We start from the raw sequence: 44,725 nt of genomic DNA on the forward strand, positions 1-44,725 counted from the left end.
GTACAGGGCGGTCGGGCCGCGGCGGTTCTTGGGCAGCTCGGCGAACTGGATGCCGTTGTCGGTCAGGATGATATGCGGGCGGTAAGGACAGGCCTCGATGAGTGCCTCCAGGAAGGCGCAGGCCACGGGCCGATCAGCGCGTTCGTGCAGCTGGGCGAAGGCGTATTTGGACGTCCTGTCGATGGCTACCCAAAGGTACAGCTTGCCTTCGCCTCGGGGGGGTGATCGCCCGCGATCAATCGGGCCGTAATGCCGGGCGCCAGGTAGCTGAGCCGCAGCAGTCGCGTGGTATAGGAGCGCGTCAGACCCTCGGCCCGCGCCACCTCGTCAATCAACATCGGCGTGTCGCCCGTCAGCCGCTGGCGGATGCGATGCGCCCGGCCGAGCAGCCGACCCAGGCTCGCGTCTGGATCAGGCCCCGCCGCCTCGCCCGGCAGCATCACGCGCATCTTCATACCGACACGCTTCATTCCCACCGGTACCGGCAGCCGCAGCGGCAACTCGGCTGCGGTCGAGCCCTCTGTCTCCTCCCGCTTGCTTACGCCGAGCCGCTGCTGCAGGGCAGCGCCGTTGATCGCGATCTCGATCCGCCCGGCGTGCACGTCAATGCGGGTAAGGACGGTCTGCAGGAGCTGACGCTGCTGCAGCTGCGATAGCTTCGGCCACTCCGCCGCCATCCGCGCGGCTGCTACCACCATCGCGTGCTGCTCAGGAGCGGATCGCTCGCGCGAGATTTTGTAACGCGTTCGCGTCCACGAGCAGCGCACGCAGGCGTTCCTTTACCACCGCCTCGAGCTTGGCCGCCGGAATGCGCTGACCAGCGAGCTGGACTTGCTTCAGTTCAGTGGAGAGCGGTTTGGTGGGCGATGCCCCTCTCGAACTGGGTGGGGCTTGTGAAGCCGAGTGCCGAGTGACGGCGTCGGGGATTGTAGAAGCCATCGATGTAACGGGCCAGCGCGGCGATGGCCTCGGCTCGCGTCTGGAACGCGGTGCGCCAGACCAAAGGGCACGTCGCAACGCAGCCAGTGCAAGTTCCTTGTGAAGGCGATCGCCCACCGCCCAGCCCACGACCCGTCGGGAGTACAGATCGAGGACCACCGCCAGGTACAGCCAGCCCGGTACAGCCAGCCCTCCCGCGTCCAGACGTAGGAGATGTCCGCGCCCCACTTCCGATCCGGCCCCGCCGCCGTGAAGTCCTGGTCGAGGTGGTTGGGCGCCACTGGAAAGGCAGGGCCGCTGTCCGTGGTGCGCCGGAAGCGGCGCGGCTGGCGGGCCTTGAGCCCGTTCTCCCGCATCAGCCGGGCCACGCGTCGCCGGCCTGCCGCCAAGCCCTGCTCGCGCAGCTCGTGTGTCATGCGCGGGCTGCCATACGTCTCGTGCGAGAGCGTGAGGGCGGAGCGGACGTGGGCAAGCAGCACGAGATCCTCGCGCTGGCGCGTCGAGGCCGGGCGGTTCTTCCAGGCGAAATAGCCGCTCGGACTGACGTCGAGGACCTTGCACAGGCGCGCGACCGGGAAGTCCTTCTTCGCCGCGTCGATGAGGCGGAACCTCATCGACTTCCCTCCTTGGCGAAAAAAGCTGTGGCCCGCTTCAGGATCTCCTGTTCCTGACGCAGCACCTCGTTCTCGCGCCGCAGGCGCTTGAGCTCGGCGGCCATGTCCTCCTGCCGATCGGCCGGCGGGTGATCCATCTCCCGCTCACGCCGGCCGTCGATCCAGGTGCGCAGCGTCGAGAGCCCGACGCCGAGATCGGCGGCTACCTCGCGGCGGGACCGCCCGCTCGTCTGCGCTCATCGCACCGCCTCAGCGCGAAACTCAGGGGTAAAGGTCTGCTTCCGGTCCGCCATCGGAAACCCCCTCCTTCAGGAAAAGAGCTCTCCACTTTCTCGAGGCAAGTCCAGCCTCGCTTGCGCAGCCCGATTAGCGCGGCGCGGGTGGTGTGTGGCAGCCATCCCAGGGCACCAACGAGCTCGTCGCTGCCCGCGCCGTCCGGGCGAGCGAGCATGGCGACGAGGCGATCGAGCTTCGAGCCGGCACGCGGGGAGCGGACCGTGGGCAGCTCGGGCTTCGCGACCGTCTGCACCTCGTGAGTGGCGGGGGCCACGTGGGCGAAGCCGGCCTCCGACAAAACGGGAGCGGCGGACCGGCGTCCCGAACCATCCTCTGCAACGCTGTCGATGACAAAACCGCGGCGGCGCAGGGCCCGAAGGGCAGAGCGATAGGTCGGCGGCTTGATGTCCTCAGGCCGGGCGAGCCGGTGTCCTGGATGGCTGACGGCGGCGGTGAGGATGAGGTGCTGGATCGGGCTGAGCGTGTCGGACTTGAATTTGCGGTACACGGCATGATCCGGTTTTGGCGGCAGCGTAGCGCTGTCACTGAGCAGACCCCGCGAGTGGCTATGGGCCAGCGGGGTCGGACCGGGCTGCGGATCATCAGCCTGTCACGCCCAGAGCAATGCGTGCTTTGTCGGCACAGTCCAGGGCAGGTCCAGCACCTCACTGATTGAGCTCGGCCCGGCTCGCAGCAATCCACTGCTTACATGCTGACGGAAGCTGTTGACCCTTTGCAGAAGCATGGAACGTCTGCTTCCGAGCACTTTGACGGGTCAAAGTGGGCGGCTGCTAGCCGAAAGCAGTGCAGCCGCTTCCGCAAGGCTCGCATGCCGACGCAGACTCTATCTTCGGGTCGGCGCAACGTAGAAGCGCAGGTCTGCGACGTTGGTGTCGCCCACGCGCACCTCGCGCCTTGAGGCGCTCACTAAAGATTCGAACGGTGACGGTTCTAGCTGCCCAAGCAGCTAAGCTGCTCTCATTTCTTGTCCATTCTCCAGGAGCCATCCCAAGCGCTAGACTGCGATTTGGTCTCAAGATCCTTGATGCGAGACAAGAGTACACGGGACGGCCCATCTCCTGGGACGGCCTCCTGCGCATTTTCGAAAGCCTCCCGCGCCTCCTCCCAACGTTGCTGCCTGTAAGCTTCCAAGCCCGAGGCGTACGCCGTCTGTGTTGCCTCTTGGGCAGCCGACAGCTCTCCAGACTTCCCGAGCAATTCGTGGATCGTGGTCTGGGACTCGTGACCGTACACGATTACGCGATCAACCTCTCTGTATTCAAAGATCCCACGCGCCATATTTGCAGTGCGATCCGCAACGAGGATGCGGGTCGCGTAAGCCTTATTCAGGCTCTCAAGTCGAGAAGCAAGAACAACCGCATCGCCCATCACGGTATAGCTCATCATCAACTCGGATCCGATACTACCCGCGAGGACCTCGCCGGTCGCAATCCCGATCCGTATGTCGAGCTCGCCGGGCATGTGCCGCAAGCCGAGCAACTCTGGAAATTGTTGCCGCAGAGTGGGCAACTGCTGCACCATCGCGCAGGCAGCAGCGCAGGCCAATGACGCCTGCTCGGCATCGTCTACGAATGGAGAGCCCCAATAGGCCATTATCGCGTCGCCTATGTACTTGTCGACGATGCCACCACTCTCACGTATCGAAGCCGACATCGTCGACAAGAAGAGGTTGAGGACCTTCACTAACCCCTGCGGCGTCATCCCCTCACATAACGACGTGAAGCCCTTCATGTCACAGAACATCACCGTCATAACGCGCCTCTGGCCGTCGGGGGCGGCTGCCTCCGACCAGTCGATAAGTCTTTCTGCCACCTTCGGATCAATGTACCGGCCGAAAGTCTCCCTGGCGTGTCTCGTCCTTCGAAGCTGATCGAGCATGGTATTGAAGGCGGCTGACAGCTCGCCGATTTCGTCCGAAGTGGACACATTAATGCGACCGTCGAGGTGGCCTAGCTCCACCTCACGCGTGCCTTTCAAGAGTTCTCTAACCGGGCGAGTAATGCCGCTAGCGACCATCATCGCCACGCCAATCCCAAGAAATGCAGCGAGAAGGCTGACAACCACAGAGGTCACGAGAACGCGACGCTGATCTCGAATCACATTGGAAGAACTCGCATCCACCTGCGCGAGCATGTCCGACCTAATTTCATCAATTCTACGAATGAATTGATCACGCATCAGATCGATGCGGACCATTGATTGACGAGCTTCTGCGAAATCGTTCGCATCGAGTCGTTGAACTAATTTGGTATCCTCAGCTGAAATTTCTTGAAGAAGCTCAGACGTCGCGTTCTCAATGCGGGCGTCCAATCGCCCGAGGGCAGCGTTGTCCGACGGCGTACGCTTGTCATCAATAATGGCGTTGATAAGATTTCGCGCTTCGCCAGCCTCAAGCGTAACCTGCGTACCCTTTTCGGTAGCGATCCGCAGCTGGACTTTGTAGCCGTCATCATCAGGCGGAACTTGCATCCTGGCGACAGCCATTCGCCTCAGTGCCAACGCACGCTCAAGCGATCGCACATTCGCGCGCGCTAGGTGACTATATGCGGGTATGTACCGGCCTGTCAGTTCCTCAAGTAGGATGCTGACGGTCGCCGACATAAGCATTGAGACGATAGAGGTCGCTAGCATAAAAACGATCAGAGCGATCGCGACAGCCAAGATTTTGCTACGGATGGATCGCCAACCCGCGAACCAACTCAACGGGTCACGGAATAAACGGGGGCGCCCTGGCGGCGGTTGAACAAGCTTGCTTCGGCCGCTCAGATTAGGATCAGAGGTCATTCGGCTTATGCCCTGTTCCGGCCGAATTCGGCGGCACATTGAATATTTTATAGGGTGCCGATCGTAATTTGCCTATCCGCCATCTCTGAGCCAAGCTGATCCGCTGGATGCAGAGGTTCTGTTATCAATCGCAATCCGACGTTTTCGCCTACGGGCTATCGAGAGGCTATATTGGCTTCATTTCGGTGGGCCGCCCGCCGTCAACATGCCGCTCGTAAGGACTGATGGCCGGCCAAGGTCTAGCAAAGGGCTCTCGAGGATGTGAGCACCGATAGCCGATAGATTGTTGGATGGCAGACTAACAGGACGGGGCTGAAGGAACGCTCTGGAGAGCCCGGTACAAGCTCGGAAGCGTTTCGCGAAGCTAGCCGGTCACGAAGGAGGAGGCGCATGATCACTCTTTACTCGTATCCAGGTCTGTTCGGTGTCGCCGACAACAACGCTTACGGCCTCAAGGTATTCGCCTTTCTTAAGCTGGCGGGATTATCTTTTACACACAGGCATATTTTGGATGCGTCGTCGGCGCCACGTCGTCAGCTTCCGTACATCGAAGACGGCGGGGAGATAATCGGGGATAGTGACAGCATCATCTCGCATCTCACGCGTCGCTACGGCTTGACTGTCGACGATGGTCTGACGACGATTCAGCGGGATATAGGACAACTCACCAACCGTTTGCTCGACGATCTGTATTGGGTGATGTCCTACTCTCGCTGGAAAGACGAAAGGTTCTGGCCTGCGTTCCGGGACGCACTGCTCCGAGAGCATTCTGAATTCACCAAAGATCAGCTTCTGAATGCTCGGGAGTTTAATTTCAAACGGTACTACTACCAAGGAATTGGACGCTACAGCGAAGCTGAAGCGTACGTGCGCGGAACCGCCGACCTACAAGTTCTGGCGAACCTTGTGCCAAAGGGAGCTTTCGTGTTTGGAAGAAGCCCGACCAGCATTGATGCAGCCATCTATGGCTTCCTTGCGAACATTCACTTCTATGACATCGAAACGCCGCTGAAGGCATTCGTTTCGGCTCGCACAAATCTGGTGAGCTATTGCGAGGCGCTCCACTGCCTAGTCGGCTGAAAAAAATTGAGAACAGTCAGTATTTTTGAAGGAAATTGTAGACCGAAGCGATCGGCCTGAAGCTCATTTTGACAGAAGAGCTTGGTGTTGGGAACCTCTTTCACTGCACCGACGATGCGGTCTTACGCAGTTTTAAGGCGTCCAGGTGAGCGAAGCTGAATGTCGGCTTTCGGGCGGCAATCCAACGGTGGATCACCACCCGGAACCGAAGCTGCCGGAGGGCTAACGAACGGCCGCTTTCGGGAAGCGCCAAAGGCCTCTCAGGCGGCTGGACTGGGTCGACACCGGACGGTCGACCATCCGGATCTGAGTGTCCGCTACCGGGCGTTGAGCTGATGTCCGCTTATGGCGCAATCCGGACGGCAGAAAGTGGCCGAAAGCGGCTCGTCCGCTTCCGGCGCTCAGACCGCAGAAGCGGACCTTCGTTGCGGCTCAGTCAATCTTCATGTGACTCAAAGCGGACCGTGAGCGGAGACAATTGTGAGGCTCACTTCTTGGCTTGAGGTAGACACTCGTCTAGTTCACTTCGGCCTGTACCTGATGCCTCAAGCTACACGCCGACGCTTGCCCCAGGTAGGGACATAATCGCCCAGGATAACCGTTGTAGGGGCCAAGCACCGCGTGCAGTTAGCTCCAGTCACATCCGCTCCACTGGGCCGCCCGCTTTCTCTAACGCAGAGAAGCCCCCGGCGACGTGGGCGACGGACGTGAGCCCCATGTCCCTGAGCGTCTTGGCGGCCAGGGCCGAGCGGTTGCCGGAACCGCAGTAGAGAACCAGGCGCTTGCCCCCGCCGAGCTCGGCCCGGTGGGTCGGGCTCGCGGGATCGGCCTGGAACTCCAGGACGCCGCGGGGCACGTGGACGGCGCCGGCGATCCTGCCGGTCTTGGCCAGCTCCTCGCCCTCGCGCACGTCGACGAACACCGTGCCCGGCTGTCCGAGGCGGGCGAGCGCCTCCTCGGCCGACAGGGTCTCCACCTCCCGGTTGGCCTGCGCCACCAGGTCCTTTGCGCTGGTCGTGGTCATGCTCGTCTCCGTCATTCGCCCCACGCCGCGCCGTCGAGGGCGTCGAGCGGGATCTTCAGGTAGCGGCGGCCGTTCGCCTCGGGCTCGGGCAGGCGCCCGCCGCGGATGTTCACCTGCAGGGCATGCAGGATGAGCTTCGGCATCGGCAGCTCGCGGTCGCGCGCCTCGCGCATCGCCACGAACGCCTCCTCGGTCGGGGTCTCGACGAGGTGCGCGTTCTCGCTCCGCTGCCGGGCGACGGTGCTCTCCCAGGCCGCCGCTCGGCCGCCCGGGCGGTAGTCGTGCCCCGTGAACAGCCGCGTGTCGTCCGGCAGGGCGATGATGCGCTGGATGCTGCGCCATAGGGCATGCGCGTTGCCGCCCGGGAAGTCGGCCCGTGCCGAGCCGCTGTCGGGCATGAACAGCGTGTCGTGGATGAAGGCGGCATCGCCGACCCGGTAGGCGATGGAGGCCAGGGTGTGGCCCGGCGTGAACATCACCTCGACGTCGAGGTCGCCGATCCGGAAGCGCTCGCCGTCGGCGAGGAGCCGGGACCACTGCGAACCGTCCGTCCGGAACGTGTCGGGCAGGTCGTACAGCCCCTTCCAGAGCCGCTGCACGTCGACGACCTTCTCGCCGATGGCGGTCGGGACGCCCGTCCGGTCGTGGAGGTAGCCGGCCGCCGAGAAGTGGTCGGCGTGCGGGTGGGTGTCGAGGATCCACTCCAGCGTGTAGCCTTCCCCCTCGATATGCGCGAGCAGGGCGTCGGCGGAGCGGGTCGCGGTCGCGCCGGACTTCGGGTCGAAGTCGAGGACCGGGTCGATGATGGCGCAGCGCTTCGTCTCGGGGTCCGCGACGACGTACTGGATGCTGCCGGTCGGCTCGTCGTGGAAGCCGGTCACGATGGGATGCCCGCGCAGGGCTCCGACGGTCTGGTTCGACATGGATCTCCTCCTTCTCGGGTTCAGGCGCTCATACCGAGGAGCGGCAGGGCCCCGCGGGCGACGACGTACAGGCCGACCAAGATGACGAGGCCAGCGAAGGTGACGGTCAGGGCGCGCTTGCGCCCGGCGAGGCGCTGGCCGAGCTTTGAGCCAACGAGGCCCCCGAGCACGCCTCCCAGGATGAACAGGCCGGCCAGCGGCCAGTCGATCAGGCCGGAGGCGGCGTAGCTCGCGGCGGTCGCCGCCCCGAAGGCGCTGACCGCGACCAGCGAGGTGCCGATGGCCACGGGCAGCGGCATCGACGTCGCCAGCATCAGGCCCGGCACGATCAGGAATCCCCCGCCGATGCCGAAGAAGCCGGAGAACAGGCCGACCGCGAGGCCGATGCCGAGGAGCCAGGGCAGGAGCATCGGGGCACTCGCCCAGGTCAGGCGCACGTCCGGGTCGCCGTCCCCGCGCCGCCTGCGCAGCATCAGGCCGCCGACCACGAGCATCACGACTCCGAACAGGGCGAGCAGGCTCCGCCCGTCGACCGCCTTGGCGGCCGCAGAGCCGACGAGCGCGCCGAGGATTCCGGCGAGCGAGAACGCCGCCGCGCAGCGCCACTTCACGGTCCCGGCCCGCCAATGCGGGACGAGGTTGCCGGCTGCGCTGACCGAGACCGCCAGGGCGCTCGTCCCAATGGCGACATGGGGCGAGGACACGCCGACCACGTAGGTCAGGAGCGGGACCGCCAGGATCGAGCCGCCCCCGCCGACGAGGCCGAGGATCACGCCCACGACCCCGCCCGAGCCGGCGGCGAGGCCGGATGTAAGGGGACCGGGCATCATGCGTCGGCTCCCAGCACGGTCGTCGGCTTCAGGCGCGCCGCCGGCACGAGGCGGAACAGCAGCATGCCGGCGACCATCGCCGCCACGAAGGTCACGGCCTCCGTCGGGGCCACCGTCAGGATGGTGAGGGCGGGGCCGGGGCAGAGGCCGGCCAGTCCCCAGCCGAGGCCGAAGATCGCGGCCCCGGCGATCAGGCGTGCGTCAAGGTCGCGCCGGGCCGGGACGTCGAGCCTGGGCGCGAGCACAGGCCGTCCGCGCCGCCGCGCCAGTTGGTAGCCGGCGGCTGAGACCGCGACGGCGCCAGCCATGACGAAGGCGAGGCTGGGGTCCCAGCGCCCTGTCACGTCGAGGAAGGCGAGGACCTTGGCCGGGTCGGCCATGCCCGAGACGAGGAGGCCAAGGCCGAACAGGAGGCCGACGGCGAAGGCGGAGGCGGTCTTGGCCATGGCTCAGGCTCCGACGAGATGACGCACGACGAGGACGGTGAGGACGGCGACGGCCAGGAAGGTGCCGGTCGCGGCCAGCGAGCGGGGCGAGCCACGGCCGATGCCGCAGACCCCGTGGCCGCTGGTGCAGCCGGCGCCGAGGCGCGCGCCAAACCCGACCAGCAGGCCCGCGAGGATCAAGAGCGGGAACGACACGCCGACCTTCACCGGCGGTAGGCTGCCCCCCAGGCCGGCGTAGGCGAATGGCGCCAGGACGAGGCCTGCGACGAAGGCGGCGCGCCAGCCGGTCTCGCGCGATGGTCGGGCGAGCAGTCCGCCGAGGATGCCGCTGATGCCGGCGATGCGCCCGTTGAGCAGCAGCAGCAGCGAGGCGGATGCGCCGATCATCGCTCCGCCGAGAATCGCGCTGACGGGGGTGAAGCCTTCCATCTCGATCTGTCCCGAATTGCGGTCCGGGTTGGTGCCCGGGCCGGCCGCGGGGAACGCTGCCCCCGCACAAACATTAGCTGACACTCAATTAGCATTATCTAATGTTATGACAAGCGGGAATGCGGCCCGGCGGAGGAGCGGCCGAGGGTCACGTGCGGCGGCGCACCAGCGGGGTTTCGCGGTCGATCGCCGAAGCCGTGCCAGGCGTCAGGGGTGGATGTAGGCGAACCCCATGCCCTGCAGGCGCGCCAGCTCGGCGACGACGCTCGGCACGAGGTCGTCCTCGCCGACGCCGTAAAGGGTACTGCGGTCGATCTTCCGCTCGCGCAGGGTGTTGGCGCAGACCAGGAACCGCACGCCCATCCCCTTGAGGGCGTCGATGCGGCCAGCGAGTTCCTTGTCGCTCGCGGCCGATTGGAAGAGGCCGACCCCGTCGCCCAGGCTCACAACGCGGATCTCGACATGCGCCTTGCCCACGGCCTCGACGTGGTTGCGCAGGTTGGCCAGCAATCGCTTGAAGTAGGCCGCTCCGTCCGGGCCGCCTCCGCCGTTGTGGTAGACTACCTTCTGGTCGGCGTAGTAGCCGGCCGGCGCTTCCGAGCCGGCGTGAATCGTCCCGATGCCCATGGTCGCGAAGACGATCGCGAGCATCAGGCTCCTAAAGACCGTCGTCATCCGCCGCTCCTTCGTCCGTCAGGGGTTCGGGCGCCTCCGAGGCGCCGCGTGATAGGTCGTCGAGGCGCGCACGGTCGAGGCCGCCGCTCGTGGCCGGCCTGGTCCCAGCGTCGCCGCCGAGGCTGCCGGTCGTCTCCGGCGCTGCAGGCCGCGCGGCTTGACCGGTGCTCCGCGACCCGAGCAAGACGACCTTCGTGCCGGTGGGCACGCGGCGATGCAGGTCGATGACGTCCTGGTTCAGCATGCGGATGCACCCTGAGGATACCGCTTCGCCGATGCTCCAGGGCTCGGTGGTGCCATGGATGCGGTAGAGCGTGTCCTTGCCGTCCTTGAACAGGTAGAGCGCGCGGGCACCGAGGGGATTGCGTTCGCCCCCCGGCATCCCGCCGGCCCAGCGCCCGTTCCGCTCCGGGTCACGCCGGAGCATGTCGGGGGTCGGCGTCCAGCGCGGCCAGGACGCCTTGCGGGCGACCGTGGCCTCCCCGGTGAACTCGAAGCCAGCCTTGCCCACCCCGACCCCGTAGCGCATCGCCTTGCCGCCCTCCATCACGAGGTAGAGGAAGCGCCGGTAGGGGTCGACCACGAGGGTGCCGGGCGGCCGCTTGGTCGGATAATCGACGACTTGGCGGACGTTGCGGGCCTTCAGGTCCCGCGGCTCGACCGCATCGACCGGGAACGGCTCGTCCGTGATGGCCGTATAGCGGCGGACGGCATCCGCCGGGAGGCGCGGCCCCGCCTCAGCGACCGGACCGGGGGCGCCCATCGATGCCGAACAGGCCCCGAGCGCCGCGGCGAGCGCAAGGAACGCCGGGAGGCGCAGGACCGGCCGCATCACGAGCGGCCCTTGGCGCGCGCCTGGGCGACTGCCTGCCTGAAGCCGTCGTAGTCGAGGGCGGCCGCGACCTTCAGCGGGCCGATCAGGAAGACCGGCGTGCCCTGCAGGCCGAGGGCGTCCGCCTGGTCGAGGTTGCGCTGGAGCAAGGCGGAGATCTCGCCCTGATGGGACGTCCGGTCCGCGTCCAGCCGGGCCATGTCGATGCTGGAAGCCGACACCGCCTCAAGCATCCGCTCCTTCGGGATCTTGCGGCCGGGGATGCCCATGAGCGCGCGATGCGCGTCGTCGTAGCGGCCCTGGTACTTCGCCGCGAGGGCGAGCTGGGCGCCGTAGACTGAGGCGTCGCCGAGGATCGGCCAGTCCTTGTGGACGAGGCGGATGCGTCCGTCCGACTTCACCAGCCGAATGAGGTCGGGCTCGGCCTTCTTGCAGAAAGGGCAGTTGTAATCGAGGAAGGCGACGATGGTCAGGTCGCCCTTCGGGTTGCCCGAGACCGGCGCCTCGGGGTCGTTGAGGATGGCGTTCGGGTCGACGCCCTGGGCGAAGGCCTCCCCGGTATGGGACGCCAACGACACCAGGGCGGGCGCGAGCGCGACGGCGGGGATCAGGGCGAGCAGGGTCCTGCGGTTCATGACGGTCTCCGTAGGTATGGGTGGTTCGAGAGGGGGAGCTCAGGCTCCGACGAGGGCGAGGCGGCGCACTAGGTCTTCGACCGTCAGCTCGCCCTCGGTGCGGGCCTCCCGGACCTCGCCGCCGTCGGGACGCATCAGGATGAGGGTCGGCGGGCCGACCACCTCGAAGCGGTGCATCAGGGCCCGGGTGGCGTCGTCGTCGCGGGTGACGTCGGCCCGGATGACCGAGACGGCCTTGAGCCGCTTCCGGATGTCGGCGTTCGCCAGGACCGTCCGCTCGTTCGTCCTGCAGACGGTGCACCAGTCGGCGGCGAACTCGACGAGCACCGGCTTACCCTCGGCTCGGGCTGCAAGGAGGGCGGCCTCGAAATCCGGGACGGAGGAGACCGTACGGGCCCCGGCGATGTGGTCCGGTCGAGACGGGCCGAGGCCGGCGAGGGGCCGTAGCGGGTCGTCCGCGCCCGTGGCAGCCCCGAGGAGGAGGAGCCCCCCATAGGCGAAGGCCAGCAAGCCCGCCGCGCGACCGGCGCGTGACGGGCGGCCGTTCGTGGTCACCGCCGCGAGCGCCAGCCCGGTGCCGAGGGCGAGCGCCGCCCAAAGCAGAAGGGACAACCCGTCCGGCAGCAGGCGTGTCACGAGCGAGGCCGCGAGAGCGAGGAACACGAAGCCGAACGCTTGCTTCGCCCGCTCCAGCCACGGGCCGGACCGCGGCAGGATGCCGGCCCCGAACGTGCCGACCAGCACCAGCGGCGCCCCCATCCCGAGGCCGAGGGCGAAGAGAGCCAGAGCCCCGCGCAGGACGTTGCCCGTCTGGGCAACGTAGAGGAGCGCGGCCGCGAGCGGTGGCGTCACGCAGGGCCCGACGACGAGGGCGGAACTGAAACCCAGGAGCGCGGCGCCCGCGACAGACCCTCCCTGCGCCGCCGGGGCGCCGAACCGGTCCCGCCACCAGCGCGGCGCCTGCAGATCGAACAGGCCGAACATCGACAGGGCGAGCGCGACGAAGGCGGTGGCCATCAGGCCGAGGGCGAGCGGGGTTTGGAGGGCGACTTGCAGGTTGCGACCGAGCCATGCTGCCGCGACGCCGAGGCTGGCATAGGCCGCCGCCATGGCGAGGACGTAGCTCCCGGACAGCGCGAGGCCCCGCCCCGGCGTGAGCCCCTGGCCCGAGCGCACCAGCATGCCCGACAGGATCGGTACCATCGGCAGGACGCAGGGGGTGAACGCCAGGAGGAGGCCGAGCCCGAACATCCCCATCAGGACGCCGATCAAGTTGCCGACGAGGAAGATGGCAGGTCCGGAGGGAAAGACGCCCTGGCGGGGTTCCGCAGCGACCGTCCCGCTCGTGTGCTCGGCGGCGGGCGTGGCTTCGCCGGCTGGGGATGCGCCGGCGCTCGCCAGGGAGGCGAGGTCCAGCCGCTTCGTGACCGGCGGGTAGCAGATGCCCCGCTCGGCGCAGCCCTGGTAGGTGACCCGGACCTCCCGCAGGCTGGCCAGCGCCGCGCCGGGCACGATGGCCTCCACGGAGTCGTGGTAGACCTCGGTCGGCCCGAAGTTTGGGTCGTCCTTCGTCTCCGCGGGCGGCGTGCTGACGAGAAGCTCCGCGCCGGCTCCGGCCTCGGCGCGGATCCTGTCGCGGTAGAGATAGGTGCCGCGGGCGATGGTCCAGCGAAGGTGCAGGGCGAGGTTCGCGTCGCGGGTCGCGACGAGGGGGAAGGGTGTCTGCCGCGCGGCGCCGTCCTGGGACCATCCCGGCGACCAGGGCGAGGCGCCCGCCCAGACGAAGGCGGCGAGGATGAGGGGGGCGAGCGGTTTCGGCATGGGCGGGGTCCGGGCTCGGAACGGTCCGCCGCGGGTCCGAAACGCAGCTTAAGCCAGGCTTAAGCCAGGCCCGGAGGATGAGGGACGGTCAGGGGGAGACACGCATGCGCATCCTCGTCGTCGAGGACGATCCCATCCTCTCGGACGGGCTCAGGGCGGGGCTCGAGCTAGGCGGGGCGACGGTCGACTGCGTCGCGACCTGCGCCGACGCAGAGGCGGCGCTCGCCACGAGTGCGTTCTCGGCCATCGTGCTCGACCTGATGCTGCCCGACGGCTCCGGCCTCGACGTGCTGCGCGGCCTGCGCCGCCGGAAGGACCGGACGCCCGTCGTCCTGCTCACCGCCCTCGACGCGGTGGCCGACCGGATCGCCGGGCTCGACGGCGGCGCCGACGACTACCTCGGCAAGCCCTTCGACCTCGACGAACTCTCGGCCCGCATCCGCGCCGTCGTCCGGCGGGCCTCGGGGCGGGCCGCCGCGCTCCTGGAGCACGGCGGCATCCGGCTCGATCCCGGAAGCCTCGCCGTCACGGTCGACGGCGTGCCGGTCGGCGTGTCCCGGCGCGAGTTCATGGTCCTGGCGGCGCTGATGGAACGCCCGGACGTGCTCCGCTCGAAGGCCGAGCTGGAGGAGCGCCTCTACGGTTGGCAGGAAGAGGTCGAGAGCAATGCCGTCGAGGTCCACGTGCACAACCTGCGCGCCAAGATCGGCAAGCACGCCATCGAGACGGTGCGCGGCGTCGGCTACCGGATGAGGGCGCCCGCATGAGGTCCCTGCGCGTTAGGCTCTTCGCCATCCTGGTCCTCGCGACCGGACTCATCTGGCTCAGCGCGGTCGCCTGGATCTATCTCAGCTCCAAGCACGAGGTGGAGCGGGTCCTCGACACCCGCCTGCAGGAAGCCGCGCGCATGGTCGGCTCCCTGGTGGGGGCGGTCGGCGGCACGGCCTCCGACGGGACACCGTCCACCTTCCCGGCGCCGACGGCTTACGAGCGACAGCTCTCCTGCCAGATCTGGTCCCTGGACGGGCGCATGGTCGCGCGGTCGAGTGGGGCTCCGGAACGACGCCTGACCGATGCGCCGGCCGGCTTCTCGGAGCGCGAGGTCGATGGCGAGACGTGGCGGGTGTTCACGGTGGAGGACGCCGAGAAGGGCGTGCGCGTGATGGTCGGCGACCGCCTGAGCCTGCGCGAGCGCCTCGTCACCGACCTCATCATGGGCCTCGTCACGCCCGCGCTCCTCGTCGTGCCACTTCTCGGGCTGCTGATCTGGGCGAGCCTCGGAAGGGGTCTGCGCCCTTTGCATCTGATGGCCCGCGACCTTGCAGGCCGCGCCGCCGACGACATGAGCGCCATCGACGTCGGCCGGGCCCCCGCCGAGGTCCGGCCGTTGGCTGACGCCCTAAACGGGCTGTTCCACAAGGTTGAGGCGGCGCGCCGGCACGAACGGGAGGTCACGGCCTTCGCCGCGCACGAGTTGCGCACGCCCCTCGCCGGGCTGAAGACCCAGGCACAGGTCGCCATGGCCACGACCGACCCGGACGTGGCGAAGGCGGCGCTCCGCCAGATCCTGGCGGCTGTCGACGGCACCACCCGCCTCGTTCGGCAACTGCTCGACGCGGCCCGGCTCGACGCCGCCGGGGAGACGCCGACCCTGGCGGAGGTTGATGTGGGCGCGCTGGTAGCGGAGACCGTCGACGGGATGCGGGTGCCGCCGGGGGTCCGCACCCTGATCGACCCGAGGCTGCGCGGCTATACCTTGCGGGCCGATCCTGAGAGCCTGCGTCTGGCAGTCCGCAACCTGCACGAGAACGCGGTGCAGCACATGGAGGCCGGCACGGTGGAATGGCTCGCACATCCCGGTGGGGAGGGCGTCCTCGTGCGCGACGAGGGTCCCGGGATTCCCGCCGAGGAACTTCCCCATGTCACGACGCGCTTCTTCCGGGGCCGACACAAGAGCGCGACGGGCAGCGGGCTCGGCCTTGCCATCGCCGAGATGGCGTCGCGCCGAAGCGGGCTGAGCCTGCGGCTGCGCAACCGGCTGGACCGGACGGGGCTTGAGGCAGAGATCCTCCGCGCCTGACGCGGTCAGCCGAGGTCCTGGCAGAAGATGTCCTTGAGCGTCGCCAGCACCCGGGCGGCGCGGGGGTCCTCCAACCTGTAATGGAGCGTCTGGCTCTTGCGGCGGTACGCGACCATCCCGTCCTCGCGGAGCTTGGCGAGGTGCTGCGACAGGGCCGACTGGCTGAGCCCGACCGCCTCGGCGAGGCTCCTCACGTCCATCTCGCCGCGCGCGATCAGCAGGCACAGGATGAGTAGGCGCTTCTCGTTGGCGAGCAGGCGCAGCAGTCGCGCGGCGTCGGCGGCCTTGTCCTGGAGGCGCAGCAGATCAGCGGGTAACGCGGCATCCATGCGAGCACGTCCGATAAATTAGAATTAACTTATTTATCACGATCTAACATATAGGGCCAGCGACGCTCTATTGCCCCTGGTAGCTCGAAAGGACAACAAACGCCCTTCAACGAGCGCCCTTCACGGCGAGCCAACCGCCTGAACCTCGCGAAGGAAACTCTCGCCACCCTAAGAGCCTGCTGTCCTCGAACCAGGTGACCGCTCGGGCAAGCCGGGCCGCCTCTCGCTGCGTGAAGTGGAATGGCGTCAGTCACCCTTCCATCTGCGTCGAGCCGAAGCGCACACAAGCGTGAGCGGTCATTCGTTCATCCAAATGGATCACTTCCTATGACCCTGCCCAGAAGCTGATCCAGGAGCGCGTCAGGGATACGGGGTGCCTTGCGTCGTCCCATCGGGAACCTCCTTCGGATCCACTATGGCCGCCCCCACACGAAATTCCTGACAGTCCCGACGCAGCTATCGGTGTTCTTCCACAGCCCCATCACAATCTGCGCTTCCCTCAACGAGTAGAAGACTTCCTGGCGCAGGCACTCGTCGCGCAGCTGCTCGGAGATCTCCGCCTCTTTGGACGCCAGCGCCAAGCTCTTGCCCTCGGCCGTCTGCACCTCGATCTAGCGCAGCTTCAGCACAACCTGCTCCGCGCTCGTCTTCTGACCTCGCCGCATGTCCCACTCCTTCGGTCCTGGCTGATCCTCTCAATGAGCCCGGCCCAAAGCCAGCCGGTCAGGCCATGGCGCGCTTGGTCGATGCCCTTCTCAGTCAGCTTGCACAACGCGTTCGGTACTCAAGGTTCGGGGCGATGTTCACGAGCGCATCCTCCGCTCACTTCTTGTAGAGCGGCGGAAATAATTCGGGAGCCGCACTAAACGAGAATATTGTGGAGGAACCCCGGTTCAACGCGAACTTGGAAGTCGCGGTTGATCGACTGCCACCGCCAGGCACTCCCGAAGGGCTTGCATGCGATCCTGTTGCTCGCCGGCATCACAGCCCCGCAATTGCCAGCACGCACCCGAGACCGCCATGGTCAAAACAATTTCGTGCTGGCAATTTTGTGCCGATCTGGCGAGCGGTTCGCCCAGACCGGGTGCATGCAACGCATCATAGTGCTGAAGCGTTGGGCATCTCGGAGACGGGCGGCCGTGAGGCAGCCGGAGGAACTGGTCGTATGCTGTACCTGATGCGTGATGCCTACGACCAGATGCTCTCTCCTATGCGGATGGCGGCAGAGATGGCCCGGACCGCGTGTGAGAACCCGTTCAGTCCCCTCGCTTACACGCCCAACGGCCGAGCCGTTGCGGCTTCCTGCGAGTTGTTCGAGCGGGCAACGCGCACCTATCACAAGCCGGACTTCAACCTCCCCACATGTGAACGAGTGGTGTGGGAGCGGCCGTTCTGCCGCGTGATCGCCTTCGGTGAGGCCTCGCAAGACGCGAGCAAGCCGAAACTTCTGCTGGTCGCCCCCCTCTCCGGGCACTACGCGACCCTGCTCCGCGGGACGGTGGCGGCCTTCCTCAACACGCATCAGGTGTTCATCACCGACTGGGCCGATGCCAAGAAGGTGCCGCTCTCCGCCGGACGCTTCGACCTCGACGATTACATCGATTACTGCACGGCCATTTTCGAGGCGCTCGGGCCCGACCTGCACGTCATGGCGGTGTGCCAGCCCTCAGTCCCGGTTCTGGCGGCTATAGCACGCATGGAAGACGAGGCTCACCCCATGGTGCCTCGCTCAGCCGTGCTGGTCGGCGGCCCCATCGATACCCGCCGCTCACCCACTGCGGTGAACAGGCTGCCGCAGGAGAAGCGGATCGGCTGGTTCAAGCAGCACTGCATTCACCCGGTCCCATGGACCCACCGAGGCCACGGCCGTGATGTCTACCCCGGCTTTCTCCAGTTGGCGGGCTTCATCAGCATGAACCTTGACCGCCACCACACGGCGCACTGGGACATGTTCAAGCATCTCGTGCAGGGCGACGGCGACTCGGCGGCCAAACATCGTGAGTTCTACGACGAGTACCTCGCCGTGATGGACCTCACAGCGGAATACTACCTTCAGACGGTCGAGACCGTGTTCATCGAGCACCTCCTGCCCAGGGGCGAAATGCGCCACCGGGGGAAGCCTGTCGATCTCACTGCGATCCGGCGCTGCGCGCTGATGGCGATCGAGGGCGAGAAGGACGACATCACCGGCATCGGCCAGACCCGAGCGGCCCTTGATCTTACCCTCAACCTCTCAGCCGAGAAGAAAGCCTACCTTCTCCAGATGGGGGCGGGTCACTACGGCATCTTCAACGGATCGCGGTTCCGAACCGAGATCGTGCCGGAGATCGTCGCGTTCACGGAGGCTCATGCCGAGCCAGCGATGGCTGCGCCACCGATCAGGCTCTCCCGTCTCGTTCCAGAAGTCGCTGAGCCTGACCTCTCCGTTCCGGTGGCGCTACTCACGCACGGTACGTGTCAGGCCAGCGAGGCCGCGCCCGCGTTGCGCCCGTAAACTCAGCCGACGCGTCCGACTGAGCTCGACAAGGCGTAAGTGCAGTCAATGGACCGTGTCGTAGCCTGACGGGACGAGTGTTGTCTCTCGCTCCGGGTCGGACGAGCCTCGCATCATGGCTCGTCTGGCGTACTGCTGGAGTTGCTGGAACCGCGTGTTCAGAGCTTCGCGCTGACGCTGCCGCTTCTGTCCAAGCTGGTTTAGAATCCGGTCTTTCTCGTCGTCAGAACCAGACCAGCCCTCTAGGCGCTCGCAGTCGACCTGGTAGATGAACTCGACGTCAGCCAAGGCAGCCAAGGTGGCCTGGAGTGAGCCTGTCAGGTCGTCGAGAGGGAGAGCTGCTACCCGCATCCCCAGCACCGGGTCGGCCCATTGCTCGGTTGGAAGATCGATCGGGTCGGACTCGTTCAGGTTCGTGATCTTGAGAAGGACGTTGGACGCGGCGACCAGATTGCCGGACGGATCTCGAAGCGGCGTCGGGTACGGCATGAACGGGATGCGTGTACCATCCGGCCGCTCCAACACGGCCTGCACCCCGCGAATGGGCTGCCCTGACTTAAGGGCTACGGCCATTGGGCACTCGTCGAGTGGCAGGAGCCTTCCGTCAGGCGTATAGATACGCCAGCACCCGCACCAGCGCGTCTTGCCGAGTTCGGGGCGGTAGCCCCAAAGGTCGRCCGCCGCATCGTTGTAGTAGGTCAGCCAGCCGTCGGCGTCGGTCGTGTAGACCGGTGACCTGAACTCCCGGAAGAGATCGGCACGCGGCGGCTCGTAGTTCCAGCCGCGGTCTGGGGCGCTGAATTCGAATTCTTCGTCGTCTGGAAACATACCGCGATCCCTCGACAAACGGGCGAGGAAATGCCCGTCTCAGCATTTCGGTCGCCCCCCTCTGTCGCGGGTGCCAGCAGGCCGATCCCACCGTTACGTCGGCGGTCGCGGCTCGTCAGTGACGCAGGATGCGTCGCACTCCAGATCGTCCAACGATACGAGATTGTGCCTCAGAGCTTCCGGGGGCGGTCGCTCCTCGACGCCATAACCGGCTCACGCCAGCCTGGGCTCTCCCGCATCGCCTCTTACGGACACCGCTTCTTTGCACAGGCAGGAATATTGTTCAAGAGCGGCCCGAATATGTAATTGCTGAGGCAAGATCAAATTCCTCTACGCTCCGTTGTCGAGCGCAATTTAATCGCAGGCTATGAAAGAAGAAAATTCGTCTCGAGTAGCGGGATTAACTTCAGACTGAGGTTGAAAGCCTTTCGATTGAGAGAGTGTTCGATGCAACGGCGCGCTGGCCGTTCCCGCCGAAGCGACCTGCCGACACGCTGTCGAGTGCTTCGGTGTAAGCCCACGCCAGCCGCTGCAGGAGCGGCGTGTGGGCTACCTCACGCCCATGCCGCAAGCCGAGACCAGCACTCTCGCCGCATCGAGCCTCAGGCCGACTTCATCCCCGGGCAAAACGCTCGCTCCACGAACGGTAGTTCCTTGGAACTCTATTCCGGGCGTGAGTGGCTGAAGTGGGCGCCAAGCCGAACGTCCGATCCGGCGCGCAGTGGCGATCAGGGGGTGACGCAATCTGGCCGAAAAGGCGCACATCCGCTTCAGAGACGATCCGCCTCAGAGCCGGACAGGCGCGCACACGCTTCATGATGTGGCGGGCCGCTTGTCGACGAGACTTTTTTCGAGTCGCTCCAGGTCGACCACCCTGCGCTCGTGCGTCCCAGATCCGATCTGCCCTGCCTCATCCCAGCCGCAGCTCGGAATTGGATCTGATGTCCCATCACGCCCGCCATCTCGGCCTCCGCTCTCACCCGGTGCTTGCCTGGGGTCGCCGCCATATGGCTCACGTCGACCTTCGTTCCGACGGCGCTCTCGCCGGGCTCAAGGAACTGCCGGGTGGCGTTCAGAGCTGCGTTTTCCATCATCAAGATCATGATCGGTGTGGCAAAGACGAGCGGCAGGATGGTGTCCTTGAACTGAATCGCCAGATGCGGGGTACGAACAAGCATGGCGAAGCTACCCTTGCGCCCAAGGAAATGTCTCGCATAGGCTCTCTCCTGATCAGCACCACTTTACCGGCTTGAACCGCAAAGCGCCTTGAGGGCTGTGCAGAGCTGCTGGCCGGCTTTGGCCGAAAGCAGCTGGTCCGTTTTATGACGACTAACACGCTAAAGCGGACACCTCACTTCCGAATCATGGCGGCCCTACGATGCTGGGCACCTTTCGCGTCCTACGCATCTTGGGCCAGTACCTGCCGCAAGGCGGCGATGAGGTCTCAAGGCTCCTCCAGACCCACGTTCAGCCGCGCAACTCGACCTTCGTAGCCACGTCGCACCCGCGATCGCGGCGGATAGGCCATCACAAGGCTGGGCGGCCCGCCCCAACTGACGTCCCAAGCGGTCAAGCAGCCTCTCCGGAGGCCGCTATCGTAATTTCTCCCTTCAGGCCCGGTATCGCTGCAACAGTCACCTCGAAAACGTTCGGAGGCTCATCATGAGATACGTCCTGCCGATGCTTGGTCTCCTCGCGGGCCTCGTCACATTCGTGCCGATTGAGGCGAATGCCGTTGTCTGTGCCCGAGGCGTGTACCGAGCCGGCTGCGTCGGGCCACGGGGCTCGGTCGCCGTGCGGCGCGGCGTTTATGGCCCGCGTCGGGTCGTCTACCGGCGTGGCCTTCGCCGCTGGTAGCGCGGTCTAAGCAGCGGTGATCTTCCAGGCCGCTTTGCGGCAGCGCGCCATGATGAAGGCATGACAACCATCGGATTGCCACGAAGCGGTCCGGCTGAGCAGGCCAGTCCCAGGAGGCAGGCATGGATGTCACCAGACGGATCTCCGCAGTGGGAGCCGCCACGATCCCTTTCATCGGCATCAGCCGGCCCTCGGCGTGGGCGCAAAGTACAGCTCAGGATGCGCCGATCATCAGCAACAACGCGGTGGCCGATCCGCTGGAGCTGGCGACGGACGCCTACATCTACGGTTACCCGCTCATCACCATGGAGATGACCCGGCGCGTGCTCACCAACGTCGCCGCGCCCGAGGGCAAGGGCGCTCCTCGAGCGCATGAAGCGGCTCGGCGTGATCGTCAGCGCCAACCCCTATTACGTGCGGGCGCTGGCCGACGCCTATTCGAAGGACGGCCTCGGTCCCGAGCGGGCCAACAATATGGTGYGCCTCGGAGACATCGAGCGCGCGGGCGTTTCCTTTTCGCTTCACTCCGACATGCCCATGGCGCCCGGTCAGCCGCTGTTCCTGATGCATTGCGCGGTGAACCGCACGACCGTGTCCGGGCGCATCGCGGCGCCGGATCAGCGCGCGAGCCGGCTCGGCGCCCTGAAGGGCGTGACCCTCAGCGCCGCCCACTCCTTGCGCATAGAAAACGACATGGGCAGCATCGTCCCAGGTAAGCTCGCCAATTTCAGCATCCTCGAAAATGACCCGCTGACTGTCGATCCGGCGAATATCAATAACATCCCTGTATCGGGAACTGTCTTCGAAGGTAAGGTCTTAGCTGTCGCGCGGTCCTGAGTGATGAGCAATCCCGACTACGAGCGTGTTTCGCTCATGTTGTCAGCATAACTACAGATTTTGTATTTGATATTGTGTATTGTTGTAGCATTTAACATGTCAAACAGAACTGGATCTCGGCGCAAAGCGAGCTGGCGAGTTTCTCGTGCCGTTCACGATCGGCGTTCAAAAGCCTCTATTGGTCCACGAGCCAGCCGGTTACGTTCGCAATGCCTCTAAGCGGGATTCGCCATGCTGCAGAATCAGCGTCCGCTTCCCACGAATGAGCCGACCCTCAACCCATCGAAAGTGAAGGTCTGTAGTTGGCGCGATTCAGACCCACGACCTCGACCATTGCTACGCCCACTTCGGAGCATTCGCCTGAATAGGCTGAATGACCGAGATGTGCGCTTTGCGGAACGTCCGTTTTTGGAGGACGCGTTGCGGTTTGACGAGGGCGCACAACGGCGGAAAACCGACGCGGAGCGGCAGGACCACTGGATATATCTCACTAGCCCAATGACTTAGGTGTTCGCGTTTTTGTTCGGACTGGCGCGCCATTCCCATTTCACTGCCAAGGTCATCCGATCAGACCTTGTACAGCAAGGTCGATCTTGCGGGTCTAAATGTGATCCGCCCTCGATTCCGCGGACACCTCTGATACGTCCTGGCTGCGCGGCGAGGTGTTGGAAGGAGAAGACGCGGCGTGAGTTCGCACGCGACGCCGTCGCCCTGCCGCAGTTCCGTTGAGTACTTGGCGGTGATCCTCCGCAGGCCGGCCCGTGCGTGGCTTCTGCGAAGGCAGCATCGGGGCGATCGGCTCTCACTGCGCGTCAGTCAATTCAAAGCGTCGCATCCCGACCACATGGAGTCGACCCCGCAACCTATGAACCCTTTGCAGAGACGCCCTAGCGTTCGTCCCGCATCAGCTCGCATCCTCGTCCGATCTGACCGCTGAGATCGCCCGGCTGCGGTGTGAGCTTGAGCGCAAGGATCGCGACGTACCAAAAAAGGCCATCAGCATCTTCGTTAAGCGGCTGCGAGCGGTCACAGGGCTCATTTGCCACGCGGATCGCGGCAGCCCGTACGCGGCAGAGGCCTACCGGAGGCAGCTTGCCAGCCTGGGGGCGACGCCCTCCATGAACCGACGGCCGCTGCTACGACTGTGAGAAGGTGCGTGCAGCCTGGAAGGCCGACCCGTGCTTCCGATTGACCACGTGTCATGGCGTTGATCTGTCGGCCCTCCAGGCTGCACCCAGGGCGTCACGAGACGTGACCTGATAGGAGCTTGAGGGAGTGCCGTCCCGTCACAGTCCTGTCCGCTCGCAGATCGCCTTCGGGTTCCATCGACCAGGAGGGCCTGTATGCACGCTATCGCGCCGGACGCCGTCGTCATCGGCGTCGACACGCACAAGGATGTCCACGTCGCCGTCGCGATCAACGGACTGGGCGCACGGCTTGCCACTGCATCCTTCCCGGTGACCAGCGCGGGTTATCGCGAGGTGGCCGCCTGGGCGGCGGAGCACGGTGTCGGGCATGCCTTCGGCATCGAGGGAACCGGCTCGTACGGTGCCGGCCTCACGCGGGCTCTGACCGCCCTGGGCTTGCGCGTCATCGACGTTGGTCGGGTCAACCGGCAGCTCCGTCGCCGCTATGGCAAGACTGTCACCGTCGATGCCGAGTCGGCCGCACGGGCCGTTTTGGCCGGTGAGGCTACCGACGAGCCCAAGCTCGGCGACGGGGCCGTCGAGATGATCCGTCACCTCAAGATCGCCCGCGACACCGCGCTCAAGGCGCGAACCCAGGCGAGGGTCACGCTCAAAACGCTGCTGGTCAATGCACCACAGGCGCTCCGCGAACGGTTCATCGGCATCACCGGCAAGATGACACTCATCCGCGCGATCGCCGCCTTGCGGCCGGGAGCGCCGGTGTCCATCACGGCGTCCGCCAAGCTGGCGCTCCGCGCGCTGGCCAATCGATGGCTGGTACTGGATGCCGCGATCAAGGAGCACGACGCCGTCCTCGAGCAGTGGGTGCGGACCCAGGCGCCAGCGTTGATGGATGCGCCTGGCGTGTCGACCGGTACCATTGCCGAGATGCGCGTCGTTCTGGGCGACAATCCCCAGCGGATCCGGTCGGAAGCCGCATTCGCGAAACTCTGCGGCGTGTGCCCGGTGCCGGCATCGAGCGGAAAGATCAGCCGCCATCGTCTGAACCGCGGTGGTAATCGCCGGGCAAACGCCGCCTTGTACCGCGTCGCTGTAGTCCGGATGCGGTATCATCGGCCAACTCGGGAATACATCCAGCGCCGAACTAACGAAGGCCAGTCGCCTCGCGAGATCCGCCGATGCGTGAAGCGCTACATCGCCCGAGAAATCGACCGGCATCGTTGTTCTGGGGGAGCTTCAGTGCGCGACGCAAAAACGGCTTGACCGGTATAGGAGCATCAATGCCCCAAGGGAGAGCTTCTTCCATAACCTCAAGGTCGCGTTCGTCCATCAGCGAAGATGGCGACCCGGGATGAGGCTCTCCGCGACCCGTTCACTGACATCGAGCGCTGCCACAATCGGCAGCGCATCCACTCGACGCTCGGCTATCTCAAGCCCAGGCAGGCCAAACAAAACACGAACCTGGCTCCCCGACTCTGCGAAATCAGGGGCGGATCCGTTGCCGCGCCCTGAATTCGAGGGACCTTCGGCAAACTCGGGACGGCCAGGGAACATCCCCGGCCTCTTCGCGATCTGCGGGAATTAGAGTCCGCTACCCGTGCCGGGGTAAGAGCGCACACCCCGCCGGCCGGCGTTCGTTCCGGCAAGGCTCGTTCCCATCGGAGCCGAGGTGCCGACATCCGATGCTGTTGCCGGTGTCCAACCGTCTTGGCGCCAAGCGGCCGCCTTCTGGTCCAAGTCGACTGAGCCGTGCTGCTCCAGGATGTCCATCACCATCGGTCCGCGTGACTCGTCCGCCCGGACTGTGACCAGCGTGCCACCGCGGCGCACGCCCTCGCCATAGGCATGAGCGTCTTTCTCGCTGACGCCCGCTCCTGTGAGGCCGCCAGCAAGTCCTCCAGCGGCTGCACCAACGCCTGCGCCGGTCAGTGTGGCAACGAGCCAACCGGCGGCGACAACCGGTCCAACCCCAGGGATCGCTATCAAGCCGAGACCGGCCAGCAATCCGGCTGCGCCGCCCACCACGGTGCCGAGCGTAGCCCCCGCGCCAGTGCCGTCCTTAGCCTTCTCCTTCGTGTCGGCGCTCACATGGTCGCCGTGACGCGCGATCATGCCGGCGTGTCGATCATTTTCGTTGTTGCTGACGATGCTGATGTCGCCGTGTGGGATCCCGCCGGCTTCAAGCTTCCCGACAGCGATGCTCGCGTCCTCGTAGCGGTCGAATAGTGCCGTGATGGTCTGCTGAGTCATGATGTATATCCTTAAGGTAAAATTATAATATCACTGCGCTGCGACATTGCCTTTGAAATCGAGACCCACGGCGACGGACTTCCCACCGCGCATGGCCGTGCCGCGCCAAATGCCCTGATCGTCCTTCTTGAGGTCTTTGGCGTCCTTGAAGCCGGCCTTGTCGAGACGTGACCGGGCTTCTCCCTCCGTGAAGCTGTTGGCACCCTTCTCGAGCTTGACGTTCGCGAGGGCGCCAGTAGCGTTGCCGTCCGGGCCAAGCTTATCAGTGTTCGGGCGCGTAACGCTTTCCTGGCCGCCGGATTGCTGGCTCGTCTTCGCATCTGAAGGAGCCGGTGAGCCGGTCGTTGTAGTCTGAGCGTAAGCACTTGACCCAAGCAGGGTCACAAGCAGAGCGACGGTGACGGGGGTACGCATGGCAAGCTCCGAATTTGTCTGGACCCAAGCAATCCCTTGAGGCAACCATCCGTTCCAGTTTTAATAAAAGATCCTTTTCTGGCAAAATAATCCCGGATCTCTGAATCGCTTAGTCGATGGATCAAGCCTGATCCCGGCACAACGCCGCGACGTTCAATCGTTATTCAAAAATCGGAATGATCCGGCGAGATGAGGCCATGCGGACCATCCATCTCCCGTCCGGACGGATGATCAAAGTCCGCACTCCGTCGCCGGCCTCAAGACCGCTGGGGATAGGTTGAGGCAGTCCGTGCACGCTGAGAGTTATGTGTGGGCCACTTGAAGTGCTTCTGTTCCCGGCCCCCGCGCACAGTCGCAGATAATTTGCATCGCTTTCCCCTGCTCCCGCGTTCTACTCCTGAGTGGATCGATATTCGGTACACTTTCACACCTTGAGGAGGCGCGAATGATGCGCGGCGGATTGCTGTGGCTTCTAGGGATACCCCTGCCAATTATCCTGTTGTTGTGGTTCTTTGGCGTATTCCACTAGGCTTTGTAGATCCTAATCATGCCCTACACAGTCGAGATCACGACGCCGGCGGCGCAGATCGACGGCGAAGATCAGCCAGCGAGGTTGTATCAGCTGTCAGATCCGTTCAGCACGTTGGCCGAAGCCAAGGACGCCGCGGTCGGGCACATAGCTGGCCTCGGGCTCGATCCAGCCTGTGTCCTCTATAACGTGTTCGACCGCGAGGGTTTCACGGTTGCATCCAGTGCCGAACAGTTGGCGGAGACCGAGTGACGCGAAATCCGTGGGCCAGGGCTCCGCGGTGTCCGGTTTTCCGGCTGCGTCGACCCTCACGCGACGGTCCGGCCTCGGCTTCACGGACGGCATGCAAGGATATGACGCGCAGGACGCGACGTGTCCTTCCGGACCAGTGCCATGTGGCGTTGTGAGCGCCGCGGCTGCATCAGCAGAAGGTTTCGATTGAGCCGTTGCGGGCGCAGTCGTCGCCCGTGCCGCGATGGCCAGTAGGAAGTGGGGGGGCGGCGCCCTGCCGCCCGTCCCGGTTAAGGACGGCCCGCCACGTCGGATAAGGCAACGGACCATCAGCCATGGCAGCGCAAGCATGCGCGCTCGAGCGCAGGTCGATGCAGCAACTTCGACGGAACGAGTATACTGATGGCTGGCGATCCGACGCGCGAAGTAAAGGTGAATGGAACGTAGCGCTTGATCACCCTCGCTGACGCGCGCGGTTTGTACACGATGGAGCAGAAGCGTTGCCCATCCTGTCACGGCCGAGTGAACCTTACAGGGAACCGTCGGCGCGGGCAGTCTGAAGATTCAGCACCGTCGATCCCACACCGGCTGCTTGCTCAAGCTTGAAACCTATAGCGGAACTCCATCACCGCATCCGCAGGCGCTTGCCTGAGGGCCGGTTCGATACCGCCGTCTCAGCGCGGCACCTCGTTCACCGGCTCAGGCCGCAGGCAGGCTCGCGGCCCCGACACAGTCGTTCACTTTTCGTACTGCTGTGGCGATGGTGCGGCAGCAGTTGGACGAAGGCTCAGCTATGGTTCGAGCGTCCTTGGGGCGCCGGCCATGCTCAACCACTCCATCGTTCTTCGTGGCGCCTCGATCGTGCTCGTGCTCGCCGGCCTACTGGCGCTTGCGGACGGCATAGCCAGGACAGAGCTTGCACGGGCCGTGGATGCCTCACAGGGTGACAGCGCTCATTTGATCGTGCACGTCGCCGGCGCTGGGGGATGACCAGCCACATTGCGCCCCTGTGCCCATCCCCGTTCCGGCGGGGGTGGATCCCGGCCAGGGGGCCGAAATGCTGACCCTCAGGCGCGTGGATTTGCGACAGATCTTCCGGGGCCTTGCGTCGCACCAGCTTGTTTACCGGGCCAGGACGGTAGGGCCGCCTGAATCCTATCCGCCTCCCGCCTCGAATCGGGCCCTCGCAAGCCCACGCGATCATGATGCTCGGCAGGCCATTGGTGCTGGCCGGATCCGGCCGAAAGCAGCAGGTCCGCTTCCGAGTAGGTTCGCCGAAAAAGCGGACGGCCTCCCATCGAACCAAGTCAGTCGCACGGATAGCCATCAGTGATTCCCTGAAGCAGACCTTCGTCCGTAACCGGGGGAGGGACTGACCATGGGTCTACACCGACGCTATTTGCCCGCATGTTCGTTGCCGCGATGCGCGGCGACGAACATGGCGACTGCCGACCGGCAATAGGCTTCGATTTCAGTGTTGTCCTCTGCTCTGGCCTCATCGAAGCGTGCGATGATCAAGAGGTCGGATCCTTTAATGAGCGCGGCAAACAAACGGGCGGACTGGAAAGGATCGGGCACTTTCAAAAGCGCCTTCGCATGCATCTGACGCAGCAGGGCCTCGATTTGAGCCATGACATGAACGGATCCGGCGTCGTAGAAAATTTTACTTAGCGATTTTTGGTTTGTCTTGTCGGTCATGATCATGGCTTCGACGCTGCGGACGTCTGTGCTCAGCAGCGTGCGAAGCAGGGATGATCCCACCACCATGAGCTGATCTTCAGCCGAGCCGTCGACGCCTTCAAAAAGGGCTACCGGTGCTAACTGATGGCAGTTCGCCGCGACGGATGCGCTGAACAGTGCCTCCTTGTTCTCGAAATGCCGATAGATGCTGAGCTTAGATATTTTCGCTCGCCGAGCGACCTTGTCCAAAGTCGTCGCTTGAAAACCTAACTCCTTAAAGAGTTCGCCCGCGGCGTCGATGATCGTTTGGCCAAGCGTCTCGTTGGCGGGGCGGCCGCGACGGCCTTGGCTTTTACCGGTCACCTTATTTTCAGTCCTTGACGGTATCTTAATTATCGAATTACGATACCACGCGGTTTCCGAAATGGGCAAGCCACTCCATCCGCAACCCGGAGCCCAACTCATGGATGATGTCATCATCATCGGCGGCAACTTTGCCGGCCTTGCAGCCGCCCTGCAGGTCGGCCGTGCTTGTCGTAAGGTCGCCGTTCTCGATACCGGCCTGCCGCGCAACCGCTTCGCTGGCCACTCGCATGGCCTGCTCGGCCACGATCACAAGCCACCGTTGGACATCTTGGCCGAGGCGCGGCAGCAGCTGACGCGTTATCCTACGATCAGGCTGGTCAACGCTCGGGCCGACAGCGTCACCGGCGCCATCGACGATTTCTCTGTGGACACCGGCGACGGCGAGACCTTGAGGGCGCGCCGCCTGATCCTCAGCTACGGCGTCGTCGACCAGATGCCCAATGTCCCGGGATTTGCCGAAAACTGGGGCACGTCCATCGTGCCCTGCCCCTAGTGCGACGGCTTCGAAGCTGCCGGCCAGCATTGGGGTCTCGTCTGGTCCGGCCGGCAGTCGCACAATCAAGCCCGGCTGTTCCACGATTGGACCGATAGATTGACGGTCTTCGCCGATGGCCACGACATTCCACCAGATATTCGGGCCGATCTGGAGCGGCGCAACGTCCCCGTCGTCGACGGCCGGATCACGCAGGTCGCCAATGCCGGGGGCCATAGCGCGCTTGTCAGCCTCGATCACCGCAGTGTCGCGGTCGACATCCTGTTCGCGCATCCCCGCAACAAGCCGTCCGCAACCCTCCATGAAACGCTGGGCCTCGCCACGGCTGAAACGCCTCTGGGCCTTGCCCTCAAGGTCGACGAGCGCCGCGAGACCAGCATGCCCGGCATCTATGCCGCCGGCGACCTCACCACTCCCGGCATGCCCTCGGTCACCCAGGCATCCTCGCAAGGTGCGATGGCGGGGATCTTCGCCCAGCAGTCGATGCTGGTTTGACGGCACCGATTGGAGAATGAGCATGACCATCGAACAGGACAGCGCGGGTGTGCGCTTCCCTCCGCCCCTCATCTATCTGGGAGCGCTGCTGTTGGGGCTGACGACCGAGCGGTTCGTCACCCTTCGCTCGTTCGGCATCGACGGGCGGGTGCTGGTCGCGACGGGCGGGCTGCTGTTCGTCGCCGGCGTTGCCATGATGCTCGCTGCGGCGGGGCTGTTCCGGCGGCTAGGCACCAACGTGCGGCCGTCGCAGCCAACGGCCCTCATTGCAACGACCGGTCCCTATCGGTGGACCCGTAATCCCATGTATCTCGGCATGGCGCTAATCTATGCCGGCCTTGCCATCAGCCTCGACGGGCCGGTCGCCTTGGCCCTGCTCCCGTTGGTGCTGATCGCGATCCAGACGCAGGTGATCGCCCGCGAGGAGCGTTATCTCGAAGCGAAGTTCGGCGACGACTACCGCCGCTACAGGGCCGCGGTTCGCCGCTGGCTATGACGATCCCGCCGCTGCCGACTGCATGGCCGCGAAACCAGCGGGCTCAGCATGGCTGCGGTGCAAAGATCAAACGTCTCCCATACCGGCAGCTATCAACTTTCGAAGCTCCGAAGCTGACTGGCGGAAATCCACCCTTAGGGCCTGTTGTCGCCTGAACGGTTTGGTGAGGCTCGCGTTTTACTCTCTCCAAGATAAGAAGGATGATGCTGAGCGACGCGCAATGGTCTGAGCTGGAGCCCCTGGTCGAGGCATGCCGGCCGAAGGCCAAGACGTCACCGCAGGACCTGCAACGCACGCTCTCGGCCATTCTCTGGCGGCATCAGAACAGGGCCAAATGGCGGGCCATTCCGGAGGATCTGGGTCCCTGGTGGCGGGCCGCACAGATCTTCATCCGCTGGTCTCGTGCTGGCGCCTGGGAACGGCTCCTCAGCCTCGTGCAGGAGCGTGGGGTTCAACTCGGCATGGTGTTCCTCGACGGCACGAACATTCACGCGCACCCGACGGCGGCCGGTGCCGCCAAAAGTGGGGATCTGGGGCCGAGCGAGACACTCGTGAGGCTGTTGGCCGCTCGCGTGGCGGCTATGGCACCAAGGCTTGCGTGATCGCCGACGGGCAAGGCCGCGCCATCGCCTTCCGGCTGGCACCGGGGCAGGCCCATGAACTGCCCCATGCGGTTCCACTGCTCGACCAACTGCCCGGCGGTGCCCAAGTGGGTCGTCGGAGACCGCGGCTACACCGGTCACGCCTTCCGCGAGCACATCTGGGACATGGGTGCGCGTCCCGCGATCCCGCCTCAGCGCCACGAGGCCCCCGCCGCCTTCCCGGACTGGATCTACAATAACCGCAATCAGGTCGAGCGCCTCTGGGCCAGGCTCGAGGAATGGCGTGCCATCGCAACCCGCTACGAGAAAACCACCGCCAGCTTCATAGGCGTCCTTTCCCGCGCTGCAGCCCTCGACTGGCTCAAGCAATGACACGCCCTGGCGGCTTCCAAGTCGGGATCGCTCGCGGAGGCACCGACTAAGTCATTCATGCCGCGACGCCCTCCTCGCTCGCCGGGAGGGGCGCGACGCCGAGCCGCTGAACCCGACTAAAGCCCTGGCCGTTGATGCCGCGATGTTCGATCCGATGATCCCGCTGATCTCGGCCTCAGCGTTCGTCGGCGTGGGCTGGCTGATCATCTACGCCGGGCGGCAGTACGATGACGCAATCCGGCACACGTTGACCGTCTTCGCGCTGGTGATGGGACTGCTGGTCCTGATCGGCGTGACCGCGAAGCTTCAATCCATGATGGGCGTCGGTCGCATGTCGCATCGGATCGAGGCTCGTTCGCAGGTCGATTCAGCAGAACCGGTCCGCTTGGTGCGGAAGCCCCATGCTGGATTGAACCCCTAAAAGCGTCCGGGTCATCTGCGATCCTCCGAGTTCATCCGGATCCCGGACGCCCGGTCGGCGGATCGCACCGTGCGGAGCGGGACGCCGAACAGGGACGAGCCAGTGGAGAAGTGCGTCGTCCAGCCATGCGCCTCGGGATCGCCTTTCCTTGGTGCATCCACGARGACCATCTTGATGCCGTATCGCTCCATCTCGCGGCAGCGGCCGATTTGGCGGCGGTGACCCGTCGCCTCGACGATGGCCCGTTCCCGAGCGTCGTCGACCTCAGGCTCGGCGGCAGGAGTTGCGGTCTGCTCGATCATTTCAGGCATCCTCTTCGGTGCTCGGCGCAAAGCCTGGAAATTCGTCATCCCGGGCGTCCGCGAACGCGGCTGTCCGATCGAGAGCGTCCATGTGGCCCTCGAGCGCACGGTGGGCCTTCTCGGCCAGCCCCTCGCGAAAGGTGCGCAGCGCTTGACTACCCTTGGGTGCCATCACCGTGTCGCTTAACGGAACTCTCTCGGGGCGGGGCTGGTCGGGCAACCCGACCCAGCCCCCGCCGCTGACCACCCCGCCCGCGTCGGCGCTGGCGACCGCGCGCCGTCACGCCTCGCGGACGCCGGGCTTCTTGCCCGCCTCGAAGATGAACTCGACGCCGGCCTCCTCCAGGGCACGGCGCACGGCCAGGAGTGTCTCGGAGCGCGATCGGACTGCGGAGGCGGGATCCTCCATCCGGTTGAGCGTGGAAACCGAGACGTTGGCCAGCGCGGCCAACTCGTCCTTCGACAGGCCAGTCAGGGCTCGTGCCGCCCGGATCTGCCCGGGGGTGAGAAGCTCCTCGCCGTGGAACGGCTTGGGCGCGGCGGTCGCCACCGCTGCATCGGTCGCGGAGGACGGGGCACCGTAGCGGGTACGGCCCGCCACCTTGAGGCAGACGCCGACCCACTCGCGCACCGCCCCGTCGCGGTTCAGGACCGGCGCGCCGCGGGCGTTGAACCAGCGGTAGATGCCGTCCGCGCAGAGCACGCGGTAATCCGTATTGTAGGGCTCGGTGTGCTCGACCGCCGTCGTCCAGGCCGCGAGGGTGCGGGCGCGATCGTCGGGGTGAATGGCATCCAGCCAGCCCAGGCCCTTCATCTGCGCGTGGGTCTGGCCGGTCAGCGCCATCCACTGCGGCATCTCGCTGGGCTCGCCGTTGGCCTTGTTGACCCAGAAGACCGAGGCCGTAGCGGCGATGAGGGCGTTCAGCCGGTCGTGGCGCTGCATGAGCGCGGTCATGGTGTCGTGCTGCACGGTCACGTCGAACACGACGCCCACGCCCTGACTCGGGAGACCGTCCGACCCGAGGACGACCTCGGCATGGTGCAGCACCCAGCGCTGGGTCCGGTCCGGCCGGACGATGCGGAACTCGCGGCTGATCGGCTGACCGGAGCGCAGCACCGCGATCTGGTCGCCGTGCGCAGCCTGATCTTCGGGGTGGATCATGTCGAGGCCGAAGCCGAACGTCATGTCGGAGGCTGGGTCCAGGCCCAGGATGCGATAGAGGCCCGGCGAAGCCTCCAGCCGTTCCGAGCGCAGGTCGGCCGACCAGAATCCGACCTTGCCGGTGTCCTCGATCAGCTTGAGGAAGTGGCGTGAGGAGATCGGGCGCGGCGCCGCGCCGGCCTCGGCGGAGCCCTGGCGCCGCATCAGAGTCCGTGTGGGCATCGTCTCTCCGTCCGTCACCAGCCCCGCAGGTCGTGGATATCTTCATGCCATGGCCACGGTGTCCGGATCGTTAAAAAGGCACGCATCGGGTCACACGGAGCCGATACCGGAAGGTTTTCGCTCGCGGAATAGGAGGTAAGGGCGAAAGGGCGGCGCACGAACAGCATCGCGGCCGTGCCGAGACCAAGTTCATATCTCGGCAACGAATGGCCTGAGCTCAGTTAGTGACGATGGTCGCCGATGGAAGAAAAACCGCCATCCAGACCCGGCACGCCGGCAAGGCTCCGAAAAGACAGAAAATCAGTCCGACAAACCGGCGAATACGCGCGTGTTTCATGGACCGCTTTGAGGCTCTGGCAGCGTGGGAATTTTATATTCACAGAAAGAGCGGCGAAGGCTCCCTTCAGCATTGGGATATCACATGCTCATTCGAAGTATTGATCTCGGGGTCGGGCTCGACGCGCTCGATCCCGTGCGGGCATCGGTCGCGTGCGGCTCCGACGGCCAGGTGGCGTCCGCCCATGGCGGCCCGCGGAAGGACGGATCGAGGCGACCTTCGGGCTTGCGATCGACGATGCGGGCGCGTTCCCGCGCATGCCCCGCCGCACGTCCGGGATCGCCCGATCGCGGCGCGCCGCCGATGGCCGCGTAGAGGTGGACCGCCATGAGCGAGATCATCCTGCCGGCTGAGGCCGACGACAGCGCACTCGTTCAGGACGAGGACGCCCGCCAGCGCGCGGCGACGCGCGCGGCGATGCTCGCCGAGACGCTCCAGCTCGGCAGATACTCGGCGGTGACCCAGGCCGCCGTCGTGCTGGCGCTGGCCGTTATCTTCTGGGACATCGTTCCGCACGCCTACCTCGCCGGCCTCGCCGCGGCGGTGACCGCCCTCTGCATGGCAGCCATGGTTGCCTTGCGGCGCTACCGCGGCCGGCTCGGCGACGGTGCGCGCGCCCGGGAAGCCTTCTTCGTCCTTCACGCGCTCGCGCTCGGGCGCGGCCTCGCCTGGGCGAGCATGCCGGCGGTCCTGCTGCCGACCCTCGACAACGCCTATCGGATCGTGGTCGGCGCGGTCTGCGCCGCCCTGATCTCGCATGCCTACGTCGCGGGCTCGATCTTTTCCCTGGCGGTGCTTGCGGTGGCGCCCGTCGTGGTCGGCACGTTCGTCGGGCTCGCCGGCTGCGAGGGTCCGGTCGGGCCGTATGTCGGGGTCCTTCTGGCGATCTATGCGGCCTTCGTGTTCGTCAGCGCACGCCGGATGTGCCGGCACGCCTACCAGCGCATCCGCGACCGGGTCATGGTGCAGACGCAGAGCGAGACCATCGGGTTCCTCCTCAAGGACTTCGCCGAAGGCACGAGCGACTGGCTGTGGGAGACCGACACGGCCGGTCGGCTCCGACAGGCCCGCACGGCGGTCGCCGCCCTGCTCGGCGTCGACGCCGCCGGCCTGCGCCACAGGACGCTGCCGGCCCTTCTGCGGACGTTCGCCCATCCGGACGGCGGCGATGCGGACGCCGCGGCGGTCGCCGCCGCCATGGAGGCGCGCGCGCCCTTCCGCGACCGGACCGTCCGCCTGCAGACGGCCGATGGCACGCGGTGGCTCACGCTCAACGGCAAGCCCGTCCGCGACGCGCAGGGGGCCTTCACCGGCTACCGCGGCGTGGGCTCGGACGCCACCGAGAGCCGGGAGGCGCAGGCCCGCATCGCGTTCCTCGCGGGGCACGACAACCTGACGGGATTGCCCAACCGCGGCGGCTTCCAGGAGGCGCTGGTCGCCCTGTGCCGCGATATCCGCACCACGGCCGAGCGCCGGAGCGCCCTGTTCTACCTGGACCTCGACGGCTTCAAGGCCGTCAACGACACCCGCGGCCACCTGGTCGGGGACCGGCTCCTGCAGGAGGTCGCCGTGCGCCTGCGCGCGATCGGAGAACCGCACGGCGTCTTCCGGCTCGGCGGCGACGAGTTCGCGGTGGTCGTGCGTGACGTCGGACGCGTCGAGGCCGAGGATCTGGCCTCGCGCATCGTGGCCGCGCTGTGTCGCCCGTTCCGGATCGACGAGGCCCAGCTTGAGGTCGGGGTCAGCGTCGGCATCGCCTACGTGCCGGAGGATGCCATCGAGCCGACGACTCTGCTCATGCGCGCCGACCTCGCCCTCTACGCCGCCAAGGCCGATGGCAAGGGCCGCTGGCGCACCTTCGACCCCTCGCTGGAGGCGCGGGTCGTCCGCCAACGCCAGCTCGATCTCGACATGCGCGCCGCCCTGGCGGCGGACGAGATGGAGCTGCACTACCAGCCCCTCGTCGACATGCGGAGCGGCCGGGTCACCGGATTCGAGGCGCTCCTGCGCTGGAACACGGCCGGGCATGGCTGGATCTCGCCGGGCGAGATCATCCCCATCGCCGAGGCCACGGGCTTCATCGTCGAGATCGGCCGCTGGGCGTTGCGCCGCGCCTGCACGGACGCCCGCACCTGGCCCGACCTGCACGTCGCGGTGAACATCTCCTCCATCCATGTGCGCATGCCGAGCTTCCACGCGGAGGTGGCCGCCGTCCTCCGCGAGACCGGCCTCGCCCCGGAGCGGCTGGAGATCGAGATCACCGAGTCGGTGCTGCTCGACCACGGGCCGGAGGTGCTGGAGAACCTGAAGCGTCTGCGCGCGACGGGCGTCCGCATCGCGCTGGACGACTTCGGCACCGGCTATTCCAGCCTGAGCTACCTGACCGAGTTCCCGTTCGACAAGGTGAAGGTCGACCGCTCGTTCGTGCGCGACCTGCAGGGGCGCCCCGAGAAGATCGCGGTCGTCGAGGCCATCGCCCGGATGGCGCGTGCCCTGTCGATGAACGTGACGGTGGAGGGGGTCGAGACGCGCCAGCAACTCGACGTCCTCAGGGACAAGCGATGCGACATCGCGCAGGGCTTCCTCTACAGCCCTGCGCGTCCGGCCTCCGAGGTCGCGGCCCTCATTCGGCGGATCGAAGGTGCGGCTCCGGCGCCTTGCGCCAGCGGGGACCATCCGAAGGGCGACCCGGTCGCGACGGGGTTCGCTCCGGCGGCCGAGGCGATGCCGGCATCCGCCCCGCGCCCGGTCCTGTCGCTGGTTCGCGCTTCATGACCGGCAGGGTGCACGCAACGCTGCGACGGCCGGAAGACAGACACCAGATCGTGTGAGGCCGGCTTGGCGGCGGCATCGCAGGACGCATCCGTGAGATCGGTGCGGTGGCCGCAACTCTCGAGCCGCACTGCGCCCCCGCACAGGAGATCGTGCGCAGGGGTCGCACAACGCCTCTCGAGCCGTGAGCGGCACGCGCGAAGTGACCTCGACCATCGACAGCGCGGCGTCAGTCTCTGAGGAGACCGGCGCGGTGGCAGGCCGAGACTTGGCGTCCGCCCCCGGACCCCGCTCCAGCCCGAGCGGCTCGGAAGCGAGAGGGCCGTTTTCCACGCCCCGGTGCGGGCGGCCGGAAGCGGGGTGATGCAGGATATCGTCAACGCCGGCGACCCGGCGATCGAAACCGTGACCGGCGCCGTCGACGCCGGCGCGGACAGGGCCTCCCCGGTCGCCGGCAGGCCGCGGGCTTCGGCCGACGGGCTCAAGCGCGTTCCGGATTCCTTGGACGAGAGGCCGGCGGCCGAACCGGAATCGCTGGCGCGGGTGGAGCGGAACGTCGCCGAAGTATCGCCCCGGCTGCATGCGGAGCGGGGCGCCGAGCCGACCGTTCGGCGGTGGACCGGCGGACGCCGAGACCCGCCTCCGAAGGGAGCGGCGAGGACCGCCGAAGCATCCTCGTCGCCCCTCCCATCGGGGTGTCTCAGGCTGCGGGGATCAACGCGATGCCCGGTCGTGCCGCCCGCGACGCCTCTGCATCCGCGATCAGGTTCTCGACCGACTGAACGAAGCGCTGGATCGACATCTCCGCCGCGCGACGGCCCGGGTCGTCAGGCGGAAGGGCGTCCGCCACGGAGGCGAAGGCCACGGACAGTGCGCGAAGCGACGTGTGCAGCGACTGCCGTAGAACCTCGATCTGATGCACACGCGGGCCTGGATCGGCGCCCGCTGCGATGCAGGCCTCAAGCTCCGCGATCAGGCGACGACTGGCAGCACCGTCGAGCCGTACGGGAAGGGCGTGGATGGCGGCCATGATCGTTTCTTCCGCTCTGATGGTCGGATGACGAAAGGATTTGCGGTGTCCCAGCGTGAGGCGCGGCCGCAGCCGCGATCCCGCGGCGCCGATCAGCGTGCGAGAACGCGGGCCGCGCCTTTGGTGGTCTCGACCGCCTGGGACACGCTGCCGACCGCCTGCGAGATCGCGCCGATGTTCTGAGCGATCGCACCGACTGCCCCGGCCGCGTCCTGCATGTTGGCCGACATGTCCTGGGTGACCACGCTCTGCTCCTCGACCGCGGCGGCCGTGCGCACCACGCAGTCGCGCATCGTCTCGACCGAGGCCAGAATGGTCTGCGGGGATCCGACCACCTGGGTGGAAACGGCTTGCACGTTGCCGATCTCGCCGGCGATCTGGTCGGTGGCGCGCGAGGCCTGATTGGCGAGGTTCTTCACCTCCTGGGCCACGACCGCGAAGCCGCGGCCGGCCTCTCCGGCCCGCGCGGACTCGATCGTCGCGTTCAGCGCCAGCAGGTTGATCTGGCTGGCGATGTTCTGGATCAGGCCGACGATGCCGCTCATGGCCGTCGCCGTGTCGCTCAGCTTCTGCGTCAGCGCGCCGGCCGCCTGGGTCTGATGGTGCGCCGCGTCGCTGGTCGCGCGCGCCTTGCTCATGCTGGCCGCGATCTCGTTGACCGAGCGGGCAAGCTCCTCGGCGGCAGCGGCCACGGACTGGACGCTGTCGGACGTCTTGCCGGCCGCGATCCGCGCTTCCTCGGATTCCCGGTTCGAGCGTCCCACCGCGCGATCGACTTCGGCGAAATTCTCGTCGATGAGGACCTTCAGTTCCGTGAGTCGCATCACGTCGGCGGTGACGTCTGTCGCGAACTTGACGATCTTCGCCACCTTGCCGTGGCGGTCGAGGATCGGGTTGTACGAGCCCTCGATCCAGACCGGCCGACCATCGCGCGCCAGCCGCTTGAACTGCGCGGCCTGGTATTCCCCCCTCCGAAGCCGATCCCAGAAGTCGCTGTACTCGCGGCCTGCCCGGCTCTCGGGCTCGACGAAGATGCTGTGGTTCCGGCCCCGGACCTCGTCGAGGCTGTAGCCCATCAGGGCGAGGAAGTTGTGATTGGCGGTGACGATGGTGCCGTCGGGCTGGAACTCGATGACCGCCTGAGAGCGGCTGATCGCGGCGATCTGCGCCGAGTAGTCGAGGTTGAGCAGCCGCTCCTGCGAGTCGGCCCATTCCACCACGAAGCCGATGCGACGCCCGGCGGCCGTGAGCGGCGTCACGAGCAGGTCGAACACGCGCTTGCCGACGCGGATCGTCGCCTCGTGCGGCGTGTCGAGCGTCGCCAGCATCCGGCGCTGATGGGATGGATCCTTGTGGAAGATATCGATGTTGCTGCCGACCAGCTTGGCCGCGTCGAAGCGGAGCAGCTCGGCTTTCAGGTCGCCCTCAGCCTCCTGCATGAACTGCGTCAGAGCCGGGTTCATGTACGTGATGTTCATGCCCGCGTCGGCGATCATCACGTTGGTGCGCAGCGCAGCCAAGGCAGCGATCTCGCTGGCGCCGCCGGCCGGCGTGATCTTCCGCATCCAATTCATCACACCCTCCAAAACACCGAACGTCATCGATGAATTCTGATTGAGCCTGCCAAATGCTATGATTTTGCAATCAGATCAGTCTGCGAAGACTTAATTCGTAAGTTCCTAATGGCTCCTGAACTTGGAGGGCCACACGCGAAAAATCGGTGATATATTTCCTGTCATGCCCTTTAAGTGGGGGTTAATGGATGCTGAATATTCCTCGGGCTGCCGAGGAGCGGGCCATGACTCTGAAAGATCTCGTCCGGTACATCGCCGCCCCGCTCGACGTGGGCGTTCTGGTCACCGATGCGGAACTCGACAGACCTGGACCGACCATCCTGTACGCGAACGACGCGTTTCTTAAGATGAGCGGCTATGGGGCGGACGATGTGCTGGGTCGGTCGCCTCGGATGCTGCAGGGTTCGGGCACGAGCCGGGAGGGCACGCGGCAGGTCCAGCGTGCGTTGCGGAGCGAGGGCCGCTTCCTGGGACGCCTGCAGAACTACCGCAGGACCGGCGAAGCCTACCTGTGCGAGATCGACATCCGCCCGTTCTACGCACTGGATGGGCGTCTGGAGGCGTTCATCGCCTTCGAGCGAGAGGTCGTCCGCAGGCGGGGCAGGCCCGCGGGCGGCGGGACCGGCCGCTACAGGGCGGTCGCGGGACAGGACCTCGGTGCCGTCTCGCTGTTTGATGCGCCGATCTTTGGCTGACCGGACCTCGCCTGCGTCCCGCTCCGCGCCACGGCTGCACGGCGCGTCGGCGCGGGCAGACACCGGCGCGTGAGGACGGTGCCAGGGTTTAAACAGGACGCCCCCGATCGGGCCGGTTGCGAGAGCGGAATGGTACCCGTCCGGCATGCGGCCCCAACCGCCCGCGTCAGCAGGGATGCCGGCAGGGGAGAGAAGGTCGCATGGGACGCGCCGCATCCGAGGTGTCGGCGCCGGCGCCCACATGACTGCCGTCAGCCCGCGAGCCGCCTAACCTCCCAGTCCGACAGGTCGGAGGAGAGGCGGCAGGATCCGGTCCGATGGTCAGGGACTCCAGGCACATCCACTCGGACGCGCACGGACCGTCCCAAGTCATGTTCGGAAATGCCGGTCGGAGGCGTCGAGCGTCTCAGTCGCGTGGTGTGGCGACGGTCCGCTTCGGAGAGGCCAATGCACTGAAACAGCGTTCATCGGACCTGCTCGCGGCCCGAATTGGGCGCTGTGCCTCACCGTGAAGGCGATCCGGTCCGGCGCCTGTCAACGATCGATATGAGCGCCCCTGGCGGACCCGGACGCGAATTGCACGGAGGCAGCTCCGATCCCCCCTCTCGGTTTCACCAGGCGCCTCGATTGTTGACAACCACGCGATTTTCACCGGGAATTCAACCTACGTTTGCAGTCACAGTGGATCTCAATCATTTGACGAATGAGCACGCGTTCCGAGGCCGGTGACTGAACGACAATTTAATCAGTCACAGATTGTTCGATCTGAATACTGCATTTTTTGGTTGCAAAAGCCTTCTAATCGGCCACAAGCGGCCGGCACACGGTCGAAATGAGCGTATATCGTCCATTTTTTGCGGGCAATTTATTGCGAAGCGACCGGATTTCGACGATGCGGGTAATCAGTCGTAGCGGAACAGCGACTTAGAAATAGATTTGTCTAACCCGCCTGACGCGCCCGATAATCTTTAACTGGGCTGCATTCGGCTCCTCTTCATCATGCCGGTACCCAGTCATGAAGCTCAACGTCGCCGCCAAGATTCAGGCCATCACGATCGTCGCACTCATCGGTCTCGCCGCCCTCGTCGGATTGGCTGCCCACGGGCTGTACGGCGCTGTCACTGAGGCGCGCGCGCTCAAAACCCGGGATCTCGTCGAGGCCGCCCACGGCATCCTCGCCCACTTCGAGGCCCACGAGCGCGCCGGTCGGATGGAGCGCGCCGCAGCCCAGACCGCCGCCATCGCGACCATCAAGGCCCTGCGCTACGCCGGCAGCGAGTACTTCTGGATCAACGACATGCAACCGCGCATGATCATGCATGCCGCCAAACCGCAGCTCGATGGGACGGATCTCGGCGAGATGCGCGACCCGAACGGCAAGGCCCTGTTCCGCGAAATGGTCGAGGTTGTGAAGGCGGCAGGCGCCGGGTTCGTGCCATACCAGTGGTCAAAGCCCGGAGCGGATCAGCCTGTCGATAAGATCTCCTATGTGAAGGGTTTCGCGCCGTGGGGCTGGATTATCGGCTCCGGCGTGTACGCAAACGATACCGCCGCGCAGATGCGCCCGACGATGCTGAGCCTGTTCGCCGGACTGCTCGTCACCGCCGCTCTGGTCGGCACCATCGCCTTCCTGATCGGCCGCGGGATCGCACGGCCAGCGCTCGCGCTGGCGGACGTCATGGCCGCGCTGGCCGCGGGCGATCTGACCAAGCAGGTCCCCAACGCGCGCCGCACCGACGAGATCGGTCGGATGATCGAGGCGACCCGTGTGTTCAAGGAAGGCCTGATACGGGCTCGCGCCCTTGAGGGGCAAGCGGTCGAAGCCAAAGCGGCGGCCGAGGCGGAGCGCAAGGCCTCGCTCCTCGGCATCGCAGACGGGTTCGAGCGGTCGGTCGGCGGCATCGTCGCAAGCGTCACGTCGGCGGCGACCCAGTTGCAGGCGACGGCACAGAGCATGGCCGGGATCGCCGCCGAGACTGCGAGCCAGTCCACGACCGTGGCGGTGGCGGCTGAGCAAACCTCGACCAACATCGGTACGGTCGCCGCGGCCGCCGAGGAACTCGGCTCATCGGTGGAGGAGATCGCCCGGCAGGTGAGTGGCTCGGCCCAGCTGGCGCGAGCCGCGGACACGGAAGCGCTCCGTACGACGGACCTGGTGCATGCGCTTCAGACCGCGTCCGTGCGGATCGGCGAGGCGACAGGCCTGATCAGCAACATCGCGAGCCAGACGAACCTGCTGGCCCTCAATGCCACCATCGAGGCCGCGCGGGCCGGTCCGGCGGGCAAGGGCTTTGCGGTGGTCGCCGCGGAGGTGAAGGCGCTGGCCGAGCAGACGGCTCGTGCGACGCAGGAGATCGGTGGCGAGGTCACCCGCATCCAGGCAATGACCTTGCAGTCCGTGGCGGCGATCGATGGCATCACCGGCCGGATCCGGGAGATGAACGCCGTCGCATCCACCATCGCGGCAGCCGTCGAGGAGCAGGGCGCAGCCACGCAGGAGATCGTGCGCAACGTGAGCCAAGCCGCGACCGGCTCGGGGGAGGTCACGGCCAACGTCGCGGGCGTGGCGCAGGCATCCGAGCATACGGGGGCGGCGGCCACGCAGGTCCTGGCCTCCGCGTCCGAGCTGTCGCAGCACTCGGAACACCTGGGTACGCAGGTCGCCCGCTTCCTGGCCACCGTTCGGGCCGCCTAGGGCGCGGACGCAGTCACGTCGTTCCTGCGCATGAGCCCGAGGTCGCTGTCGAGACCTCGATCCGCGCGCGGCCCGAGGCACTCCAGGCCGCGGCCGGATCGCGGACGTGGTATCGTCCGACGGCCGTGACGTTCGCCCCCCGCGTCAGGCCGCGACGACGTGACACCGAGGACCGACCCATCATCAAGAAGCCTCATGGGCAAGGCGATCGCCCGGTGGACGCCCCACACAAGACCGCCGCTCTCGCGCGGGGCCGATCATGCGGCCCGTGCACGGTGTGTTGTCGGGTCCTGGAGATCAAGGCCCTGCACAAGCCCGCGGGGATCCTGTGCCGCCACAACACCGGCACGGCGTGCGGGATCTATCCCGAGCGCCCGGAGGCCTGCGCCCGCTGGCACTGCCTGTGGCGTAAGATTGGAGCCCTGCCGGATGAACTGAGACCGGATCGGTCGGGCGTGGTGTTCTCGCTGGAGAGCCGGCCACCGATCGCAGAGGCGCCCGACGCAGCCTGCATCGTCGGGCGCGCCGCGGACGGGGCGCAAGCCTTCGACCAAGCGGAGGTGGTCGAGGCGTTCGCCATGTTCGTTCGGGAGGGGTCGTTGCCGGTGTGGCAGGCATCCGACCGGGATGCCACCCTGGTGAGCCGGGGCGGAGCGATCCCCGCGCGGTGACATCGATGGCGCGCGGGGACAGACAGGTCATCGGTTCATCGGCGCGAGCCGATACGCAACGTGGCTCGCGGCGATGAGGGTCGGCGGACTTGAGTCAGCCGATGCGGGACGACGGCACGTGCCGCGATCCCGACCAAGGAAGGCTCAGGCGCCCTTCAGGTTGGCGGCGCTCTCCTTGCCACTGCGCCGGTCGGCTTCGACGTCGTAGGAGACCTTCTGCCCCTCGATCAGGTTGCGCATCCCAGCCCGCTCGACCGCCGAGATGTGGACGAACACGTCCTTGCCGCCGTCGTCGGGCTGGATGAAGCCGTAGCCCTTGGTCTCATTGAACCACTTCACAGTGCCGGTAGCCATAGCAATAACCCTGGTCGCCGGCACGCCAACGCGGCGTGCCGTGAGCTTCGAACCGGCCGTATCGGCCGACCGTTCCATACGTTGGATCACCCCGATGACGCTAGCGGGCGATCGCATGGGCCTTCACGGCGTTGCCGGCGTTCGCTCGGGCGGCCCCGTCATCGGGGCTATCATTGCCGCGCAGGGAGGCGCAGGATGCCGGCTTCGGCGGATCGAGGGCCTCGCGTTCCAATAGCTGGGGCGGGTCGTCGCAACGGGAGCGGGCAGGCGCGAATGGCAGACGTCGTGAGCTTCCCGAACGGCCGCTCCTCTTCCTGCGCGCTCTCGCCGTACCGGGCCTACCGGTTCGCGCCGGATGGCAGCGTCAGGTCGACCATCCCGATCGAGGCCGCCACCGACGCGGACGCGACGGAACGTGCCCTCTACCTGAGCGACGGAGACCGGGTCGAACTCTGGTCGCGGGCACGCTTCATAGCCCACGTGGGACCGCCGGACGGCCCGATCGCGACCGCGATCGCCCTGCTTGAGGACGAGCCGACGCCCGATCGGTGAGCGCGGCTTTGCGCTCGAGACTCTCGTCCCGGAGCGAGATCTCGGCTCCCGAGGCAGGCCCGAGACCAAGTCAGGCCCGAGACTCGGCGACGATCCGCTCGACCGTGCCGACCATCCATTCAGCCCTCTGGCGGCCCGGTAGCGTCGGCCGCAAGGATCTGTCGCGCGAAGTCCGGCGTTCGACTTGCTCGAGTCAACGAGGACCTCGGGCTCACGCGCAGGAACGACGTGACTGCGTCTGGGCACGGGAAGCACGCTCACGACCGAGCACCAGATCCCCGTCATGAACCCGACGCCTGCGCCGAGCGAACCGTAGATCCCGGGTCGATCGCCTGACCGGGTCAATCCAACACGGCGTCCTGCCCCGAAGCGCCCCCCGACGATCCGTCTGGCGGCGTGCCGGAGAGCGCTACGGACCTGTTTCGGCCGGTTAGAAATCCATGCCGCCCATGCCACCCATGCCGCCGCCGGCGGGCATGGCCGGAGCCTCCTTGCGCGGCGCCTCGGCGATCATCGCCTCGGTGGTCACCAGCAGGCCGGCGACCGAGGCAGCGCCCTGAATCGCCGCGCGCACGACCTTAGCCGGGTCGACGATGCCGGCCTGGAGCAGGTCGACATACTCTTCGGTCTGGGCGTTGAAGCCGAAGGTCTCCGAGCTGTCGGCCAGGATCTTACCCACCACGATCGAGCCCTCGACGCCTGAGTTCTGCGCGATCTGGCGCAGCGGGGCTTCGAGGGCCTTGAGGACGATCTTGATGCCGGCCTGGACGTCGGGGTTGTCGTTCGAGAGCGCCTTTACGGCCGCCATGGCGCGCAGCAGCGCGGTGCCGCCGCCCGGGACGATGCCTTCCTCGACCGCCGCGCGGGTGGCGTGCAGGGCGTCGTCGACGCGGTCCTTCTTCTCCTTGACCTCGACCTCGGTCGAACCGCCGACGCGGATCACCGCGACGCCGCCCGCGAGCTTGGCCAGACGCTCCTGCAGCTTCTCACGGTCGTAGTCCGAGGTGGTCTCCTCGATCTGCGCCTTGATCTGCGAGATGCGGCCCTCGATGTCGGACTTCTCGCCGGCGCCGTCGATGATCGTGGTGTTCTCCTTCTCGATCCGCAC

The 44,725-nt window shown here is 66.1% G+C and carries 38 protein-coding genes and 10 pseudogenes; 19 read left to right on the forward strand and 29 right to left on the reverse strand.

Annotated features, from left to right (window positions below):
* The 5 genes and pseudogenes from ACXJKQ_RS21005 to ACXJKQ_RS21025 all read right to left on the reverse strand — a co-directional run.
* Nucleotides 1-210, reverse strand: a pseudogene (locus ACXJKQ_RS21005) (DDE-type integrase/transposase/recombinase); the annotation flags it as partial.
* The gene (locus tag ACXJKQ_RS21010) at nt 186-698 is read right to left on the reverse strand and encodes a hypothetical protein (RefSeq protein ID WP_457107648.1); all 513 of its coding nucleotides are present in this window, start codon (nt 696-698) and stop codon (nt 186-188) included. The pseudogene ACXJKQ_RS21005 and the gene ACXJKQ_RS21010, both read right to left, overlap by 25 nt.
* A 143-nt stretch (nt 699-841) precedes the next feature.
* Nucleotides 842-1,846 (reverse strand): annotated as a pseudogene (locus tag ACXJKQ_RS21015) (IS3 family transposase).
* A gap of 59 nt (nt 1,847-1,905) precedes the next feature.
* A pseudogene (locus ACXJKQ_RS21020) lies at nt 1,906-2,337 on the reverse strand (DUF3489 domain-containing protein); the annotation flags it as partial.
* A gap of 470 nt (nt 2,338-2,807) precedes the next feature.
* Nucleotides 2,808-4,334: an adenylate/guanylate cyclase domain-containing protein gene (locus ACXJKQ_RS21025; RefSeq protein ID WP_457107649.1), complete on the reverse strand. Its 1,527-nt coding sequence runs from the start codon at nt 4,332-4,334 to the stop codon at nt 2,808-2,810.
* A 690-nt stretch (nt 4,335-5,024) separates the two neighbouring features.
* Here ACXJKQ_RS21025 and ACXJKQ_RS21030 point away from each other — a divergent pair.
* The gene (locus ACXJKQ_RS21030) at nt 5,025-5,714 is read left to right on the forward strand and encodes a glutathione S-transferase C-terminal domain-containing protein (RefSeq protein ID WP_457107650.1); all 690 of its coding nucleotides are present in this window, start codon (nt 5,025-5,027) and stop codon (nt 5,712-5,714) included.
* A gap of 637 nt (nt 5,715-6,351) precedes the next feature.
* On the opposite strand, the gene ACXJKQ_RS21035 is transcribed toward ACXJKQ_RS21030, so the two are convergent.
* From ACXJKQ_RS21035 to dsbD, 9 genes are all read right to left on the reverse strand, one after another.
* A complete protein-coding gene (locus ACXJKQ_RS21035; RefSeq protein WP_457107651.1) occupies nt 6,352-6,738 on the reverse strand; it encodes a rhodanese-like domain-containing protein in 387 nt (128 codons plus the stop codon).
* 11 nt (nt 6,739-6,749) lie between these two features.
* Nucleotides 6,750-7,661 carry an MBL fold metallo-hydrolase gene (locus ACXJKQ_RS21040; protein WP_457107652.1) on the reverse strand — a complete coding sequence of 304 codons (912 nt, stop codon included), beginning with the start codon at nt 7,659-7,661 and terminating at the stop codon, nt 6,750-6,752.
* Nucleotides 7,662-7,681: 20 nt separating this feature from the next.
* The gene (locus tag ACXJKQ_RS21045) at nt 7,682-8,491 is read right to left on the reverse strand and encodes a sulfite exporter TauE/SafE family protein (protein ID WP_457107653.1); all 810 of its coding nucleotides are present in this window, start codon (nt 8,489-8,491) and stop codon (nt 7,682-7,684) included.
* Entirely contained in the window at nt 8,488-8,937 is a 450-nt protein-coding gene (locus ACXJKQ_RS21050) for a DUF6691 family protein (protein ID WP_457107654.1), read from the reverse strand. Before ACXJKQ_RS21050 ends, ACXJKQ_RS21045 begins: the two co-directional genes overlap by 4 nt.
* A gap of 3 nt (nt 8,938-8,940) precedes the next feature.
* Nucleotides 8,941-9,366, reverse strand: a complete 426-nt coding sequence (locus ACXJKQ_RS21055) for a YeeE/YedE family protein (protein WP_457107655.1) — start codon at nt 9,364-9,366, stop codon at nt 8,941-8,943.
* Nucleotides 9,367-9,573: 207 nt separating this feature from the next.
* A complete protein-coding gene (locus ACXJKQ_RS21060; RefSeq protein WP_457107656.1) occupies nt 9,574-10,041 on the reverse strand; it encodes a DsrE family protein in 468 nt (155 codons plus the stop codon).
* Complete coding sequence (locus ACXJKQ_RS21065) at nt 10,025-10,873, reverse strand: L,D-transpeptidase (protein ID WP_457107685.1); 849 nt, start codon at nt 10,871-10,873, stop codon at nt 10,025-10,027. The genes ACXJKQ_RS21060 and ACXJKQ_RS21065 overlap by 17 nt, the downstream gene beginning before the upstream one ends.
* On the reverse strand, nt 10,873-11,508 hold the full coding sequence (locus ACXJKQ_RS21070; RefSeq protein WP_457107657.1) for a DsbA family protein: 636 nt from the start codon (nt 11,506-11,508) through the stop codon (nt 10,873-10,875). The genes ACXJKQ_RS21065 and ACXJKQ_RS21070 overlap by 1 nt, the downstream gene beginning before the upstream one ends.
* Before the next feature lie 39 nt (nt 11,509-11,547).
* Nucleotides 11,548-13,329 carry a protein-disulfide reductase DsbD gene (gene dsbD / locus ACXJKQ_RS21075; protein WP_457107658.1) on the reverse strand — a complete coding sequence of 594 codons (1,782 nt, stop codon included), beginning with the start codon at nt 13,327-13,329 and terminating at the stop codon, nt 11,548-11,550.
* 104 nt (nt 13,330-13,433) lie between these two features.
* On the opposite strand from dsbD, the gene ACXJKQ_RS21080 reads away from it, so the two are divergent.
* Nucleotides 13,434-14,096 carry a response regulator gene (locus ACXJKQ_RS21080; RefSeq protein ID WP_457107659.1) on the forward strand — a complete coding sequence of 221 codons (663 nt, stop codon included), beginning with the start codon at nt 13,434-13,436 and terminating at the stop codon, nt 14,094-14,096.
* Entirely contained in the window at nt 14,093-15,409 is a 1,317-nt protein-coding gene (locus tag ACXJKQ_RS21085) for an ATP-binding protein (RefSeq protein ID WP_457107660.1), read from the forward strand. The genes ACXJKQ_RS21080 and ACXJKQ_RS21085 overlap by 4 nt, the downstream gene beginning before the upstream one ends.
* A 5-nt stretch (nt 15,410-15,414) precedes the next feature.
* Here the strand turns inward: ACXJKQ_RS21085 and ACXJKQ_RS21090 are convergent, their stop codons facing one another.
* Nucleotides 15,415-15,738 (reverse strand): ArsR/SmtB family transcription factor, encoded by a 324-nt coding sequence (locus ACXJKQ_RS21090; protein ID WP_457107661.1) that lies wholly within the window; start codon nt 15,736-15,738, stop codon nt 15,415-15,417.
* A 542-nt stretch (nt 15,739-16,280) separates the two neighbouring features.
* Nucleotides 16,281-16,403 (reverse strand): annotated as a pseudogene (locus ACXJKQ_RS21095) (IS3 family transposase); the annotation flags it as partial.
* 500 nt (nt 16,404-16,903) lie between these two features.
* Here ACXJKQ_RS21095 and ACXJKQ_RS21100 point away from each other — a divergent pair.
* Complete coding sequence (locus ACXJKQ_RS21100; protein WP_457107662.1) at nt 16,904-18,232, forward strand: polyhydroxyalkanoate depolymerase; 1,329 nt, start codon at nt 16,904-16,906, stop codon at nt 18,230-18,232.
* A 45-nt stretch (nt 18,233-18,277) separates the two neighbouring features.
* Here ACXJKQ_RS21100 and ACXJKQ_RS21105 read toward each other — a convergent pair whose 3' ends face one another.
* Together ACXJKQ_RS21105 and ACXJKQ_RS21110 are read right to left on the reverse strand one after the other, a co-directional pair.
* Nucleotides 18,278-19,060, reverse strand: a complete 783-nt coding sequence (locus tag ACXJKQ_RS21105; protein ID WP_457107663.1) for a histidine kinase — start codon at nt 19,058-19,060, stop codon at nt 18,278-18,280.
* A gap of 770 nt (nt 19,061-19,830) precedes the next feature.
* Complete coding sequence (locus ACXJKQ_RS21110) at nt 19,831-20,238, reverse strand: thioesterase family protein (protein WP_457107664.1); 408 nt, start codon at nt 20,236-20,238, stop codon at nt 19,831-19,833.
* A gap of 801 nt (nt 20,239-21,039) precedes the next feature.
* Between ACXJKQ_RS21110 and ACXJKQ_RS21115 the strand changes: the two are divergent.
* Together ACXJKQ_RS21115 and ACXJKQ_RS21120 are read left to right on the forward strand one after the other, a co-directional pair.
* Nucleotides 21,040-21,282: pseudogene (locus ACXJKQ_RS21115) on the forward strand (DUF1254 domain-containing protein); the annotation flags it as partial.
* Nucleotides 21,283-21,289: 7 nt separating this feature from the next.
* Nucleotides 21,290-21,754, forward strand: coding sequence for an amidohydrolase family protein (locus ACXJKQ_RS21120; RefSeq protein ID WP_457107665.1), 465 nt, complete (start codon nt 21,290-21,292; stop codon nt 21,752-21,754).
* A gap of 721 nt (nt 21,755-22,475) precedes the next feature.
* Here the strand turns inward: ACXJKQ_RS21120 and ACXJKQ_RS21125 are convergent.
* Nucleotides 22,476-22,589: pseudogene (locus ACXJKQ_RS21125) on the reverse strand (IS5-like element ISMra2 family transposase); the annotation flags it as partial.
* Between the two features lie 184 nt (nt 22,590-22,773).
* Between ACXJKQ_RS21125 and ACXJKQ_RS21130 the strand changes: the two are divergent.
* From ACXJKQ_RS21130 to ACXJKQ_RS21140, 3 genes and pseudogenes are all read left to right on the forward strand, one after another.
* Nucleotides 22,774-22,897, forward strand: a pseudogene (locus tag ACXJKQ_RS21130) (IS3 family transposase); the annotation flags it as partial.
* A gap of 200 nt (nt 22,898-23,097) precedes the next feature.
* Entirely contained in the window at nt 23,098-24,165 is a 1,068-nt protein-coding gene (locus ACXJKQ_RS21135; protein WP_457107666.1) for an IS110 family RNA-guided transposase, read from the forward strand.
* A gap of 16 nt (nt 24,166-24,181) precedes the next feature.
* A pseudogene (locus ACXJKQ_RS21140) lies at nt 24,182-24,414 on the forward strand (IS3 family transposase); the annotation flags it as partial.
* A 69-nt stretch (nt 24,415-24,483) separates the two neighbouring features.
* On the opposite strand, the gene ACXJKQ_RS21145 reads toward ACXJKQ_RS21140, so the two are convergent.
* Together ACXJKQ_RS21145 and ACXJKQ_RS21150 are read right to left on the reverse strand one after the other, a co-directional pair.
* Nucleotides 24,484-25,152, reverse strand: coding sequence for a hypothetical protein (locus ACXJKQ_RS21145; RefSeq protein WP_457107667.1), 669 nt, complete (start codon nt 25,150-25,152; stop codon nt 24,484-24,486).
* A gap of 30 nt (nt 25,153-25,182) precedes the next feature.
* Nucleotides 25,183-25,566, reverse strand: a complete 384-nt coding sequence (locus ACXJKQ_RS21150) for a hypothetical protein (RefSeq protein WP_457107668.1) — start codon at nt 25,564-25,566, stop codon at nt 25,183-25,185.
* 547 nt (nt 25,567-26,113) lie between these two features.
* Between ACXJKQ_RS21150 and ACXJKQ_RS21155 the strand changes: the two genes are divergently transcribed.
* A complete protein-coding gene (locus ACXJKQ_RS21155; protein WP_457107669.1) occupies nt 26,114-26,347 on the forward strand; it encodes a hypothetical protein in 234 nt (77 codons plus the stop codon).
* A gap of 1,374 nt (nt 26,348-27,721) precedes the next feature.
* Here the strand turns inward: ACXJKQ_RS21155 and ACXJKQ_RS21160 are convergent.
* Entirely contained in the window at nt 27,722-28,369 is a 648-nt protein-coding gene (locus tag ACXJKQ_RS21160; protein WP_457107670.1) for a TetR/AcrR family transcriptional regulator, read from the reverse strand.
* A 100-nt stretch (nt 28,370-28,469) separates the two neighbouring features.
* Here ACXJKQ_RS21160 and ACXJKQ_RS21165 point away from each other — a divergent pair.
* From ACXJKQ_RS21165 to ACXJKQ_RS21180, 4 genes and pseudogenes are all read left to right on the forward strand, one after another.
* Nucleotides 28,470-29,360: pseudogene (locus tag ACXJKQ_RS21165) on the forward strand (NAD(P)/FAD-dependent oxidoreductase).
* A gap of 22 nt (nt 29,361-29,382) precedes the next feature.
* Complete coding sequence (locus ACXJKQ_RS21170) at nt 29,383-29,856, forward strand: methyltransferase family protein (RefSeq protein WP_457107671.1); 474 nt, start codon at nt 29,383-29,385, stop codon at nt 29,854-29,856.
* A gap of 203 nt (nt 29,857-30,059) precedes the next feature.
* Nucleotides 30,060-30,830, forward strand: a pseudogene (locus ACXJKQ_RS21175) (IS5 family transposase).
* A 154-nt stretch (nt 30,831-30,984) separates the two neighbouring features.
* On the forward strand, nt 30,985-31,251 hold the full coding sequence (locus tag ACXJKQ_RS21180; RefSeq protein WP_457107672.1) for a hypothetical protein: 267 nt from the start codon (nt 30,985-30,987) through the stop codon (nt 31,249-31,251).
* Between the two features lie 11 nt (nt 31,252-31,262).
* On the opposite strand, the gene ACXJKQ_RS21185 is transcribed toward ACXJKQ_RS21180, so the two are convergent.
* The 3 genes from ACXJKQ_RS21185 to ACXJKQ_RS21195 all read right to left on the reverse strand — a co-directional run bounded on the left by ACXJKQ_RS21185 (nt 31,263) and on the right by ACXJKQ_RS21195 (nt 32,937).
* Nucleotides 31,263-31,553: a hypothetical protein gene (locus ACXJKQ_RS21185; RefSeq protein WP_457107673.1), complete on the reverse strand. Its 291-nt coding sequence runs from the start codon at nt 31,551-31,553 to the stop codon at nt 31,263-31,265.
* A 1-nt stretch (nt 31,554) separates the two neighbouring features.
* Nucleotides 31,555-31,725, reverse strand: coding sequence for a hypothetical protein (locus ACXJKQ_RS21190; RefSeq protein ID WP_457107674.1), 171 nt, complete (start codon nt 31,723-31,725; stop codon nt 31,555-31,557).
* Between the two features lie 108 nt (nt 31,726-31,833).
* Entirely contained in the window at nt 31,834-32,937 is a 1,104-nt protein-coding gene (locus ACXJKQ_RS21195; RefSeq protein ID WP_457107675.1) for a PAS domain-containing protein, read from the reverse strand.
* 664 nt (nt 32,938-33,601) lie between these two features.
* Here ACXJKQ_RS21195 and ACXJKQ_RS21200 point away from each other — a divergent pair.
* Nucleotides 33,602-36,049, forward strand: a complete 2,448-nt coding sequence (locus ACXJKQ_RS21200) for a putative bifunctional diguanylate cyclase/phosphodiesterase (RefSeq protein WP_457107676.1) — start codon at nt 33,602-33,604, stop codon at nt 36,047-36,049.
* A gap of 697 nt (nt 36,050-36,746) precedes the next feature.
* Here the strand turns inward: ACXJKQ_RS21200 and ACXJKQ_RS21205 are convergent.
* Both ACXJKQ_RS21205 and ACXJKQ_RS21210 read right to left on the reverse strand, forming a co-directional pair.
* Nucleotides 36,747-37,076, reverse strand: a complete 330-nt coding sequence (locus ACXJKQ_RS21205; protein ID WP_457107677.1) for a hypothetical protein — start codon at nt 37,074-37,076, stop codon at nt 36,747-36,749.
* Nucleotides 37,077-37,168: 92 nt separating this feature from the next.
* Nucleotides 37,169-38,650 carry a methyl-accepting chemotaxis protein gene (locus tag ACXJKQ_RS21210; RefSeq protein ID WP_457107678.1) on the reverse strand — a complete coding sequence of 494 codons (1,482 nt, stop codon included), beginning with the start codon at nt 38,648-38,650 and terminating at the stop codon, nt 37,169-37,171.
* 224 nt (nt 38,651-38,874) lie between these two features.
* On the opposite strand from ACXJKQ_RS21210, the gene ACXJKQ_RS21215 reads away from it, so the two are divergent.
* The 3 genes from ACXJKQ_RS21215 to ACXJKQ_RS21225 all read left to right on the forward strand — a co-directional run bounded on the left by ACXJKQ_RS21215 (nt 38,875) and on the right by ACXJKQ_RS21225 (nt 42,711).
* Nucleotides 38,875-39,345 carry a PAS domain-containing protein gene (locus tag ACXJKQ_RS21215; protein WP_457107679.1) on the forward strand — a complete coding sequence of 157 codons (471 nt, stop codon included), beginning with the start codon at nt 38,875-38,877 and terminating at the stop codon, nt 39,343-39,345.
* A gap of 1,015 nt (nt 39,346-40,360) precedes the next feature.
* Nucleotides 40,361-42,040: a methyl-accepting chemotaxis protein gene (locus tag ACXJKQ_RS21220; protein WP_457107680.1), complete on the forward strand. Its 1,680-nt coding sequence runs from the start codon at nt 40,361-40,363 to the stop codon at nt 42,038-42,040.
* A 275-nt stretch (nt 42,041-42,315) separates the two neighbouring features.
* Complete coding sequence (locus ACXJKQ_RS21225) at nt 42,316-42,711, forward strand: hypothetical protein (RefSeq protein WP_457107681.1); 396 nt, start codon at nt 42,316-42,318, stop codon at nt 42,709-42,711.
* Nucleotides 42,712-42,855: 144 nt separating this feature from the next.
* On the opposite strand, the gene ACXJKQ_RS21230 is transcribed toward ACXJKQ_RS21225, so the two are convergent.
* Nucleotides 42,856-43,065, reverse strand: a complete 210-nt coding sequence (locus ACXJKQ_RS21230) for a cold-shock protein (protein ID WP_457107682.1) — start codon at nt 43,063-43,065, stop codon at nt 42,856-42,858.
* Between the two features lie 273 nt (nt 43,066-43,338).
* Here ACXJKQ_RS21230 and ACXJKQ_RS21235 point away from each other — a divergent pair, with 273 nt between their 5' ends.
* A complete protein-coding gene (locus ACXJKQ_RS21235) occupies nt 43,339-43,617 on the forward strand; it encodes a hypothetical protein (protein ID WP_457107683.1) in 279 nt (92 codons plus the stop codon).
* Nucleotides 43,618-44,047: 430 nt separating this feature from the next.
* Here the strand turns inward: ACXJKQ_RS21235 and ACXJKQ_RS21240 are convergent.
* Nucleotides 44,048-44,725: TCP-1/cpn60 chaperonin family protein (locus ACXJKQ_RS21240; protein WP_457107684.1), on the reverse strand; the 678-nt coding region annotated here is incomplete at its 5' end.

This window comes from Methylobacterium sp. P5_C11 (genome assembly GCF_054049775.1).

Bases quoted from the DNA above. Each gene is read 5' to 3' on its own strand.
- ACXJKQ_RS21200 (WP_457107676.1), top strand. From the start codon at position 33,602: ATGAGCGAGATCATCCTGCCGGCTGAGGCCGACGACAGCGCACTCGTT.
- ACXJKQ_RS21190 (WP_457107674.1), bottom strand. From the start codon at position 31,725: ATGGCACCCAAGGGTAGTCAAGCGCTGCGCACCTTTCGCGAGGGGCTG.
- ACXJKQ_RS21100 (WP_457107662.1), top strand. From the start codon at position 16,904: ATGCTGTACCTGATGCGTGATGCCTACGACCAGATGCTCTCTCCTATG.
- ACXJKQ_RS21230 (WP_457107682.1), bottom strand. From the start codon at position 43,065: ATGGCTACCGGCACTGTGAAGTGGTTCAATGAGACCAAGGGCTACGGC.
- ACXJKQ_RS21110 (WP_457107664.1), bottom strand. From the start codon at position 20,238: ATGCTTGTTCGTACCCCGCATCTGGCGATTCAGTTCAAGGACACCATC.
- ACXJKQ_RS21040 (WP_457107652.1), bottom strand. From the start codon at position 7,661: ATGTCGAACCAGACCGTCGGAGCCCTGCGCGGGCATCCCATCGTGACC.
- ACXJKQ_RS21180 (WP_457107672.1), top strand. From the start codon at position 30,985: ATGATCCCGCTGATCTCGGCCTCAGCGTTCGTCGGCGTGGGCTGGCTG.
- ACXJKQ_RS21030 (WP_457107650.1), top strand. From the start codon at position 5,025: ATGATCACTCTTTACTCGTATCCAGGTCTGTTCGGTGTCGCCGACAAC.
- ACXJKQ_RS21220 (WP_457107680.1), top strand. From the start codon at position 40,361: ATGAAGCTCAACGTCGCCGCCAAGATTCAGGCCATCACGATCGTCGCA.
- ACXJKQ_RS21050 (WP_457107654.1), bottom strand. From the start codon at position 8,937: ATGGCCAAGACCGCCTCCGCCTTCGCCGTCGGCCTCCTGTTCGGCCTT.
- ACXJKQ_RS21205 (WP_457107677.1), bottom strand. From the start codon at position 37,076: ATGGCCGCCATCCACGCCCTTCCCGTACGGCTCGACGGTGCTGCCAGT.
- ACXJKQ_RS21145 (WP_457107667.1), bottom strand. From the start codon at position 25,152: ATGACTCAGCAGACCATCACGGCACTATTCGACCGCTACGAGGACGCG.
- ACXJKQ_RS21080 (WP_457107659.1), top strand. From the start codon at position 13,434: ATGCGCATCCTCGTCGTCGAGGACGATCCCATCCTCTCGGACGGGCTC.
- ACXJKQ_RS21135 (WP_457107666.1), top strand. From the start codon at position 23,098: ATGCACGCTATCGCGCCGGACGCCGTCGTCATCGGCGTCGACACGCAC.
- ACXJKQ_RS21210 (WP_457107678.1), bottom strand. From the start codon at position 38,650: ATGAATTGGATGCGGAAGATCACGCCGGCCGGCGGCGCCAGCGAGATC.
- ACXJKQ_RS21155 (WP_457107669.1), top strand. From the start codon at position 26,114: ATGCCCTACACAGTCGAGATCACGACGCCGGCGGCGCAGATCGACGGC.
- ACXJKQ_RS21170 (WP_457107671.1), top strand. From the start codon at position 29,383: ATGACCATCGAACAGGACAGCGCGGGTGTGCGCTTCCCTCCGCCCCTC.
- ACXJKQ_RS21055 (WP_457107655.1), bottom strand. From the start codon at position 9,366: ATGGAAGGCTTCACCCCCGTCAGCGCGATTCTCGGCGGAGCGATGATC.
- ACXJKQ_RS21025 (WP_457107649.1), bottom strand. From the start codon at position 4,334: ATGGCTGTCGCCAGGATGCAAGTTCCGCCTGATGATGACGGCTACAAA.
- ACXJKQ_RS21065 (WP_457107685.1), bottom strand. From the start codon at position 10,873: ATGCGGCCGGTCCTGCGCCTCCCGGCGTTCCTTGCGCTCGCCGCGGCG.
- dsbD (WP_457107658.1), bottom strand. From the start codon at position 13,329: ATGCCGAAACCGCTCGCCCCCCTCATCCTCGCCGCCTTCGTCTGGGCG.
- ACXJKQ_RS21045 (WP_457107653.1), bottom strand. From the start codon at position 8,491: ATGATGCCCGGTCCCCTTACATCCGGCCTCGCCGCCGGCTCGGGCGGG.
- ACXJKQ_RS21215 (WP_457107679.1), top strand. From the start codon at position 38,875: ATGACTCTGAAAGATCTCGTCCGGTACATCGCCGCCCCGCTCGACGTG.
- ACXJKQ_RS21195 (WP_457107675.1), bottom strand. From the start codon at position 32,937: ATGCCCACACGGACTCTGATGCGGCGCCAGGGCTCCGCCGAGGCCGGC.
- ACXJKQ_RS21010 (WP_457107648.1), bottom strand. From the start codon at position 698: ATGGTGGTAGCAGCCGCGCGGATGGCGGCGGAGTGGCCGAAGCTATCG.
- ACXJKQ_RS21090 (WP_457107661.1), bottom strand. From the start codon at position 15,738: ATGGATGCCGCGTTACCCGCTGATCTGCTGCGCCTCCAGGACAAGGCC.
- ACXJKQ_RS21235 (WP_457107683.1), top strand. From the start codon at position 43,339: ATGGCAGACGTCGTGAGCTTCCCGAACGGCCGCTCCTCTTCCTGCGCG.
- ACXJKQ_RS21070 (WP_457107657.1), bottom strand. From the start codon at position 11,508: ATGAACCGCAGGACCCTGCTCGCCCTGATCCCCGCCGTCGCGCTCGCG.
- ACXJKQ_RS21060 (WP_457107656.1), bottom strand. From the start codon at position 10,041: ATGACGACGGTCTTTAGGAGCCTGATGCTCGCGATCGTCTTCGCGACC.
- ACXJKQ_RS21035 (WP_457107651.1), bottom strand. From the start codon at position 6,738: ATGACCACGACCAGCGCAAAGGACCTGGTGGCGCAGGCCAACCGGGAG.
- ACXJKQ_RS21150 (WP_457107668.1), bottom strand. From the start codon at position 25,566: ATGCGTACCCCCGTCACCGTCGCTCTGCTTGTGACCCTGCTTGGGTCA.
- ACXJKQ_RS21085 (WP_457107660.1), top strand. From the start codon at position 14,093: ATGAGGTCCCTGCGCGTTAGGCTCTTCGCCATCCTGGTCCTCGCGACC.